Below are 55,862 nucleotides of genomic sequence, written 5' to 3' on the forward strand. Positions count from 1 at the left end.
CGCGTAGAACGGCAGGTAATACCATTCCGGCACGATGTGCGGCGGCGTCACGCCCGGGTTCGCCGGAATGTAGTTGTCGGCGTCGCCGAGATAGTTCGGCATGTAGAAGATGAACCAGGCATAGAGCAGCAGGAAGCAGGCGACGCCGAAACCGTCCTTGATGGTCGCATGCGGCGTGAACGGCACCGTGTCCTTTTCTGTCTTCGGCTCGACGCCGTCAGGGTTGTTCTGGCCGGCCACGTGCAGCGCCCAGACGTGCAGCACGACGACGCCCGCGATCAGGAACGGCAGCAGATAGTGCAGCGAGAAGAAGCGGTTCAGCGTCGGGTTGCCGACCGAATAGCCGCCCCACAGCAGCGTCACGATGCTCTCGCCGACATAGGGAATGGCGGAGAACAGATTGGTGATGACGGTGGCGCCCCAGAAGCTCATCTGGCCCCACGGCAGCACGTAGCCCATGAAGCCCGTCGCCATCATCAGCAGGTAGATGATGACGCCGAGGATCCACAGCACCTCGCGCGGCTCCTTGTAGGAGCCGTAATAGAGGCCGCGCAGCATGTGGACGTAGACCGCGAAGAAGAACATCGACGCGCCGCAGGCGTGCATGTTGCGCAGCAGCCAGCCATAGTTCACGTCACGGACGAGCAGCTCGACCGACTTGAAGGCGAGATCGGCATGCGGCGTGTAGTGCATCGCCAGGATCACGCCGGTCAGGATCTGCATCCCCAGCATGAAGGAGAGGATCGCGCCGAAGGTCCACCAATAGTTCAGGTTGCGCGGGGTGGGATAGACGACGAAGGAAGAGTGCATGAGGCCGAGGATCGGCAGGCGCCGCTCGATCCATTGTAGGGCCGGATTGCTCGGCTGGTAGTCGGATGGTCCGCTCATGATGCGATCCTGAGGAAATAAAACGACGAGACGGCGCGAGGCTTCGGACGCGGGTCCGAAGCTCAGCCGATCTGGATTTTGGTGTCGGAAACGAACTGGTACGGCGGCACCGGCAGGTTCGCGGGCGCGGGCCCCTGGCGGATGCGGCCGGACGAATCGTACTGCGAACCATGGCAGGGGCAGAAGAACCCGTCGTAATTGCCCTCATGAGCGATCGGGATGCAGCCGAGATGGGTGCAGATGCCGATCACGACCAGCCACTGCTCATGGCCGGACTTGACCCGGGCCTCGTCGGACTGCGGATCTGGCAGGCTCGCCACGTTGACGGCGCGCGCCTCGTCGATCTGCTTCTTGGTGCGGTGGCTGATGTAGATCGGCTTGCCGCGCCAGAACACCTTGATGTCCTGCCCCTCGGCGACCGGGCTGAGATCGACCTCGATCGGCGCACCAGCGGCGATGGTCGAAGCATCAGGATTCATTTGGGAGATGAAGGGCCAGAGCGCAGCCGCGCCCCCTACTGCTGCAGCTGCCCCCGTTGCAACGAATAAGAAATCACGGCGTGTCGGATGGTCCGCCGAAGACGCTGTCGTCACGATTCCAACCCTTTCTTCTTATGCGGCCGGTGGAACCGCTCCAGGAGCCCCCAAGGTCCCCAGAACAGTCTGCCGGCGCCCGCGGCCCCCCGCGGCGGCAGAACTTCGCTCGTTCACCTCTAAACGGGTGAAGCAGCAGTCCAGAATCGTTCTATTGGCACCCTTGCCGGGCGAGCGCAAGCCCGCTATCGGCGCGGGAGCGTGCAATGCACGAATTCCGCGGCCAGCGATGTTTTATTGAGACATTTCCGGCCCGCATCGACCCCGAGACAACCCATGCACACCCCATGCAGATAGCGCTTTTCCAACCCGACATCGCCCAGAACACCGGCACGATTCTCAGGCTTTGCGCTTGCCTGGGCATCGCCGCCCATATCATCGAACCCGCGGGCTTCCCCGTCTCCGACCGCCTGTTCCGCCGGGCGGGAATGGACTACCTCGACCATGTCAGCCTGACCCGCCACGACTCCTGGTCGAAATTCGAGGACTGGCGCGCGGCACATGGCTACCGCCTGCTGCTGTTCACCACGAAAGCCGCCACCGACTACCGCGATTTCCGTTACCAGACGTCGGACATCCTGCTATTCGGGCGCGAGAGCGCCGGCGTCACCGATGCGGTGGTCGAAGCCGCCGATGCGCGGCTCGTGATCCCGATCACGGCCGGGCTGCGGTCGCTCAATGTGGCCATGACCGCGGCGATGGCCGCCGGCGAGGCGCTGCGGCAGATCCGGAACCCGCAAGTTTGACAGGTTGAGGAGAGACCATTGAGTTACGCGGTCAAGGAAATCTTCCTGACCCTGCAAGGCGAAGGCGCCCATGCCGGGCGCGCGTCGGTGTTCTGCCGGTTCGCCGGCTGCAACCTCTGGAGCGGCCGCGAGGCCGACCGCGCAGGCGCGACCTGCAAATTCTGCGACACGGATTTCGTCGGCACCGACGGCACGCTCGGCGGCCGCTACGCCTCGGCCGCGGAACTCGCCGACACCGTCGCCGCGCAATGGACGGCAGCCGCCGACAACCGCTATGTGGTGCTGACCGGCGGCGAGCCGCTGCTGCAGGTCGACGCCGCGCTGGTCGAGGCGCTCCATGCGCGCGGCTTCGAGATCGGCGTCGAGACCAACGGCACGATCGCGGCCCCCGAGGGGCTCGACTGGATCTGCGTCAGCCCCAAGGGCGGCAGTGAACTGGTGCTGCGGCGCGGCCACGAGCTGAAGCTGGTTTATCCGCAGGCGCTCGCCGCACCCGAGACTTTCGAGGACCTCGCCTTCGAGCGCTTCTCGCTGCAGCCGATGGACGGACCCGAGGTCGCAGAAAACACCGCGCTTGCGATCGACTACTGCCTGCGCCATCCGCAATGGCGGCTGAGCGTGCAGACGCATAAATCGCTCGGCATCAGATAGGATTGGTTGACGGACAGATGTGGGAATTGACGAAATCGTTCCGCTTCGAGGCGGCGCATTCGCTGTCGGGAACGACCTTTGGCGCGGCCAGCGAAGAGATCCACGGCCACTCCTTCCGCGCCGAGGTGACGGTGCGCGGCACGCCCGACCCTGCGACCGGCATGGTCGTCGACCTCGGCCTGCTCCAGCGCGCCATCGAAGAGGTGCGCTTGATGCTGGATCACAAGTACCTCAACAAGATCGAGCCGCTGGGCACCCCGACGCTGGAAAACCTCTCCCGCTTCGTCTGGGAGCGGCTGGCGCATATCGGCAAGCTCACCCGCGTCAGCATCCACCGCGACAGTTGCAACGAGAGCTGCACCTATTACGGTCCGCAGGGATGAATTCGCAGCGTGGGCAAAGCGTAGCGTGCCCACCATTCAAGATGACGGTGAGAGATGGTGGGCACGGCGCAAGGGCGCCTTTGCCCACCCTACGGGACCGGGAATAGAATATGGACGCCTCAACGATTGACGATCGCAAGACCCGCGCCCGCGCCTGGTTCGAAACCTTGCGCGACGACATCTGCGCGAGCTTCGAGCGGCTGGAAGATGACGCACCGCAAGGCCTCTATCCGGGCGAGGCCGGCCGCTTCGCACGCACGCCCTGGCAGCGCACCGATCACACCGGCGCGGCGGGCGGCGGCGGCGTGATGTCGATGATGTCGGGCCGCCTGTTCGAGAAGGTCGGCGTGCATTGCTCGACCGTGCACGGCGAATTCGCCCCCGAGTTTCGCGCGCAGATTCCGGGCGCGGCGGAGGATCCAAAATTCTGGGCCTCCGGCATCTCGCTGATCGCGCACATGCGCAATCCGCACGTGCCGGCCGTGCACATGAACACCCGCTTCGTCGTCACCACAAAAGCCTGGTTCGGCGGCGGCGCCGACCTCACGCCGGTGCTCGACCGCCGGCGCACGCAGGATGATGCCGACAGCATCGCCTTCCACGCCGCGATGAAACAGGCCTGCGCGCAGCCGAACGGCGTTGCCGACTACGACAAGTACAAGAAATGGTGCGACGAGTATTTCTACCTGCCGCATCGGAAAGAAGCCCGCGGCATCGGCGGCATCTTCTACGACTGGCACGACAGCGGCGACTGGGACGCCGACCTCGCCTTCACCCGGGACGTCGGCCGCGCCTTCCTGACGATCTATCCTGAGATCGTGCGGCGCAATTTCGCCAGCACCTGGACGCCTGAAGACCGCGAGGAGCAACTGATCCGGCGCGGCCGCTATGTCGAGTTCAACCTGCTCTACGACCGCGGCACCATCTTTGGGCTGAAGACCGGCGGCAACGTGGATTCGATCCTGTCGTCGCTGCCGCCGGAGGTGAAATGGCCATGACTGCTTCGAGGCCCCTGCCCCGCGCGATGCTGATCGACATGGACGACACCATCCTGTCGGCCTATGGCCGGCCCGAGATCGCGTGGAACACGATCACGGCCGAGTTTGCCGACGAGCTCGCGCCGCTGCCGCCGCGAGAGGTCGCAACCGCGGTGCTGGCTTTCGCACGAAACTTCTGGGCCAACGCGGAGGCCGCGTGGCGGATGAAGCTCGCCGAGGCGCGGCATCTCACGGTCAAGGGAGGCTTCGCCGCGCTCGCCGCCGCCGGCCATCGCGCCCTGCCTGACGATCTCGCCATTCGCCTCGCCGACCGCTTCACCGCCTATCGCGAGGAAGAGATGTTCGTCTTCCCCGGCGCGCATGAGGCGATCGACAGATTGAAAGCGCTGGGCATCAAGCTCGCGCTGGTGACCAACGGCGCTGCCGACACCCAGCGCGCCAAGGTCGAGCGCTTCGAGCTCGCGCACCGCTTCCACCACATCCAGATCGAGGGCGAGCACGGTTTCGGCAAGCCCGAGGAGCGCGCGTATCTGCACGCGATGGACGCGCTCGGCGTCACGCCTGCGGACACCTGGATGATCGGCGACAATCTGGAATGGGAAGTCGTGACGCCGCAGCGCCTCGGCATCTATTCGATCTGGATCGACGTGCATGGCGAGGGCCTGCCCGAAGGCTCGCTCGTCAAGCCCGACCGCATCATCCGCTCGCTGACCGAACTGGTGCCGGACCGGCCCTGACCAGGGCACGAAAACAAAAACTGCGAAAACAACCCCATGCACAGTAGGGCGCTGCTGCAAAATCAACGGCTTACGGATTTTACGAAATTCGTTTGACGCGTCGGGCAAAACAGGGGCATAATGGCATCGTCGGCGATTGCGATGAATGCCCTTGCGCAAGCGATCTTGCGGCCCTCAAACTCTCGGCCTGTCGCGCCTCCACCGCTCCAGCCCGCCCGTTTTCCTGATGTCATGACCGCCTGCTAGCCTCGTGTCCGGGTCGATCAAACTCGAAAGGACAATCCATGGAATTGAAAGCCGGCGATGTCGTGATGCTGAAATCCGGCGGCCAGCCGCTGACGGTTGCGGAGATCAAGGAGGAGGACGTGCTCTGCCTCTGGATGGGCATGGAAGGCGACCTGTTCCGCGAGACGCTGCCGCTCGCCACGCTCGCGCGCGTCGAAGAGGAAGACGACGAGGATGAAGACAAAGAAGAGGACGAAGACGAGGAGTAGGCACGCCTGAGGCCGCATCCTGCTTCAATCGGAGCGCCCCGCTCCAGCGCCTGATGTCCGCTTCTCTGCCAGCAACGGCGCAATAGCGGACATCAGTGAATGTCTCGACGAAGGTCTGCCTGTGGCCCTCAGCCGAACTATGTCGATCCAAATGCGATGTCGGCTACCGGCAGTAGACCGGATGGCCGGCGATGCCTGCCTCAATCACCGCTTTTGACCCTTTTCGGAAGTCATCTGGTCGATGCGCGCGCAACTCCCATCACTTTTCTGGCGCAAAATTCTGGTTGGTCAGTGGAGACGCGATTGGACGCTGAATGCGTATAAACGGCTTGCTGGCTCCCGCGTGGCAGCTATTGCAGCCGCTGGTAAGCTCGTCGAAGGCGGCCGTAAATTTGGTGCTGCTCTTTGCTTTAACCGCCTTTTCAAGTTGCTCTATCCGTGGATCGATGATGGTCTTGATCATCTCAGCGACAGGGATGCCGTCAGATGTTGGAAAAAGCCTCGCGGCGTCCTCTAGGCCTTCCTTGATCTCGTCGATCTCATAAGCAGCGAGGTCCCAGTTATTTTGTTTGCCAGCAAACCATAGCTTGGCGTGGCGAAGCTGCGTCGCTGTCATGAATTCGCCAAGGCCCGGTTGGTAGGGCTCTTTTGCTGGCTGCGCGGCTGCGAACATTACCGAAGCAGCAAGCGCAATGGTGGCAGTGACTATCCACTTCATTCGTGGTCTCCCGAGAGATGGCAATTGGCCAATTTCCCAGGCATAGCTCAGGCTATCCAAATCGGGAAGAAAGCACATACATCCTTGGCCAACTGACGCTGCGAGCCCTCACTTTGATTGATGTGCGATGATGACCGCTTCTGGCCCTTAGCCGAACCACGCTGATCCCGCTGTGATGTCGGTTATCGTCGGTAGAGCGGACACGGGGCCGGGGTCGCTTCGACGACCGCTATGACCCGAAGCGGTCATAGGTCGCACGAAATCCTGCAACGCAGCGGCTCCCTAATCGGCGCAACGTGCTAAGGTCCCGTCGGAATTGATCCTGCCCGAACTGCAAGCTTCTACAACGTGATGGGGCGACAGTGATGAGCACGACGTTCGGGGCTGGCTTCCATGCCGCACCGGGTAAGGCGGTCGATGCTTCGGCATACGATCGGTGGACCGGCCGCTGGTCGAGGCTCTTCATTCCGGCGGTGCTTGCTGCCGCCGCTGTGGGACCCAAATCCCGCGTCCTCGATATCTCCACTGGAACAGGCGAGGCCGCGCGGATGGCGCTTCCCCTTGTCGGCAGCGAGGGCGTCGTGGTTGGCGCCGACATCTCGCCTGAGATGCTTATGAGCGCGCGCGCAGGGTTGTATGGGTCGCCGTTTCTACCGGTCGCGGCGGATGGCCAAGCGTTACCGTTCCGCGATGCCAGCTTCGATGCCGTCGTTTGCCAGTTAGGCCTGCAGTTCTTTCCGGACCCGGCGCGGGGCGTCGAGGAATTCCGGCGCGTTCTGCGCGAAGGCGGGAGAGTGGCGATATGCGTCATCTCCACCCCGGACCGTGCACCGATGTGGGGTAATCTTGCCGACGTTCTCTGCCGCTTCCTGCCGGAATTACGCAACGTTTTGTTTCTCTCGTTTGCCCTGCACGACCCGAACCGGCTGGAAACTATGCTCGTCGGCGCGGGCTTCCGCGACGTCCGCGTGGAGCACATGACGCGCGGTGACAGTTTCGAGAGTTTCGCAGATTATTGGCAGCCGATAGAAGCCGGAGTCGGTTCTATCCCGCAAGCCTACTTACGGCTTGCCGCCATGGATCGGCGCGCCGTGCGCGAGGAAGTGCGTTCGCGTCTGTTACGGTTCGAGTCAAATGGCAAGCTACGCATGAGCGTTGAGATGCTGATCGGCAGCGGGCGTGTGTAGGAACTGGTGCGGAATGTCGGCTTGTGGCCCTTAGCCGAACCACGCTGATCCCGCTGTGATGTCGGTTATCGTCGGTAGAGCGGACGCGGCGCCGGGGTCGCTTCGGCGACCGCTAGTGACCCTGAGCCGACATTGGTCGGCGAGATGGAGAGTAACGCAGTGCAATCCATCGAAATTGAAAAAAGGCCGCCGCCACATGTCCGGCGGCCTTCGCGCTTATCGTGGTTCGCGGGGCGGCGCGCCCCGACTAGAGATCGATGCTAACAGCGATGTTACGGCCCTGTAGTTCAGCAATCTTCAATCCGTCGGCCATCAACTGCGCGAACTCCGGGTCCTTTGCCACAGCCTCCTGCACTTTGCCGTAAACTTCCCAACTGGAGTAGCGCGTCGTCACCAGCAACTCTCCTGCCCAATGGCCAGTGTGGAAACGGGACAGCCGAAGAAATTCGGCGCCGTGTTTTTCGAAGATTGTCTTCGCCCGCTTAGCAATCTGGGCCATTTCGTCGGGCTTGTCGGTTTTGAAGCGAGTAAATTGCACGATCGGCATGGGCTACCTCCATAGTAATGTAGAATGTCCAAGAGGCATGTATCGAGCGACGTTTGGGGGAGCGAACCCCAATGCGGACTTCGATGAAGGTTTGTCTTCATCGATTGATTTTGGTTCAGGGTTCGCAAGCGACAGCAACGCTGCCCGTTTTCGGCGGATGGGCTCGCGCTAAGAATGGTTACAGCTTCTTGCTGTGAAGGAGGCATCCAATGTTCGCGACAATCAAACGGAACTCACGATATACCACTCGCGAATGAGATGATGACGGCTGGAGCGCAGCCCGATTCCGGGACTTTCAAAGTCCGTCTGCTGAACCTTTGTTGGCCGGGCCAGAGTCCCGATGAGGTACCATCCGCGCCGCTCGGTGACCGGCGTTGTGGCTTCTTTGGGTGTGAATGGGTTCACAACGGCGTCGCCAGGCGAATGCTATGCTTCCGGCCATTCAACTGCTGACTGATTGTTTTGAAGAGGGTCTCTATTCCGAACAGCCTCTAGGAGAGGGTCATGTTCAAACAATTCCTTTTGGTAGCGGCAATTGCCTCCCTCACGTTAGCGATATCCTCGAGAGCCCATTGCGAATATGCTTCGGAGCGCAGCGCGTCCACCGTCTCCCGTTCGGCTTCATTGCATTCTGATGGAACTCAACCTACGGAGGACTTATTGGATGACATTGTGGCTTGGGTCTCATCAAATTTTGACCTGCCTGCCATCAAAGAACGTCCCGCCATTGAATCGCGACGAGGATGGAGCTTGCGAGGCTGCGTGCAAGGGACCTTGCTTCTTCGCAAGGCTTCATAGGAAGCGATAGGCAACTAGCTCAGCGCGAGGTTGTTGCACTCTACGACAACAATACGAGGACTATCCTGCTTCCTGACGATTGGAGTGGGACTTCGCCGGCAGACCAATCGGTCCTGGTACACGAAATGGTCCATCACCTTCAGAATCTCGGAAGGCTCAAATTTGATTGTCTACAGGCGCGAGAGAAGACGGCCTACCTGGCTCAGGCTAAATGGCTAGAGCGGTTCGGACTGAGCTTGGAGAAAGAGTTCGACGTCGACATGTTTACGGTGCTGATTTCTTCAGCATGCATGTATTGATTGTGCCGGTCGATTTTGGTCGCTGTTGGACGATTGCCGTTCCGAAGGAGAGCAAAGCCAAGATCTCGTATGTAGGAACAAGATTTCTGCGGATTTGACTGATGGCCAAACTGTTGGTGGTCCTTGCAATTGCATTGGCGATCTTGGCGATGCCTCGGGGGCAGCAGAATCGGTTTGTACCGCTGCCAACAGGACCACTGCCAGCCGCGCTTATTCCCTGAGCCCTCGGAGGGTGACGTGTTCACCCAACTGGGCGGTGGTGCACAGGTCCGCTCTTGGCCCTCAGCCGAACTATGTCGATCCAAATGCGATGTCGGCTACCGGCAGTAGACCGGATGGCCGGCGATGCCTGCCTCAATCACCGCTTTTGGGCCAGGAAGAGACATGGCTCTGGCACATTGGCGCGGCCAGATCACGGGCAACGTCCGGGACATTCGTTTCAACTCAGATGGCAGCTCCGGCCAGCAAGAAAGCGCCGCCAAGCGCGACCATCACAAGTCCAGGCCAGTTCGATTTGATGCCGAAGCCGCCCCCCGGCCTTTCAGGCTCCAGCGTGTCACGCCCGGCGCGAAGCCGCCTTCCACCGCTCAATCGGCCTCGCCAGATGGGCTGAAACGCCATTTGGAGTACGCCGCCGAAAACAAGGAGCACACCAAGCCATATGAGGGTCATGCTCACCTCCTCTACCCGCGAACGCCGATAGGTTGCCGCGCCGAGAACTGCGGTCCATTCAGCGTCTGCCCGCCGTACCCGGAATCAGACCGACCTTGAAAGCCGCCGGACGCGCCAGCGCGCCGCACGCAGGCTGGGGATCGCGCTCACCGAAAGCTCGGGCTACGTCCGAGCATCCTGCCTAATCTTCGTCCGGCTCGCGCACGACCGGCGGTTCGTCGGCTCGGTTCTCTTCATCGTCTTGCTCTTCGTCTTCGTCCTCGTCCTCTTCGTCGTCATCAGGATCTCGAGGCGGCATCGTGTTGCTCATGATCGCGAAGACATGCCGGTCGATCCTGGCGGGAACCAGCTCGGGGAATGGGGTCATGTTGTTGCTCCTCGGATGTGACCCTGGGGCACTTTACCCCTTTTCGGCCCGGCGGACACGGAATTGGCGGCCAGCGCTGACGGTTGCGGACGTGAAGGAAAAGGACGTGCCTTGCCTCTGGATGGGCAGGAAGGCGACCTGGTCGCCGAGCTTGATCCAGCGCAAGATTCTGAATCGCTTTCAGCGATAGCTTTGATCATTCAATGGTTCGTTGGAGGTCACAATGATCATTGAGCGTCTATCCCAGGAACACCGCAATATCGAGACGCTGCTCGCCGTGCTTGAGCACGAGCTTGAGATTTTCGATCGCGGGGACCACCCCGATTATGAGGTCATTCGCGCCATCATCAGCTACTTCGAGCTCTATCCCGAGATATACCATCATCCCCTGGAGGAGTTGGTCTTTGCCAAACTGGAGCTTCGGGATCCGGCTGCGGCGGCAAGCGTCGGTGACCTGAGACGTGAGCACCAAAAAGGGACCGATCGTTTGCGCCGCGTTGCCCAAGCGATCGACAGCGTTCTGTCGGATCGGGAAATGCTTCGGCAAAACGTCGACAATATCGTTCGCGATTTCATAGAGAGCGAGCGGCGTCACATCATGATCGAGGACCGCGATTTCTTTCCTGCCGCTCTCAAGGCTCTGAAGCCTGCAGATTGGAGCGAGATCGCTTCGACCTCGACCGATCACGAGGATCCGCTGTTCAGCGAGGCCGCCGAAGAGACCTTCGGCGCGCTCCGAGAGCGCATCTTGCAGATGGAGCACGAGTCTGAAGTCGGACGACGCTAGAAGCGGAATTCCCAATTTTCATGCTGCCGAACAGGAGTTCGGCGTTAACCATCGCTGACGGTTCCCGTCTGGGCGGCATCGCTTCGAAGTTTCTTAAATTTTGCTCGGTACCTCTCTTGGGCATGGTGACCTGGGGGCAAGGTATGGGTAAGCGGGCCAAACGTGGAAAGGCGCAGACGCTCGCAATACCTGTGGTCGCGAGAGTTGCAATTGGTGCCGTGGCTGTCGCCGCATTGGGGTACGGTTTGCTGTCTGGCCCGGCGAGCGTGCAACCGATCCGGAAGCCGTCCGCACCCCAGGCCCAGGCATCGTCATCGCCGGTTTACGTGGCGACTCCGGTTCATGCATCAGCGCCGGCTCCGGCTCCGATTCTGGCCCCAATTCCGGCCCCCGCGCCTCTGGTCGAACCACCAAAAGCCGCTGACGGTCCCGGCGCACTTGTCCGGCAGGTGGTTGACTACGCCAGCCGCCAGACGCCGGGCACCGTGATCATCGATACCGGAAACACGTTCCTTTATTTCGTCCTGAACGACAGGCAAGCGATGCGCTACGGCATCGGTGTCGGCCGCGAAGGTTTCACATGGTCCGGCGAGCAGACTGTGGCCCGCAAAGCGGAATGGCCGGATTGGCATCCGCCTGTGGAGATGGTCTCGCGTCAGCCTTACCTGCCGCGGTTCATGGCAGGTGGCCCCGGCAACCCGCTCGGCGCCCGGGCGATGTATCTGGGCGAGACCGAATATCGAATTCACGGCACCAACAACCCCGATACGATCGGGAAGCGGGTGTCGTCCGGCTGTATCCGGCTGACCAATGACGACGTCACGGACCTCTATGAGCGGGTGAAAGTCGGAGCGAAAGTGATCGTGCTTCCGGCAACCGCTGCCCGCCGGCCATCCCAGGGAGCGCCGCCCGACGCCGCTTTCCGGTTGCCGGACCCGGCATCGCCGTCGAAGCGGCCCTTGGCGGCCAACGCGCAGATGCCGTCATCTGGACCGAGGATCGCCGAGGCCCGGTAACTCAGTCCCGGAAAGTTGCCATTCCTACGAGAACTCGCGTATGCACTATTTGCAGGATCATAGCGCGAGACATTCAAATGGCGATGGAGCTGAGGGGCGCGACAGGCGAGGGATTTGCGACGATTGCCGCTGATGGTCGCGTGCTGGATTCCTGGTTTCTTCGGCTGCGCTTGGTTGTGGAGGCCGGCAAGTCGGCAACGGTCCGGCTGGCGGGCGACGAGATCAATGGAACGTTGGGTGAGTCGGCCGACGGATATGCGCGACACGACGACATCCGCAATGTCGACATCGTTCCCATTCGTACGGAAATCGACTCCCTTGCCTCTGCGCCGACTGATGTGCACGACGCATATCTTCGACTCCATCTGCTGAGCCACCGGCTCGTCCAGCCCAATTGCCTGAACCTCGAGGGAATTTTCGGTCTGTTACCTAACGTTGCCTGGACGACGTTCGGTCCTTGTGAGTGCTCTCGTGTACCGGAAGCGCAAATACTAGCGCGAAAGCGTGGCCTCGCGTTCGAGGTGACAGGCGTGGATAAGTTTCCGCGCATGACTGATTATGTGACGCTGGCGGATGTGAGAATTGCAGATGCGGATCGCGTCAGGCTCGGAGCCTATTTGGCGCCGGGCACGACCGTCATGCATGAGGGCTTTTGCAATTTTAATGCGGGCACGCTCGGTCCCTGCATGGTCGAAGGCCGGATAAGCGCCGGTGTGGTCGTGGGAAGCGGCAGCGACGTTGGTGGCGGAGCGTCGATCATGGGCACGCTGTCCGGAGGAGGGAAAGAGAGGATTACAGTCGGTGAGCGCTGCCTGATCGGAGCCAACGCCGGTATCGGCATTTCGTTGGGTGACGATTGTGTCGTCGAAGCGGGCTGTTACGTCACGGCGGGTGCGCGCATCCTTCTGGAAGATGGCCGAGTCCTGAAAGCCAAGGAGCTCTCGGGGCAGAAGGGCCTTCTTTTTCGTCGTAATTCCCAGAGCGGCGCTCTCGAGGCAACCAGACGCACGGCAAATTGGGACGGCCTCAACTCGCAGCTTCACGGCTAGGACATCGCTCCTCTTACGCTGCGCCCCCGTGCTGACTCCGTCTCCCCATAGTGTTAGCATGCCGCTCGTCACCGGCCTGCGAGGTTGTCTTCGTCAACGCACACGCAAGAACGTGTGAGGAGGCAAGTCCAATGAGTTGGGGAGCGCTCTGCAAGCCGCGCGGTTGGCGCGGGCTTGTCTTGCCTGCCATTCTCGTCTCCGCGCTCTGGGCGCCCTTGGCATGCGCACAGGACGTCCGAAGCTCTCCCGGCGCACGAGACGGAAGCGAGGCCGGACCGGTCTTTTCGGAGAGCGGCCCCGATGCCGAGCTCTACGGCGCGGCTTCCGGCTATCCGGTCGGCACGCGGGCGACCACCACCCAGCTTGACAAGCTCGTCGGCGTCTACAGCCATTTCGGCGAGATCTACCCCTCGCGCCGGATCAGCCGCGCGACGGCGCCCTGGCAATTCAAGCGCGCGCCGGAGCCGTCGATCGCCTACAGCTTTGGCACGGAACGGCTGAGCATCGCGGACTACCTCAAGCGCAACCCGGTGACAGGACTCCTGATCGCCAGGGACGACACCATCCTGTACGAGCACTATCAATATTCGCGGACCGACCACGACCGCTTTCTTTCGCAGTCCATGGCCAAGACGCTGGTGGCCATGCTGGTCGGGATCGCGGTCTCGGAGGGACGGATCAAGTCGATCGACGACCTCGTCTCGACCTACGTCCCCGGCCTTGCTGGAACGGAATATGGAAACACCTCCATCCGGGCCTTGCTGAACATGTCTTCGGGCGTCGAATTTTCGGAGGTGTATGACGGGAACGATGACATCGCCAAGCTTGGGCGAGCCCTGTTCGTCGGAGAGACAAAAGATCCCGCCGCCGTCATCGCGCAGTTCAATACGCGAACCGCACCGCCGGGGACCAAATGGCACTATGCAAGCGTGGAAACCGAGATACTCGGCCTGGTGCTGCGCTCCGCCACCGCCACGCCGGTTGCCGACTATCTCCACGACCGGATCTGGGATGCCATCGGCACCGAAGCGGATGCCTCGTGGGCGATAGACGGTAGCGGGCAGGAGATCGCGTTTTGCTGCTTCAACGCGACCTTGCGCGACTATGCGCGCCTGGCCCGGTTGCTCGCGCACGACGGCGCCTGGGAAGGTCGTCAGTTGATCCCGCGGCAGTGGCTGCTGGACGCCACGACCGTCAGACCAAGCGATGGTCATCTGGCCCCGCGCGTGGCCACACCCTATTTCGGCTACGGCTACCAGGTGTGGCTCCTGCCTGGCGAGCAGCGCAGATTTGCCCTGCTCGGCATACGCGGTCAGGTCATCCTGGTCGATCCAGCCTCGAAGCTCGTCATGGTGCACACCGCCGTTCGCCAGAAGCCATCCGAGCCGGGGGCCCTCAGAGAGCCGCTGGCGCTGTGGTCCGCCGTGCTTCAACAGCTCGGGCAATGATGATTTGGCAGCGCTTCGAGCCTCATGACGGCGCGCTGGCCCGAAAACGCTCTAGGCGATCAGCTGCCTCGCAGCCGCCGAGATCATCACCAGCCCGCCGGTGATGACGGCGACATCAAGGATCGCGGTGTGGATGTGCACCGGCATCCGTTCGACGAAGGCCTTCGCCAGGAACGCGCCGGGGATTGCGATGCCGCCGATCAGCAGTGCGAAGGCGAGCACCTGCGCGGTGACGGCGCCGGCGAGGCCGAACACGGAGATCTTGATGAGGCCGGTGCCGAGCGAGATCATCGCGTCGGTGGCGATCACGGCGGCGCCTTCGAGGCCCGCGGCCATCAGCAGCGACAGCAGGATCACGCCGGAGCCGGAGGTGCCGCCGACCAGCACGCCGTAGCCGACCGAGCCTGCCGCAAGGCCGGTGTTGCCTATCTTCACCTGGCGGCGGCGAAGTACGCGGCGCAGCGGCACGCTCAGGATCAGCATGGTGCCGATCACCAGTGCCGCGCCGGCATTGGTGAGACGCGTATAGCCGTAGGCACCGAGCGCCGTCGTCAGCGCTGCGCAGGCGAGCACGATCAGCGCGCGGCGGCGGTCGGCATAGCGGAGATAGGCAACAGCGCGGCTCGCATTGGTCAGCATCGCGGAGATCGCGATGATCGGCACCACCGGCTCGGCGCCGACCAGCGGCACCAGCACCAGCGGCATCAGGGCGCCGGTGCCGTAGCCGGCGAGACCACCGATGATCGAAGCAAACAACGCCATCAACGCGACCAGCAGAAGCTGAAAGATCGAGATGTCGGCGAAGCCCGAGACGATGGTCACGTTCTCTCATCGCGGCTGACGCGTGCCGCAGCTTGATCGGCGATGGAAGCGAGTGCGGCTTCATCCAAGGGAAAATCCGCCGCAAGCCAGGCATCCTCGGCGAGCGTCAACACATGTCCGAGCGCGGGCCCCTCCGCCATACCGCGCGCGATGAAGTCGGCGGCGCGAAGCGGAAATTTCGGCGCGGTCCAGCGCTGCGGCAGTTCGGCGAGCGCGCGCCAGCGCGACGAACCGGCGTCGTCGCCGGCCCGCGCCCAGGCCAGCAACACACGATCGTGATAGCGCTCCGCACCCAATCGATACAGCAGCCGCCGCGCATGGGCTTCGTCCTTGGTGGCGAAACGCCACCAGCGGTGCCCCATCGAATCCAGTGCCTTGGTTTCGGCATTGGAGAGTCTCAAGCGCACCGCGACGCGTTTGGCGTCCTCCGTCACGGCCACCGTCAGCGCGGCGAGGCGCCGCGTCGTGCTCGCAGGCACGCCGAGCTCGCGCTCGATCGCGATCATCACCGTGAGCGGCCCGGTATAGGCGACGCCGCCGATCAGCGCCTGCAGCAATCCGCCCTCGGCCATGGCGAGCGCAGCCGCGGACGCACCGCCGGCCACCAGCAGCTTCAGCATCTCCATGCGCAGCCGCTCGGCCGAGAGGCTGGCCAGGCCCGCGCGTCCACGAATGCAGGCGAGATAGCCCTCGCGATCGGGATCGCCGGCCCCGAAGGCGGCGTGGATGCGGAAGAAGCGCAGGATGCGAAGATAGTCCTCGGCGATGCGCTGGTCGGGATCGCCGATGAAGCGCACGCGGCGCGCGGCGGCGTCCGCGATGCCGCCGACATGGTCGTAGACGACACCTTCGGCGTCGGCCGACAGGCCGTTCATGGTGAAGTCGCGCCGCTCGGCGTCCTTGACCCAGTCGCGGCCGAACGCGACCTTGGCCTTGCGGCCGAAGGTTTCGGTGTCCTCGCGCAGCGTCGTGACTTCGTAAGGAATCCCGTCGATGACCAGCGTGACGGTGCCGTGGTCGATGCCGGTCGGCACGCTCTTGATGCCGGCAGCTTTGGCGCGCCGTATCACCTCGTCGGGCAAGGCGGTGGTCGCGATGTCGATATCACCGGGGACGAGACCGAGCAGCGCATTGCGGACGGCGCCGCCGACCACGCGCGCCTCCTCGCCACCGACGTTGAGCAATTGCAGGACGCGCGCGGTCCCGCCGGAGATCAGCCAGGGCGCATCGGCGAGTAACGGCTCCGCGCTCATCGGTCGGCCCCTATCTTTCCACGCCCGGCACGAGCTTGCCGTTCTCGATATGGGCCGGAATGTAGGTCGAATCCGGTGCGGCCCCGGAGAAATGCGCGAAGCCGATCAGCCCCGCGATCACCAGCACGAGCGCGGCCAGCGCGAGGCGCGCGACGACGGTCACCGGCCAGGACGATCGCGCGAACAGGCCCGAGCGCGTGGCGGCCAGGAACAGCGCATAGACGGCAAAGGGGATGAGGAAAATTCCGATCTCGGTCAGAACCGGCCGGATCATGACGAATAGATCCGCTCATAAAGCACACGCAGCATTCCGGCCGTCGCACCCCAGATGTAGCGTTCCGCGAACGGCATCGCGTAGTAGAAGCGCTCCATGCCGCGGAATTCCTTGCTGTGCATCTGGTGGTTCGCCGGATTCATCAGGAAGGATAGCGGCACTTCGAACGCATCATCAACCTCGGAATGATTGATGGTGAGTTCGAAGCCTGGCCGGACCCTCGCGACCGTCGGCAGGATGCGGAAGCCGAAGGCGGTGCCGTAGAGGTCGAGATAGCCGATCGGCTCGACGAAGTCTCTGGACAGCCCGACCTCCTCCTCGGCCTCGCGCAGCGCCGCATCGAGCGGCGAGGAATCGGTCGCGTCGATCTTGCCGCCGGGAAAGGCGATCTGGCCGGCATGGTCGTTGAGATGCGCCGAGCGCTGCGTCAGCAGGATGGTCGGCTCGGGACGGTCGACCACCGCGATCAGGACCGCCGCCGGCCGCACCGGCTGCTCGCGCGCGACGATCTCGAGCATCTTGTCGGTGCCGGGATCGCCGGAGGCGGGAATGATGTTGGGATCGTAGAGGCCGAGCGGAACGTCGAAGCCGAGCTTCGCCCTGGAACGGGCGAAGAAATCCGCCGCGCCGACGGCGACAGGATCGCTCTTCAGAATAGGCTTGTTCACAGCGCGGCCCTCACCTGCTCCGCGTCGGCCATGGCGAAGAATTCGCCTGATGATTCGACGCCGAACATCGACTGGCCATCGACCATCCGCTCCTCGCCCATGTCAACCAGATCGTAATAGATCGCGCGGGTCACCTTGGCCCAGAGATCGGCGCGCACGTGCAGATAGGGCGTCAGCCCGCCGTCCTTCGCCTGCTCGAAACGCAGCCGGTGCGCGGCATCGCAGGTGACCCAATCGTCGACATTGGTGCGGAAGCTCAGCACGCGATGGTTGCCCTCGCCGTCCTTCTGCATCTCGACCGCCATGAACGGCGCGTCATCGACACGGATGCCGACCTTCTCCACCGGCGTGACCAGGAAATGCTTGTCGCCCTCGCGCTTCAGGATGGTCGAGAACAGGCGGACCAGCGCGTGACGCCCGATTGGCGTGCCCAAGTAGAACCAAGTACCATCGGAGGCGATTCGGATGTCGAGATCGCCGCAAAACGGCGGATTCCACAGATGCACCGGAGGCAGGCCCTTTTTGGCGCCTTCGGTACTGGCAGCACTTTTGGCCGCGGCAGTCAGCCCCTCGAGACCGCGATCGGCGCTCTGCCCTTGGTTCGCCATGGTTTGCCCTGACTTTGTCCTTTGGCACGATTGGTGCAGGTCTACGTGTACGCGGGTGCACGGTTCCACTCCGGATTAGTCCGGTGTGCAAGGTCGCCACTTCGTGATGCCGTACATAACCCGAAGCCGATAAGGTGGGGATAGGTTAATTCAACGAATACATGGCCTTCCTGCAAGTCTAGCATAGGCCCATGATCTGGCGTGATGCGGTCATGTGACGACGCAACCAGGCCGCGCGGCAGGCTGAAGGAGCTAACGGATGGCGGAGAGTGTCGAGAAGCTCGAAGACGGGATCGTCCGGTCGGCCGAGCAGGTGTCGAGCCAGATTCGCGCGGCAAAGGATGCGATCGCATCCGTCATCTTCGGCCAGGATCGCGTGATCGAGAACACGCTTGTCACCATCCTCTCCGGCGGCCATGCGCTCCTGATCGGCGTGCCGGGCCTTGCCAAGACCAAGCTGGTCGAGACGCTCGGCGTCACGCTCGGCCTCGATGCCAAGCGCATCCAGTTCACACCCGATCTGATGCCGTCGGACATTCTCGGCGCCGAAGTGCTGGATGAGAGCACCACGGGCAGGCGCGCCTTCCGCTTCATCGCGGGTCCGGTGTTCGCGCAGCTCCTGATGGCCGACGAGATCAACCGCGCCAGCCCGCGCACGCAGTCGGCGCTGCTGCAGGCGATGCAGGAACAGCACATCACGGTCGCCGGCGCGCGCCACGATCTGCCGAAACCGTTCCACGTGCTGGCGACGCAGAACCCGCTGGAGCAGGAAGGCACCTATCCGCTGCCCGAAGCGCAGCTCGACCGCTTCCTGATGGAGATCGACGTCGACTATCCCGATCGCGACGCCGAACGCCGCATCCTGTTCGAGACTACCGGCGCCGAGGAGACGCTGGCGAGGGGATCGATGACCGCAGATGCGCTGATCACCGCGCAGCGCCTGATCCGGCGCCTGCCGGTCGGCGATTCCGTGGTCGAGGCGATCCTGTCGCTGGTGCGGTCGGCCCGTCCGGGCCCCGACAGCGGCGAGACCGGCAAGTTCATCGCCTGGGGACCGGGCCCGCGCGCCAGCCAATCGCTGATGCTCGCCGTGCGCGCACGCGCGCTGATCGACGGACGCCTCGCGCCCTCGATCGACGATGTGCTCGACCTCGCCGAACCCATTTTGAAGCACCGCATGGCGCTGACCTTCCAGGCGCGCGCCGAAGGGCGCACGATTCCGGACGTGATCCGGCAATTGAAGACACGGATCGGTTGATGGCGGCAGAGAACGGGCACACAGCGAAGGAGATCATTGCGATCCGACGTGCCGATGGCGAAAGCCGTACGCTCGCCGCTTCGCTGCCGCGCCTGGTGCTCGAGGCCCGCCGTATCGCCGCCAACGTCATCCACGGCCTGCACGGCCGCCGCCGCGCCGGCTCCGGCGAGAATTTCTGGCAATATCGCCGCTTCGTCTCCGGCGAGCCCGCGCAGAACGTCGACTGGCGCCGCTCGGCGCGCGACGACCATCTCTATGTCCGCGAGCTCGAATGGGAAGCCTCGCACACGGTGTGGATCTGGCCCGACCGCTCGCCCTCGATGGCGTTCGCCTCGAAGACCGCGCGCGAATCCAAGCTCGAACGCACGCTGATCGTCGCCTTCGCGCTGGCCGAACTGCTGGTCGCGGGCGGCGAACGCGTCGGCATTCCCGGGCTGATGGCGCCGACGGCGAGCCGCAGCGTCATCGACAAGATGGCGCAGGCGATGCTGCATGACGATGCCGACCGGCTGAGCCTGCCGCCCTCCTTCGTGCCCGCGGCGCTGGCCGAGATCATCGTGCTGTCGGATTTCTGGTCGCCGATCGCTGAGATCAAGGCCACACTCGCAGGGCTGTCCGGCTCCGGCGCGCATGGCACGATGGTGCAGGTCGTCGATCCTGCCGAGGAGTCGTTCCCCTATTCCGGCCGCGTCGAGTTCGTCGAGCCCGAGGGCTTTGGCGTGATCACCGCCGGCCGCGCCGAGAGCTGGGCGCAGGATTACACCACGCGGCTCGCGCTGCATCGCGACCAGATCCGCGCCGAGACCAGCAAGCTGGACTGGCTGTTCACGACGCATGCGACCGACCGCTCCGCCGCCGAGCTGCTGCTGTATCTGCACGCCGGCATGCAGGTGAGCAAATCGGGCGCCCGCACCACCACGATCAAGGCGGGGCCGGCCGCATGATGGGATTGCCGCTCGCCTTCACCGAACCGCTGCTCCTGATCGGCCTCATCAGCCTGCCGGCGCTGTGGTGGCTCTTGCGCGTGATGCCGCCGCGGCCGCGCCGCATCGAGTTCCCGCCGACGCGGCTGTTGTTCGACATCGCGCCGCGCGAGGAGACGCCGTCGCGGACGCCGTGGTGGCTGACCGCGCTGCGCCTCCTGGCTGCGGCCCTCGTCATTTTCGCCGCCGCCGGCCCGATCTGGAATCCGCAAACAGGCCTCGCCGGCAGCAAGGCGCCGCTGATGATCATGCTCGACGACGGCTGGAGCGCGGCCTCGAACTGGGACATCAGGATCAGGGCCGCCGACGAGCTGATCGCCAATGCCGACAACGACCGCCGCGCCATCGCGCTGGTGCCACTGTCCGAGCCGAACCGCGACATCACCCTGATGCCGGCGGGCGCGGCGCGCGTCGCGCTGCGGCAGCTTTCGCCAAAGCCCTATTCGATCGACCGCGTCGAGACGCTCGCTGCGGTCGACCGCTTCCTCAAGGCGACCGGCGATTGCGAGATCGCCTGGCTGTCCGACGGCGTCGACGCCGGCCGTGGCGAGGAATTCGTGGAAGGCCTCGGCAAGACCATCGGCGATCGCAGCCTGACCATCTTCGAGGGTGGCACCTCCTCGCCGCTGGCGCTGGTCGCGGCCGAGAACGCCGCCGCCAGGATGACGGTGAAGGTGCTGCGCACCGACAGCGGCATCGCCATGGGCACCGTGCGCGCGCTGGACCAGAAGGCCTCGCCGATCGGAGAGGCCCGTTTCTCGTTCGGCCCGCAGGACAAGGAAACCGATGCCGCGTTCGACCTGCCGGTCGAGCTGCGCAACGACATCACGCGGCTCGAAATCTCGGGCGAGCGCTCCGCCGGCGCGGTGCAGCTGCTCGACAAGCGCTGGCGCCGCCGCGCCATCGGCATCGTCTCGGGCGCGACCAGCGAGACCGCGCAGCCGCTATTGGCGCCGACCTTCTACCTCACCCGCGCGCTGGCGCCGTTCGCCGACGTCAGGCTCGCCGACAAGGGCTCGCCGCAGCAGGGCATCACGCAGTTCCTCGACCAGAAGCTGCCGATGATCATCCTGGCCGATGTCGGCACCATCGCCCCTGACATCCGCGAGCGTCTCAATGCCTGGATCGACCAGGGCGGCGTGCTGGTGCGGTTCGCAGGTCCCCGGCTGGCGCAGGCCGAGGACGACCTCGTGCCCGTCAAGCTGCGCAAAGGCGGCCGTACGCTCGGCGGCAGCCTGACCTGGGAGAAGCCGCAGCACCTCGCCTCTTTCACCGCCGACGGCCCGTTTACCGGCGTCGTGGTTCCCAAGGACGTCACTGTGAGCCGGCAGGTGCTGGCCGAGCCCGACGCCGTGCTCGCCACCAAGAGCTGGGCCTCGCTGGAGGACGGCACGCCGCTGGTGACCGGCGAGCATCGCGGCAAGGGGCTCGTCAGCCTGTTCCATGTCAGCGCCGACATGCGCTGGTCGGACCTGCCGATGTCGGGCACCTTCGTCGAAATGCTCAGGCGGGTCGTCGACATGTCCGGCTACACCGCCAAGCCCGGCGCCGGCGTTGCGAGCGAAGCGACCGCCGAGACGGTGGCGCCGCTGCACATCCTCGACGGTTTTGGCGCCTTCGGTCCGCCGCCGGCGACCGCAAAGCCGCTGCCCGCGGATTATCGCGACCGCGCCACCCCCGATCATCCGCCCGGCTTCTACGGTCCGGCAGAAGGACCGCTCGCCGTGAACACGCTTGCTAGCGCCGACCGCATCGCAGCGCTGAACACAGCGAGCCTGCGCGCCCGGCACGCCACCTACACCAATGCCGAGCCGCGCGACCTGCGCGGCTGGCTGCTGTCGACCGCGCTCGCCCTGTTCCTGATCGACGCCATCATCGTCGCGGTGCTCGGCGGCGGCATCGCCGCGCTGCTGCGCCGGCGCGCCGCCCCCGCAATGATCGTCCTCGCTTTGGTGCTCGCAGGCCTTACTGCGCTCTCGCCGACGCCCTCGCGCGCCGACAGCGCGGCCGACGAGTTCGCAATGAAGGCGGTGTCGCAGACCCGCCTCGCCTATGTCGTGACAGGCAATGCCGACGTCGATTCCATCGTCAAGGCCGGCCTCTCCGGACTGACGCTGTTCCTGGCGCAGCGCACCGCGCTCGAGGCCGGCGATCCCGTCGGCATCGATCCCGCGCGCGACGAGCTCGCCTTCTTCCCGCTGATCTACTGGCCGATCGTGCCGGGCGCGCCGAAGCCGCCGCAGGATGCCATCAACAAGATCGACGCCTATATGAAGCAGGGCGGCACCGTGCTGTTCGACACCCGCGACGCGGTCGAAGCGTCGCCCGGCGCGAACGGCGCCGCGCAGACCCCGGGCATGCAGACGCTCCGCGAGATCCTGTCCTCGCTCGACGTGCCCGAGCTCGAGCCGGTGCCGCGCGAGCACGTGCTGACCAAGACCTTCTACCTGCTGCGCGACTTCCCCGGCCGCTTCAACACCGGCCAGACCTGGGTCGAGACCCTGCCGCGCGACGAAGACGACGAGGCCGCGCAGCGGCCGGCGCGCGGCGGCGACGGCGTCTCGCCGATCATCATCACCTCGAACGATCTTGCCGGCGCCTGGGCCGTGCGGCCCGACGGCCAGGCCATGCTGCCGGTGACCGGCGGCGACCCCCGCCAGCGCGAATTCGCCTACCGCGCCGGCGCCAACATCGTGATGTACACGCTGACCGGCAACTACAAGGCCGACCAGGTGCACGCACCGGCCCTGATCGAACGGTTGGGGCAATAGGATCGATATGAATTACGGCATCGCGTTCACGCCGCTTGTTCCCACGATCGTCCTGTGGCTCGCGCTCGCGGCCATCGTCGTCATTGCGATCGTGCTGCTGCTGGCGCGTGCGCGCGGTGCGGCGGTGCGCGTCGCCGCGCTGGCGCTGTTCCTGCTGGCACTTGCCAATCCCTCCTTCACCCGCGAGGACCGCGATCCCCTCACCTCGGTCGCCGCAATCGTCGTCGACAAGAGCCCGAGCCAGAATTTCGGCAACCGCAATCGCGAGGCCGCGCAGGCGCAGGAAGCGCTGGTCGACAGCCTGAAGAAGATCAAGGGCCTCGAGGTGCGCGTCGTCGACGCCGCACAGGCCGACGGCGAAACCGACGGCACCAAGCTGTTCGGCGCCCTCGCCTCGGCGCTGTCGGACGTGCCGGTCGACCGCGTCGCCGGCGCGTTCCTGATCACCGACGGCCGCGTCCACGACATTCCGGCCAGCGCTGCCGCGCTCGGCTTCCAGGCGCCGGTGCACGCGCTGATCACCGGGCAGAAGGACGAACGCGACCGCCGCATCGCGGTCACGGCCGCGCCGCGCTTCGGCATCGTCGGCCAGACCCAGACCATCAGCTACCGCCTCGACGACCAGGGCGTCTCCGGCGAGCGCGCCAAGGTCACGGTGCGGCGGGACGGCGAGGTCATCAACGAGCGCACGATGTCGAGCGGCCAGAGCGGCAGCGTCGACGTCGACATCAAGCATGCCGGCCCGAACATCGTCGAGATCGAGGCCTCGCCGCTCGAACGTGAGCTGACGCCGGTGAACAACCGTGCCGTCGTCGCCATCGACGGCGTGCGCGACAAGCTGCGCGTGCTGCTGGTCTCGGGCGAGCCGCATTCCGGCGAGCGCACCTGGCGCAACCTCTTGAAGTCCGACGCCAGCGTCGACCTCGTGCACTTCACGATTCTGCGTCCGCCGGAGAAGCAGGACGGCACGCCGATCAACGAATTGTCGCTGATCGCGTTTCCGACCCGCGAATTGTTCCAGCAGAAGATCAACGAATTCCAGCTGATCATCTTCGACCGCTACGCCCGCCAGGGCGTGCTGCCGATCGCCTATTTCGACAACATCGCGCGCTATGTGCGCGCGGGCGGCGCGGTGCTCGTCTCCGCCGGCCCCGACTACGCCTCCAACACCAGCATCTGGCGCACGCCGCTGGATTCGGTGCTGCCGGCAGAGCCGGTCGGCGTGACCGAGAAGCCGTTCTATGCGCATCTGTCGGACGTCGGCAAACGCCATCCCGTGACGCGTGGGCTGGAAGGCTCCGCGAGCGAGCCGCCGCGCTGGAGCCGGTTCTTCCGCACCGTCGACACCCGCAATGCCGTCAACCCGCCTGTCATGACGGGCGTCGACGGCAAGCCGCTGTTGTTCCTGTCGCGCTTCGGCGAGGGACGCGTCGCGCTGCTGCTGTCCGACCATATCTGGCTGTGGGCGCGCGGCTATGAGGGCGGCGGGCCGCATCTCGACCTGCTGCGACGGATGTCGCACTGGCTGATGAAGCAACCCGATCTCGACGAAGAGGCGCTGCGCCTCCAGGTGCAGGGCAAGGATCTCGTCGTGGTGCGCCAGACCATGGCGGACAGCGTTCAGCCTGTCAGCGTGACCTCGCCGTCGGGCGTGTCGCGCGACCTGACACTGAGCCCCGGCGATCCCGGAGAGTGGCGCGCCAGCCTGCCGGCGAGCGAACTCGGCCTGTGGCAGGCCACCGACGGCACGCTGAAGGCGCTGATCAATGTCGGCCCGACCAATCCGAAGGAGTTTTCGGAAGTCACCTCGACCACCGAGACCCTGAAGCCGCTGACGCAGGCGACCGGAGGCAACGCCGTGCGCGTCGTCGACGGCAACAGCGTCGAGCTGCCGCGCATTGTGCCGGTGCGGTCCGTGAGCGTCTTTGCCGGCGACGGCTGGATGGGGGTCAGGATGCGCGACGCCAGCGTCGTGAAGGGCGTCGGCGTGCTGCCGATCTTCGCCGGCCTGATCGGCCTGTTGCTGCTGCTCGGCGCCTTCGCCGCGACCTGGATGCGCGAGGGGCGGTGATCTCCTGAAGCGTGGTAGATTGAAATCGAATTGAGTTCAGCCAACTGCGACGCTCTCTCCGTTCCCTCCCCCCTTGTGGGGGAGGGAACGCACCTGCGTTAGGGCGCCAGCCATCCCCATCAGGCGCGAGTTGCACGAACGACACATCGGGGACTCGGTCCGTGTGGGTCGGCTCGGTGACTGTTGACATCCACTGCCCCATATTGCGATGTTACATTATAACATCGCGATATCAGGGTCTCGCGATGCGGGGTGGCGTTTTCCGATGAAGTGGTTCCGGTCGAATATCAGGCACGGCGCCCGGCTCGCGTTGTTCGCGATGCTGGTGCAGTTCGCGCTGACGTTTGGCCATAGCCACTGGTTCGCCCAGGCCGCCCCTCTCGCCCAATCCTCGCTCCAGCAGACCGACAGCACCAGGGACATCGCTTCGACCGACCGCGCCGCGGTCCAGAAGCAATCGCCTTCAGGACCCGACCGGGAGCAGCCGGGCGAGGACAATTGCGCGATCTGCGCCGTCGTCGCGATGGCGGGCACGGTCGTATCCTCGACGCCGCCCGTGCTGCTGCTGCCGCAGGCGATCGACCTGCTCTACCGCACCACCGATGCCGAATTCCTCCATTTGAAATCGGCCGGGACGGCATTCCAGCCGCGCGCGCCTCCCGCGTCCTGACTTCCAACAGTGCTTGATCACGCCCGGGCCTGCCGCATGTCGGCGAACGCCCCGGGAGAAGTTGAAGTCGAATTCCGTCGCGCCGCGACGGCAGGCCGCCCTCCGATCAACAAAGAATCTTCCGGACGGCGCCTGACTGGAATCAGGACCATGTCATTCAAATTGCGACGCGCGCAGCGCCTCGGCGGAGCCAGCCTGCTCCTGCTCGGCGCCGCCGCCACCTCGGCATTCGCCGAGGACAAATCATCCACCGAGATCCCCGCCGTCACCGTGACGGCGCCGAGCCCCATCGTCCGCAGGGTGGTGCCGACCCGCAGCCCGGTCCATGTCGCGCGCACCGGACGGTCGCATAGCCAGCAGCGCACGGCGGAAGCCACGCCGGCGGCACCTGCGACGGCCGCGCCTCAGCAGGGCGTGCTGCCAATCGTGACCAATCAGTTCGCCACCGTCACCGTGGTGCCGAACGAGGAGATCCGCCGCGAGGGCGGCGGCCAGCTCGGCGATCTGCTCTTCTCCAAGCCGGGCATCACCGGCTCGAGCTTCGCGCCCGGCGCCTCCAGCCGGCCGATCATCCGGGGCCTCGACGTCAACCGCGTCGGCATTGTCGAGAACGGCACCAATTCCGGCGGAGCCTCGGACCTCGGCGAGGATCATTTCGTCCCGATCGATCCGCTCGCGACCAACCAGGTCGAGGTGGTGCGCGGGCCGGCCGCGTTGCGCTACGGATCGACCTCGATCGGCGGCGTCGTCAGCGCCACCAACAACCGCATTCCGGATGCACTGCCGAACTGCGCGCCGTCGTTCCAGGCTTACGGCCTGCCGACCAAGGCCCCGCTTGCGGCAGCCGCGACATCGCCCTGCGTCACTGCCGAGACGCGCACCGCGTTCAGCTCGGTCGACCGCGGCGTCGAGAGCGGCGTGCTGCTCGACACCGGCGGCGGCAATTTCGCGTTCCACGCCGATGCCTATGGCCGCAACACCACGGACTACGGCATCCCGAGCTATCCCTATCTGAACGACCAGACGCGATCCGTCGCCAACGGCCGCCAGCCGAACTCGGCGACGCGCTCGGACGGCGCCTCGATCGGCGGCTCGTACTTCTTCCAGGGCGGCTATATCGGCGCTGCGATCACGCAGAACGACTCGCTCTACCACATCCCCGGCATCGACGGCGCCGACCACAACACGCGCATCGACGGCCACCAGACCAAGATCAACGTCAAGGGCGAGTACCGCCCCGACGCCGCCGCGATCGACACGATCCGGTTCTGGGCCGGCGCGACCGACTACCGGCACAACGAGATCGGCCTTGCCGATCCCACTGATCCCACCAGCGACGGCGTGCGGCAGACCTTCACCAACAAGGAGCAGGAGATCCGCACCGAGGTGCAACTGACGCCGTTCAACGCGCGCTTTGCCGAGGTGACGACGGCACTGGGCTTCCAGGTCGGTCATCAGGAACTGAGCGCGCCGAGCCCGGACAATCCCGGCACGCTGTTCAACGGCCTGTGGGACCCCAACAACAGCACGCGCGTTGCCGCTTACGCGTTCAACGAGTTCAAGTTCACGGAGGCGACGCGGGCGCAGATCGCCGGCCGCATCGAGCATGTCGAGCTGCACGGCACGACGCCGAACTTCCCGGCCGACTACCTGCCCGACGGCACGCCGCAGGCGGCGATCGCGCGCAATCCGTCGTTCACGCCGAAGAGCGGCAGCATCGGCCTGCTGCAGGATTTGCCGGGCGGCATGGTCGGCAGCATCACCGCGCAATATGTCGAGCGCGCGCCGAAGGCGGCCGAGCTGTTTTCCCGCGGCGGCCATGACGCGACGGCGACCTTCGACATCGGGAATCCCAATCTCACCATCGAGACGGCGAAATCCGTCGAGCTCGGCGTGCGCAAGGCGACGGGACCGTTCCGGTTCGAGGCGACGGTCTACTACACGCATTTCGACAATTTCATCTATCGCCGCCTCACCGGCGTGATGTGCGACGACGATTTCGCCTCATGCGGCACGCCCGGCGCGGAGCTGAACCAGGCGGTCTATTCGCAGCGCAATGCGAACTTCCGCGGCGGCGAATTCCAGTCGCAGCTTGATGTCGGCGCGTTCCAGGGCGGCATCTGGGGCATCGAAAACCAGCTCGACGTGGTCCGTGCCACCTTCACCGACGGCACCAATGTGCCGCGCATTCCACCGGTGCGGATCGGCGGCGGCGTGTTCTGGCGCGACGACAACTGGCTGATGCGGGTCAACCTGCTGCATGCTTTCGCGCAGAACAACGTCGCCGTGATCGCGGAGACGCCGACGGCTGGCTACAATCTGTTGAAGGCCGAGGTCAGCTACAAGACCAAGCTCGATCCGCTTCGGTTCGGCGCACGCGAGATGATCGCCGGCATCGTCGGCAACAATCTCCTCAACGAGAGCATCCGCAACTCGGTGTCCTACACCAAGGACGAGGTGCTGATGCCCGGCATCGGAGTGCGGGCGTTCGCGAACTTCAAGTTCTAGCCTCGCTCCAGCGGCCGCCGCTATCCCGCAACGGATGCGGCGGCCTTTGCGATGAATTCCGCGACGGCCGCGGGCTGGGAGAGCATCGGCACGTGCGAACTCTCAAGCACGAGCGTCTCGCCGCTCATGCGGCCGGCCGAGTCGCGCTGCACCTCCGGCGGAATGGTCTCGTCGCGTGCGGCGACGACGTACCACGAAGGTTTTGAGCGCCAGGCGGCCTTCGAGACGGTGTCGCCGAAGCATCTGACCGCCAGCGGGCCTTGCGTGGCGTAGACGATATCGGCTTCCTCAGTCGGAACGTCCTGAACGAAGTGCTTGCGCACGCCCTGCTGCGTCAGCGCCACATAACCTTCGCCGTAGGGCCTGATCTCGGCCGCACCGGGCGCCGGCTTGTAGGGCTTCCACCAGGCGTCGAACGACTGGCCGCTGTCCGGCGCGCCCGCGGCGACATAGACGAGGGCTTTGACCTTGGGATGATTGCCCGCTTCGGTGATGACAGCCCCGCCCCAGGAATGTCCGACAAGGAGGACCGGCCCCTCCTGCATGTCGATCACCCGATGGGCGGCCACGACGTCATCGGCGAGCGAGCTCAGCGGGTTCTGGACGGCGAGAGCTTTCAGCCCGCGCTTGGTCAGGAGAGGAATGACCTTGGCCCAGCAAGATCCATCCGCAAAAGCTCCGTGCACCAGCACGACCGTTCCGATTGCCACGGTACGTCTCCATTTTCCTGGCGCTGGACAAGCCACATCGTCGGCTCGTTGCGCCGTCGTCAGTGAAGCAACAAGCGTTGCCTGCGCGACAATATCGTTTGAGCTGTGGTCGGCGAGGCGATGCAAGCAGCGCGCGAAGCATTTTCGTGCGAAGAGACAAGGGCTTGCGAAAACGAAAGCGCGCAGCCCGCCTGCCCCGCAGCGTCCTTGCGCTTTTCAATGCGCAGCGTCGTAGCCCGGATGGGCGCAGCGATATCCGGGACAGTGTATTCCCGGCGACAGGTCTCCCGGATGTCGCTACGCTCATACGGGCTACGGGCTACTAGCTACGAACTTGACGCCCTACCCGCGCGCCTTGCTCCAGTCGGGAGCGACCTGCCCCGACACGCCCTCGAAGGCGCCGTCGACGAGCTCGAACACCAGGATGCGCGCGGCGTCGACCGGGCCCTGCATGGTGACGCGCCCCTTGGGGACCTGCTTGAAGCCGACGCGGCTGTAATAGGGCTCGTCGCCGACCAGCAGCACGATGGCATGGCCCTTTGCCTTGGCGTCCTTCAGCGCACGCTCCATCAGGAGGCGGCCGATGCCGCGGTCGCGGAACGGCGGCTCGACGGTGAGCGGCCCGAGCAGCAGCGCGGGCGTCTCGCCGACCAGCACCGGCAGCTGCCTGACCGAGCCGACCAGCAGCGTGCCGATGCGGGCCGTGAAGGAAACGTCGAGCAGATGGTCGACGTGCTCGCGGATCCGGTAGGCGCTGAGCACGAAGCGGCCGGGGCCGAAGGTACGTTCGTGCAACCGTTCGATCGCCTGGGCGTCGCCGGCAGCTTCGGGAAGGATAGTGAGCGAGAGATCGTTCATGTCAGCATGCGTCTTCGAGCGAAGGAAGTCCCGGTTCGCGTTCGGAAAACGCGTCGATGTCACAAGCGGGATAACACCTCGGAGGGCCGCGGTCCATCGGCCTCGTGAGCGACAAAACCCCATGCCGGGCCGCGGCTGAGGACGGCGGCGAACAGCAGCGTCCACAGCGACAGCATCAGGATGGGAATGACGTAATACTGCGTGAAGACCGGATGCGTGGCAAAGAATGCCAGATTCAGCATGAGATTGCCGGCAACGAGCAGCGTGAGCTTCCTGACGCCGGAATGGTTCGCGAAGCGCCACAACAGCGCGGCCGATGCGCAGGCGATCACGACCAGCGGAAACTGCGTGTCGCGGAGATAGGCCTGCAGCACGGCGGGATCCAGGCTTGGCGGTGCCGTATCCTGACCGCCATAGGCCGAGACCAGCGGATGGCCCGAATTGACCAGGTTCGCCGCGAACACCGGCAACAGCCCGACAAGGAACGCCAGGCCGAGCACGAGGCCTGCGGCGAAGGTCTCGCGGCTGCGCCAGATCAGGAACGACAATCCGAAGAACAGGAAATAGCCGGCGGACAGAATGACGTTCGCGATCCGAAAGCTCGCGGACAGGCCGAGCAGCACGCCGATGGCCACGATCAGCAGCAGACGGCGCCGGCCTTCATCGACGAACAATCTTGCCGTGAGCAGAGCCGTCAATGCACAGACGACCATGGTCGGCGCCATCGAATAGCTCGCCTTGGTCGGATTGATCATGAAGTAGATCGAGAGCGCGCCGAACAATGCGGCTGACGTCAACGCGACCTTCTCCCGCGACCGCCATAGTCCGTACAGCGCAAAGCCGGCGATGATGACGTTCGCCAGCACGTAGAGCGGAACGACCTGGAACCCCTGCGGGAACAGCGCCAGCACGAAGCCGGTGCCCGGCGGCGGCGTCATCACCGATTTGCTGCCGTCGGCGGTTGGGGTGTGGCAGGGCGCCCGGGTCGGATCGTTCCAGTCCGGATAATTGATGCTGCGCAGCTTGCCCGCGAGATAGCCGTCGGTTTCACGGGCGAGACTGGTGTCGAGCCCCTGCCATCCGAAGCGCTGGAACAAATGCGCCTGCCTGAGATAGCAGATGTCGTCATAGACGCCGCGGCTCTCGCTCCAATGCGAGATCAGGCGAGCATTGCTGGCCAGAATCGCCAGAAACAAAATCGAAAAAAGTACTTTTACGGCTCTCATGGGCGATGCCGGCGCTCCGGCGCAGCTTGGGGAAAAGGGCAGGCCGCCTGTACAGGAAAAGCACCGGCAAGTATAGCAAGGTGGGGATTTTGGAGGTGAGGCGGACGTGGCCGACATGGGCTTGGAGTTGGGATCGGGGCTGGGATCGGGCTTGGGTGCAACCGATACGCGCCACAACGGCGGCGCCGCACCGCAGCACGGCGCGCCGCGGATCCTGCTCGTCATCCCCTGTTTCAACGAGGAGGCCTCGATCGGCAGCCTGCTGAGCGAGATTGCCGCGACCGGCCGTCCCTACCACACCCTGGTCGTCGACGACGGCTCGTCGGACGCGACGGCCGCGGTGGCAAGCAGCCGCTCGCCCGTCGCCCGCCTCGCGCAGAATCTCGGCATCGGCGGCGCCGTGCAGACCGGCATCAAATACGCGGCACGGCAGGACTTCGATTTCTGCATCCAGATCGACGGCGACGGACAGCATGATCCGCGCGCCATCGAGACGCTGCTGAACGCCTATCGCAAGGACCCCGCCAACATCACCATCGGAAGCCGTTTCATCGACCATGCCGGCTTCTGCTCGACGCGCATGCGGCGCGCCGGCATCAGGCTGATCGTGCTGGCGCTCAACAGCCTGTTCAGCGGCGGCCGCATCACCGATCCGACCAGCGGCATGCGGCTGCTCGACCGCGCCGCCATTGCCTTCTTCGCGAAAGCCTATCCTGCGGATTTTCCCGAGCCGATCTCGCTGGCCTGGGCCATGCGCGCGGGACTCTCGGTCAACGAGGTTCCGGTCGAGATGCGGGCGCGGGAAACCGGCGTCAGCTCGATCGACGGACTGAAGTCGGCGAGCTACATGATCCGCGTGCTCGGCTACATCCTGCTCGCGCGTCTGGTGAGATCGTCATGACGCGGCGCTTCTCCGTATCGATTTGCGACTTCATCATCTCGCCAAACAGCCTGAGGAGGCGACCGTGACAAGCGTCCTTCCGAGCGTGGAGACGGTTGCCGTCATCTCCGCCTTCGCGTTGATCTACATGCTGGTGCTGCTGCGCAAGACGCTGCAGGGGAAGTTCGATCTCTACGATTTCCTGATGCTGTCGATGGTGGCGATCATCCCCGCGGGCTTCGCCTTGTTTCCAAGCCTCGCCTATCTCGTCAGCCATTTGACCGGCGTCGTGTTTCCCTTCGTCGTGATGTTCGGCGCCCTGTTCCTGGTGGTCTTCGCGTTCATGCACAACATGACGGCGCGGCTGCACCGGCTGGAGCGGCAGAACTGCGCGCTGATCCAGGAGCAGAGCCTGCTGGCGCTGGAGCTGCAGGCGAAGGAGCACAGCCGGTCCGGCGGTTGAGCCTCACCGCCACGTCGCGATCAGCGGCTTGCCGTCCAGCACTTCCGCGATACGAAGCCGCGTGCCTTGCGTGGTCCCCTCGGGCAGCGCATTGGTCGCGAAGAACCCGCATTCGGCGATCTCGTGGTTGGGCTCCGGCAGGCGGTCCTGCCTGAACTGCTTGACGACGTAGACCGCGACATGGTCGCGGCGCGAGACGTGGCTGTTGAAGAAGATGCCGTGCAGCACCGCGTCTGCGGTGAGATCGATGTCCCCCTCCTCCTTGAGCTCGCGCCGCATCGCCTGCTCCATGCTCTCGCCGAGATCGACGCCGCCGCCGGGCAGATACCAGCCGGCGATGTAGCTGTGCCGGACCAGGAACACCCGGTTCTCGGCATCCAGCACCACGGCGCGGACGCCGAGCGTCATGCCGCGCACGAGCAGGAAATAGGCGTGGAAGATTCGCCGCAGCAGCGGCTCGAATTTCCGGCGCATCCGATTCAGACGATTCCCCATCAGGCTCCCTTGACACCCCGCTTGCGCAGTCCTCGCGACCTTGCCATTACAGCGGAGCAATAGCGAGGCAATCGCGCGCCATGACTCACAACACGCTGGCTCCTTTCACGCTCGCCCATCTGTCCGATCCGCATCTGCCGCCCCTGCCGAAGCCGCGGCTGATCGAGCTCGCCGGCAAGCGCGTGCTCGGCTACGTCAACTGGACGCGCAACCGGCACAAGTACCAGCGCCGCGAGGTGCTCGACGCACTGGTCGCCGACATGCAGGCGCAGGCGCCCGACCATGTCGCCGTGACAGGCGATCTCGTCAATCTGGCGCTGGAGGCCGAATTCGCGCCGGCTCGCGCGTGGCTCGACGAGGTCGGCCCGCCCGACCGCGTCACCACGATTCCCGGCAATCACGACGCCTATGTCCGCGCCACCTTTCATCGCTTCGGCGAGACCTTTGCGCCTTATCTTGCCGGCGACGACGGCAGCATCGGCTTTCCGAGCGTGCGCCGGCGCGGCCCGCTCGCGCTGATCAGCCTGTCCACGGCGGTGCCGACCTTGCCATTGATGGCCACGGGCACGCTCGGGCGCGATCAGCTCGCAGCCCTCGAACAGACCCTCGAGCGGCTCGCGGCCGAGGATGTCTTCCGCGTGCTGCTGGTGCATCATCCCCTCAAGTCCGAGGCGCGCCAGAAGCGGATGACGGACTCTGCCGATCTCTTGGCGCTGTTGAAGCGCCACGGCGTCGAGCTGATCCTGCACGGACACGACCACATTCATTCGACGATGTGGTTCGAGGGTCCCAACGGCAACATTCCCGCGCTCGGCGTGCCGTCGGCCTCCGCGCTCGCGCACGGGCGCTACCCGGCGGCAGCCTACAATCTGTTCAGTATCGAGAAGGACAACAACGGCTGGCGCTGCGAGCAGACGGTGCGGGGGCTCGGCGCGGGATTTCAGATCCAGCAGATCAAGCATACGCGGTTGATTTAGTTCGTCCGTCATTGCGAGCGAAGCGAAGCAATCCAGGAATCTTTCCGCGGAGGGACTCTGGATTGCTTCGCTTCGCTCGCAATGACGACGGAGAGAGATTCACCAGCTCCGCAGGACCGCCAGCACGGCAACGCCGAACAGCGCGGCGGCCCCGAGCACAAACCCGAACACGAACGGCCAGAGGCGCGAACGGCGCGGTGGCTCGGCGGCCGCGGGCACGGGTTCGGGCGGGACCACCATCGCATGCTCGCGCTCGATCATGCGACGCGCGACATAGTCGGTGACGGCCTCGACGATCACGGTGGTGTCGTGCGATTCGGCGAGCACGATGCGGCCGAAGCGGGTGTCCTGGACGAAGCGGTACATCCGCTTGTCGCGCCCCATCATGATGTGCGCGACGACATCGATCCAGAGCCTGGGCGTATCGCCCTGGCTGATGCCGCGGTCGAACAGGTCGACCTGCTCGGGCACCTGCGCGAACAGCGGATCGAGCGCGTCGTTGAGGATCTCCAGCCGCGCCACCTCGGCATCCCTGAGATCGACGACCACGCCGGTGCGGTCGGCGGCCTCGATCCGGGCACGCAACAGCGCGTCGCGCAGCCGCACCGGGCGCGGCTGGCTGGGATGGGTCCCGCTGGTCTCCGGCTCTGACATTGTCGGCCTCGTCCTCGACTTATCCCCGTTAACCTATCAGCAACCACACCCTCCGCAAAGGGCACACAATTCCAGAGACTTAACGAGCCCACAGCTCCTTCACCTGTGCCAAAAACAGACGATCCCACCCAGGCAGAGCCTGGATGGGACCATCCGTCCTTGGACGTCTTCTTAGTTCAGATTGTCAGGCCGAGACCCGCGACGGCTCTTCCACGATCGAGAAGCGGACGCCGGCCTTGTGGCGGTTCTCTTCCGAGACCGTGCGCCAGGCATCCTCGGCTTCCTTGCGGGTCTTGAACGGACCCTGCACCTGGGCCGAGCCTTCCACGAGCTTGTGGAAGTTCATCGAACCGAACTCGCCGCCGATCACCCAGAAATTGCTGCCTTTGGTCATTGTCAGTCTCCTGTCGAATAGCGTGTGCGTTAGCCGAACTGGTTCATCGTGTTGTGCGCACCACCCGCCTTCAGGGCAGCCTCGCCGGCGAAGTACTCCTTGTGGTCGTCGCCGATGTCGGAGCCGGCCATGTTCTGGTGCTTGGCGCAGGCGATGCCCTGACGGATCTCCTGGCGCTGGACGTTCTTGACGTAGCCCAGCATGCCCTGCTCGCCGAAATACTCGCGGGCGAGGTTGTCGGTCGAGAGCGCTGCCGTGTGATAGGTCGGCAACGTGATGAGATGGTGGAAGATGCCGGCACGCTTGGCCGAATCCGCCTGGAAGGTGCGGATGCGCTCGTCGGCTTCGAGGGCCAGCGGCGTATCGTCGTATTCCGGCTTCATCAGCTCGGCGCGGTTGTACTTGCTGACATCCTTGCCGGCTTCCTTCATCGCGTCATAGACCTGCCAACGGAAGTTGAGGGTCCAGTTGAACGACGGCGAGTTGTTGTAGGCGAGCTTCGCGTTCGGAATGACCTTGCGGATGCGATCGACCATCTTGGCGATCTGCTCGATATGCGGCTTCTCGGTCTCGATCCAGAGCAGGTCGGCGCCGTTCTGCAGCGAGGTGATGCTGTCGAGCACGCAGCGGTCTTCGCCAGTGCCGGGACGGAACTGGTAGAGGTTGGAAGGCAGCCGCTTCGGACGCATCATCTTGCCGTTGCGGTTGATGATGACGTCGCCGTTGCGGGCGTTCTCGGCGGTGATTTCCTCGCAATCGAGGAAGCTGTTGTACTGGTCGCCGATGTCACCGGGCTTGTGGCTGACGGCGATCTGCTGCGTCAGGCCGGCGCCGAGCGAGTCGGTGCGGGTCACGATGACGCCGTCTTCGACGCCGAGCTCGAGGAAGGCGTGGCGGCAGGCGCGGATCTTCGCGATGAACACTTCGTGCGGCACGGTGACCTTGCCGTCCTGGTGACCGCACTGCTTCTCGTCCGAGACCTGGTTCTCGATCTGCAGCGCGCAGGCGCCCGCTTCGATCATCTTCTTGGCGAGCAGATAGGTCGCCTCCGCGTTGCCGAAGCCGGCGTCGATGTCGGCGATGACGGGCACGACGTGGGTCTGGAAGCCGTCGATCTTCGCGATCAGCTCCTTCTCGCGGGTCTTGTCGCCTTCCTTGCGCGCCTTGTCGAGGAGGCGGAAGATGTCGTTGAGCTCACGCGAGTCCGCCTGGCGCAGGAAGGTGTAGAGCTCTTCGATCAGCGCCGGCACCGAGGTCTTCTCGTGCATGGACTGGTCGGGCAGCGGGCCGAACTCGGAGCGCAGCGCCGCGATCATCCACCCCGAGAGGTACAGATAGGTGCGATCGGTCTTGCCGCCGAAATGCTTCTTGACCGAGATCAGCTTCTGCTGGGCGATGAAGCCGTGCCAGCAGCCCAGCGACTGGGTGTACTTGGTGGGGTCGTTGTCATAGGCGGCCATGTCGGCCCGCATCAGCGCCGCGGTGTAGCGGGCGACGTCGAGGCCGGTCTTGAAGCGGTTCTGGAGGCGCATGCGGGCGACGGCCTCGGCCGACACTCCGTTCCAGGTCGGCTGGGTCTTGAGGAGTGCCTGGGCTGCATCGATCTCGCTCTGATACGAGGCCGGGCCCTGGGTGCTGATGCCGCGTGGCTGATAGTTCATGTGCCTGATCCTTTTCGCTGACGATGACGATGGAGTGCCATCGACATTCTTGACAGTGCATTGCGAAATGCGTGTCAGGAGCTAAACGCGAAAACGGAAACTTCGTATAGATGGCTTGTTTTTTATTGGTGATGTCATGTAACATCAGAACATGTAACAGATGTTATTTTGTAAAGTTTGTAAAAAATATAGGTCAGTGAGACTACCCTTCATGCGCACGGAGATCTGAGATATGGCCGCCGAATCCGGCAAGAAACTCTTCGTCGGCCCGCGCTTCCGAAGGATTCGGCAGCAATTGGGGCTGTCCCAGACCCAGATCGCCGAAGGCCTCGGGATCTCGCCAAGCTACGTCAACCTGATCGAGCGGAACCAGCGCCCGGTGACCGCCCAGATCCTGCTGCGGCTGGCCGAGACCTACGACCTCGATTTGCGCGATCTTGCGACCGCCGACGAGGACCGATTCTTTGCCGAGCTGAACGAGATCTTCTCCGATCCCCTGTTTCGCCAGATCGACGTCCCCAAGCAGGAACTGCGCGACCTCGCCGAGCTCTGCCCCGGCGTCACCCATGCGCTGCAGCGGCTCTACGCGGCCTATACCGAGGCCCGCCAGGGCGAGACGCTGGCCGCGGCCCAGATGGCCGACCGCGACGTCGGCACGCGCTACGAGACCAATCCGGTCGAGCGCGTGCGCGAGCTGATCGAGGCCAACCGCAACTATTTTCCGGAGCTCGAGCAGGCTGCCGAAGCCTTGCGCGACGAGCTGAACGTGCCGGCCGAAGGGCTCTATGCGGCGCTGGCCGCGCGCTTGCGCGAAAAGCATTCGGTCCAGACCCGCATCATGCCGGTCGACGTGATGCGCGAGACGCTCCGGCGCTTCGACCGCCACCGCCGCCAGCTCCTGATCTCCGAGCTGGTCGACCCGCCCGGCCGCGCGTTCCAGCTGGCCTTCCAGCTGGGCCTAGGTGAATGCGCGCAGCAGTTGGAGACCATCATCGGCCGCGCCGGCCCGCTCGAGGATGCCCCGCGCCGGCTGTTCCGCATCACGCTCGGCAACTACTTCGCCGCCGCTGTCATGATGCCCTATCCGGCCTTCCTCGCTGCTGCCGAGGCGCTCAACTACGACATCCACGTGCTGGCGCAGCGCTTCAATTCCGGCTTCGAGCAGGTCTGCCACCGCCTCACCACCCTGCAACGGCCGAACGCGCGCGGCATTCCGTTCTTCCTGCTCCGCGTCGACAATGCCGGCAACGTCTCGAAGCGCTTCTCCTCCGGCACGTTCCCGTTCTCGAAATTCGGCGGCACCTGTCCCCTGTGGAACGTGCACTCGACCTTCGATACGCCCGATCGCCTGCTGAAGCAGGTGATCGAGCTCTCCGACGGCACGCGCTATTTCTCGATCGCGCAGATGGTGCGCCGCCCCGTCGCGCCGCACCCGCTGCCGCAGCCGCGCTTCGCCATCGGCCTCGGCTGCGAGATCCGCCACGCCGCACGCCTGACCTACGCCGCCGGCATGGATCTGGAAAAGACCGAGGGCACCCCGATCGGCGTCAACTGCCGCCTCTGCGAGCGCGAAAACTGCGCCCAGCGTGCCGAGCCGCCGATCACCCGCACGCTGATTTTGGACGAGACGACAAGGCGGGTGTCGAGCTTCGCGTTCTCGAATGCAAGGGAGTTGTGAGGGCGGAGTGCTTAGTGGCAAGCGTGCGCCACTCACTCCGCCGTCGTCCTGGACAAGCGAAGCGCAGATCCAGGACCCACTACCCCAAAATCGAGTTTGGCGAAGACTCGCAACTGCGATCTCGCGCCACAACCTCTCCCGGGGGTAATAGGTCCTGGCTTTCGCCAGGACGACATTGGGGAGAGAGTTCGCGCCAACCTTACGCCAGCGTATGCACGATCACCGGCCCTGCCACGGCGCGCGCGTCGCCGGCGAGCAGCGGGCCCAGATCCTTCTCGATCCAGGCGATCGCGCGCCGGTTTGCCTCCTCCGCCTGCTCGAATTTGTCGAAGATCGAGATCGCGGTGACCGTGTCGTCGCCGGCATAGACGACGTAATAGGCGCGGAAACCGTCGACCTCGCTGATGATCGGAACGGCGCCGTCCTTGATGCGGCGCGTCAGCTCTTCCGCACTCCCGCTCTTCGCCTTGGCCTGACGGATGGCGGCATACATGGCATCCTCCCCTTCCGGCTGTCTGATGTGGGGCATGATGCCCTGAGGGGGATGTTACGCCGAAGCTGGCGGCCGATCTACGGCTTGGTTAACCCGGCACTAATCCGCCTGCGCGATCTGCAACCAACGGTTAAGCACGCCTCAACATCGCTGCCCTAGTCTCGCCGCACTCACTTTTCGCAAACGGCGACGGCCTATCCTGCCGGGCGAAGTGACATCAGGGGGTTCACCATGCGCATTGCGCTGCTGCTGACCGCGACCATCGTCGGCGCGCTCTTCGCCAATCCATCCAATGCCGGATCTCCCGAGGCCGCTGGCGCAAGCCAGCCGCTGCCTCCGGGATTCCAGAGCTACCGCGGTTACATGTTCGACCTCTCGGAGAATTCCGAGCGCAAGGACGTCGACAAGCTCACCGACAATCTGAAGCACCAGATCGACGTCGTCGAAGGCGTCGGCCTGTCGCCGCGCATCCTGCGCTTCTTCCACACCGTTCCGATCGTTGCGAGCGAGCTGGCCTGCCTCGACGAAGGTGCAGCGACCGCCTGCTACGGCCGGGTCACGCCCGACATGCAGCGTAGCGCGCCCCGCACGCTCACGGTCTGGGACCCCGGCAAGCAGCGCTGGACCAATCCGAACGCCGTCGACCTCGCGGTCGATTCGGGGCTCGGCGTGATCATGCTGCGGCCCGACATGATGCGGTACGAAAAGGAGGCCGTGCTGCTGCACGAGCTGCTGCACGCCTATCACGCGCGGCTGCTGCCGGACGGCTACGCCAATAAGGGCGTGATCAGCTATTACGCCTATGCCAAGTCCAAGGACCTGCTCCCCAAAGAATCCTACCCGATGAAGAATCACATGGAATTCTTTGCCGTGACCGCCAGCATCTTCCTGGCTGGAAAGAGCGAATTCCACGATCCGAAGTCGCGCGAGGCGCTCAAGGAGAAGATGCCGGACTATTACAAATATCTGGTCGGCGTGTTCGGCTTCGACCCCGATCCGGCAGCTTCAAGCGGCCCGGTCGCCTCGCTGAAATAAGGCATCTGCGCCAACCCACCCCAAAAGCCGCGCAAAAATGCGCGGCTTTTTTGTTTTGCAGACCGGAAGCTGCGGATGACGCCCGAGCGGGAATTGCCAAGGGGGGGCCCGATCTGCATAGTCCCGCCCGCATCGATACCGTTTTTCGAAGAGGATAGAACAACATGGCGGACGCCGACCTGGATGTCGTGATCCGGCAACTGGCCAGACAGCTGCATACGGGCCTGATGACCCGCGCCAAGGAGCGGCGGGATCGCTTCAACGGCCTTGCGGCCAAGGCCAAGGGCAAGGAGACCGGCGACCGCTTCAAGATGATGGCCAAGGCCACCATGGAGCAGGCCACCGCTGCGGCCAAGCGCCTGCAGATGTCCGCCGACAACGTCGCCGACAGCTACGCGCGGTCAATGCGCATTGCCGCCAGCACGCCGGTTGCGGTGAAGGTGGAGAAGAAGGCGAAGGAAGAGAAGCCGGCAAAGAAGGCCAAGGCGAAGAAGGCGAAAGCCAAGAAGGCGAAGTAGCCGCGCACCTTCTTCCTTCTCCCCTTGCGGGAGAAGGTGGCGTAGGCGGCCTCCGGTCGCCGTTCTTAGGAACGCCGAAGCGAAGCTTCGGCTATGGCGCCGGATGAGGGGTTCTTTCCGCTCGCAATACTGTTCGTGAGGATGGAGACCCCTCACCCGTCTCGCCGCTTCGCGGCGAGCCACCCTCTCCCACAGGGGGAGAGGGAAAGAAGCGGCGAATGCAGTTCTCGAGATCTCACCTTCGCGGTCCGGCGAACCGGGTCGGCTCTGCGCTCGCCAGTTCGGCGAGCTTGGCGCGCGCTGCCTCGCGGGTGCGGCCGTCCTTGCTGGCGGGCAGCGCCAGCACGGCTTCGAAATCGGCGCGCGCGTCGTCGGCCTGGCCGCGGGCAAGGAACGCGAGGCCGCGGTCGAGGCGGGCCTGTGCATCCCTGGGGTCGAGGCGGACCGCCGTGTTGTAGCTCAGGATGGCGCGGTCGAGGTCGCCCGTGACGGCGAGGGCGAGACCGCGCTGGTGATAGGGCGCGGCGAGCCTGGGATCATGCGCGATCGCCTCGTCATAGTCCGCGATGGCGAGCTGGATGTCGCCGTTCTGCCGGCGCGCCAGCGCCCGATCGCGATAGAGCGACGCGCGGTTGGGATTGAGGTGGATGGCCTCGTCGAAATCGGCGATCGCCCGCCTGAAGTCGCCATGGCGCAGCGCGATCCGCCCGCGCCCCTCATAGGCGAAAGCGATCAGCGAGCCGCGCAGCGGCGAGAAGCCGATCACGGCCGAGCAGATGTCGGGATCGTCCTCATCGCCGCAATTGACGACCATGTGCGTGGACAGGCCGACGAGCACGGCCAGGACGATCAGCAACGGTACGGCAGCTCTGGTCATCTTCGACGGTGGCCGGCGACGGGCCGGCCACGCATCCCCTTTCGAAGGATTGGTCACGCCGAGGTGTTAACACCGGCGCGGACTGCCTTGTGTGCGCCAGCTCACAAAGCCGGGCGCGAATTCCGGCCGGTTCCATCAGCCCCAAGGACCACGTGAAGGACCACGCGAGGACGAGCGGCCCCACGGTCCCTGCGGCGGATAGTTTTCGTTGGCGCCGACCGACGGCGCCGCCCGCGCGCCGAGATCGGCCGCAAGCTGCTGGAGCGCCGCGATGCGATTCTGCGTCGAGGGATGGGTGGCGAACAGATTGTCCACGCCGTGGCCCGACAACGGATTGATGATGAACATGTGCGCGGTCGCGGGGTTTCGCTCGGCATCATAGTTCGGCACCTGATGCGCGGCGCCCTCGATCTTCACCAGCGCCGACGCCAGCCACATCGGCTGTCCCACGATGCGCGCACCGAGATCGTCGGCGGCATATTCGCGGGTGCGGCTGATCGCCATCTGCACCAGCATGGCGCCGAGCGGGGCGAGGATCATCATCAGGATCGAGCCGACGATGCCCGGGCCGCTGTTGTTGTCGCGGTGGCCGCCGAAGAACATGCCGAACTGCGCCAGCATGGAGATGGCACCGGCGATGGTCGCGGTAATCGTCATCAGCAGCGTGTCGTGATGCTTGATATGCGCGAGCTCGTGCGCGATCACGCCGGCGAGCTCCTCGCGGCTGAGCTGGTTCATCAGACCGGTCGTGACGGCGACGGCGGCGTTCTCGGGGTTGCGCCCCGTCGCAAATGCGTTGGGCTGCGCCTCGTCCATGACGAACACGCGCGGCATCGGCAAGCCGGCGCGGCCCGCAAGTTCCGCAACGAGCCCGACAAGTTCCGGCGCACTGGCGTGGTCGACCTGATGCGCGCCGTACATCGACAGCACCATGCGGTCGGAGTTCCAGTAGGTGAAGAGGTTGGTCGCGGCGGCAATGACGAGCGCGATCATGGCGCCGGAGGCACCGCCGATCAGATAGCCGACGCCCATGAACAGGGCGGTGAGGCCTGCGAGCAGCATTGCGGTACGAAGATAGTTCATGGCCGTCTCCTGTGGCGGCCGCAGGCAAACCTCTGGCCGCCGCCCCCGAGGTATGACTGCCGCCTGATCCCGCAAGGTTCGTGCGTCGCCCGGCCGCAGATTCATGGCGGCGCCAGCCTTTCTCCCGCCGCTACATCTTGAACGGGATTTGCGCAAAAACACGCGCGGAGGCTTAGCAACCTGGAAAGTGCAATCGCGGCTTAATTCGCGGTAACCGGGCACGCCGCGCGGTTGCGGCGCATTGACCGGTTCCGTTGGCATCCCGTCAGCAAGGTGACCGTCATGATGGACCGCTCGAGCGCCGCTTCCGTCGATCCCGCATCTGCTCCCTCCCCCCACGACGCCAAGATTGACGCCAGGATCGACGCGAGGACTAACGCCAGGACTGACGCCAGGACTGACGCGAAGGGATTGCAGGAGGCGCTGTACGAGCAGATGTTCGCCAATGACGAGCCCGGCCTCGCCCCCGATGCGCAGACCGCGCCGGAGCCGCAGCAGCGCTGGCCACATCTGCGGCGCGGCGCCAAGATCGCGATCGGGCTTGCCGTCATTGCCGTATTCGGCTGGCTGCCGTTACGCGCGATCTGGGAATATTCCAGCGTCGAGGCCGTGCTGAATTCCCGCCTCGTCACACTGCGCACGCCGATCGGCGGCCGTGTGGCGGCCGCGCAGCGCCTGACCGACCAGGCCAGGTTAGATGCCGGCACCGTGGTCCTGCGCGTGGTCAACTCGCGCAGCGATCGCACCCGGCTCGACGATCTTCGGCGGCAGAAATCGCGCCTGGAAAACGAGCGACCGAGCCTTGCCGCCAAGCTTGCCTCGGCCCAGGCAGCGCAAAAGGACCTGGCGCGACAGGCCAGCCAATTCCGCGACGGGCGCGTGCTGCAGCTCGAGGCCCGCATTGCCGAGATCCAGACCTCGATCGAGGCGGCGGCAGCGCGGCGGGACGAGGCCAGCGCCGCCGTCGACCGCGCATCCTCGCTGGCGAAAACCGGCAACGTCTCGACGGTCGAGCTGGCGCGGCTGACGCGCGAGCTATCGGTGTCACAGCAGACCGAGCTCGGTGCACGCAAGCGGCTGGACGCCGCCAAGGTCGAGCTCACCGCGGCACAAAACGGCTCGTTCCTCGGCGACAGCTACAACGACCGGCCAAGCTCGGTGCAGCGCGAGGAGGAAATGCGCCAGCGCGCCGGCGACCTCGAGGCCGATCTCGCACGCATCGACACCGAGATCGCCTGGCTCGCCAACGAGATGATCATCGAGGAGGTTCGCTTCGCCGATCTCTCCGAAGCCAACATCACGACGCCCGTCGCAGGCCGCGTCTGGGAGATGATGACCTCGCCGGGCGAGGACGTGCAAGCCGGCCAACCCCTGCTCAAGGTGCTCGATTGCAGCAGCGCCGTCATCACAGCGAACGTCACCGAGAACGTCTACAACCGCCTGCAGCTCGGTGACCACGCGACATTCGAGCCGAACGACGGCGGCACGCCGATCTCCGGCACCGTGGTCAATCTGACCGGCGCCGCCGGCGCGCCCGCCAATCTCGCCATCAATCCTGATGCGCTGAGCAAGGAGCCCTATCGCGTGACCGTTGCGCTTGCCGATGCCGCCGCCCACGGCTGCACGGTGGGACGCACCGGCCGCGTCGTGTTTGCAAGGCAAGAGACCGCACCGTGACGACGGCGCTGGCACCCGGCCTGATTGCACTCGGCGCCTTCATGGCGATCGTGCCGCTGCTCAGGCGCGACAGCACGATGGCGCGAACTTTCCTGGCCGTCGTGTCGCTGGTCTTGCTGCTCCGCTATCTTCACTGGCGCGTCACAGCGACCCTCCCGCCGCCGCATCTGACGGCGGATGCCGCGATCGGCTATCCCTTCATGCTGCTGGAAGCGGCTTCGCTGGTCGCAGTCACGCTGTCGCTGCTGTTCCTCAGCCGCACGCTCGACCGCACCAAGGCGGCGAGGATCGACAGCCGCGCCACCGATCCCGGCGCGCCGCTGATCGACGTCTTCATCTGCACCTACAACGAGGAACGATCGATCCTCGAGCGCACCATCATCGGCGCCACCGGCATGGATTACGGCAACTACCGCGTCTGGGTACTCGACGACGGCCGACGACCCTGGCTGCGGCGCCTTTCGGGCGAACTCGGCTGCCATTATCTGACGCGGCCCGACAACCATCACGCCAAGGCCGGCAACATCAATCATGCGCTCCGGCATGTCGGTACGCTGCCGGAGCGGCCGGACTTCGTCGCCATCCTCGATGCGGACTTCGTGCCGCGGCCCGACTTCCTCGCGCGCACCGTCTCGCTCATGGACGATGCGTCGGTCGGCGTGGTGCAGACGCCGCAGCACTTCATCAATCCCGATCCGATCCAGACCAACCTCGCCGCAACCGACGTCTGGCCGGACGAGCAGCGCTTCTTCTTCGACATCCTGCTGCCGGCGAAAGATGCCTGGGGTGTCGCCTTCTGCTGCGGCACCTCGTCCCTCATTCGCTATGACGGGCTGGTGCGGATCGGCGGATTTCCGACCGACTCCGTCACCGAGGATTATCTCGTCACGCTCCGCCTGAAAGAGCATGGCCTCAACACGATCTATCTCAACGAGCGGCTGACGATCGGGCTCGCGCCGGAAGGGCTGAAGGAATACATCACCCAGCGCGCCCGATGGTGCCTCGGCCTGATGCAAATCGTGCGCGGCCGCAGCGGACCGTTCTCGCAGACCTCGAAGCTTTCGTTCATCGACCGGCTCTCGCTGGTCGATGCCTTCATGAGCTGGGCCGCGGTCTACACGTCGAAGGTGGCAGGGCTCATCGTGCCCTGGCTGTTCCTGCTGTTCGGCATCAAGGCGGTCCGGGCCGACCTGACCGAGCTGCTGCGCTATTTTCTGCCGTTCTATGTCTGGCACGGCCTTACCATGGCCTGGCTGTCGCGCGGCCGCTCGCTCGCCATGATGACGGATGTCTCGCAGCTCATCGCCGCGCCCGCCGTGCTCAAGGCGGTGGCAACCGGCCTGTTGAAGCCGAAGGGACACAAGTTCAAGGTCACCGCGAAAGGCGGCGACCGTGACCGGCGATTCGTCGAATGGCCGCTGCTGCGAATTTACGGCTGCGCGCTTGTCATCACGCTCACGGCCATCGCCTATGCCTTCATCCTGCATTTGCGCGGCGAGAACATCGCCTATGGCGGACTGGCGCTGGCCTGGAGCCTGTACAATGCGCTCATCCTCACCGTGGTCTGCTTTGTCTGCATCGAGCAGCCGCGCAAGCGCAAGGCGGAGCGCTTTGATCGCAATGAGCCGGTGCTGCTGCGCCAGGACGGCAGGTCGCATCTCGCGCGGCTCGCCGACATCTCCATTACCGGCGCGCGGCTGATCGATCCCGATCCGCCGCACCCCGGCAGCACGATCGAATGCCGGATCTACGGCCGCGCGATCGCCGCGATCGTGGTGCGACGGACGACGGATGGATTCGCGGTGCGGTTCGAGGAAGGCATGGATACGCGCGTGCACGCCATCAGGGCGTTCTATGCGGGCGAGTATGTCCGCGCCTATCAGGGCGTCAGGGCGCTCCCGGTGGGAAAAGCGCTGCTGCTGCGGCTGTTCGGCTGAGGTGGCACGGAAAGGATGGCCTGAGGCCGCCACTTCACCTAAACTTCGGGCGAATCCACACCTGCCCCTTCCCCGCCGGAACCCCTATGGTCCAGACCCGATTTCTGATCGCGGCCGTCGCGCTCCTCGCTTGCTCCGCCACCGCTTCCGCCCAGTTTGCGCCGCCGCCAAGGCCTGCGGCGCCCAAGGCCACTGCACCGTCGCCGCGCGCGGCGTCGTGCCATAACGGCGCGAGCTTCGATCGCTTCCTCACCGACGTGAAGCAACAGGCGGTGGCCGCCGGTGTGTCGCAGCGGACGATTGTGGATGCCTCGCCCTACCTCGTCTACGACCAGGGCATCGTCAACCGCGACCGCGGCCAGCGCGTGTTCGGCCAGCTCTTCACCGAATTTGCCGGGCGCATGGCCGCGCCCTATCGCATGCAGAACGGCCAGCAGCACATCAAGAACCACGCGGCGGCATTCGCGCGCGCGGAAAAGGAATACGGCGTGCCGCCGGCGGTGATTGCCGCGTTCTGGGGCCTGGAGAGCGACTTCGGCGTCAACATGGGCAATCTGCCGACGCTGAAATCGCTGGTGTCGCTGGCCTATGACTGCCGCCGCTCTGAGATGTTCGTGGGCGAGACCATCGCCGCGCTGAAGATCATCGACCGCGGCGACCTGCATCCGGACGAGATGATCGGGTCCTGGGCCGGCGAGCTCGGGCAGACGCAGTTCCTGCCAGTGCATTACGTCAACTACGCCGTCGACTATGACGGCGACGGACGGCGCGACCTGCTCCGCAGCGAGGACGACGTGATCGGCTCGACCGCGAACTACATCGCCAACGGCTTGAAGTGGCGGCGCGGCGAGCCGTGGCTGGAAGAGATCAAGGTGCCGCAGAACCTGCCGTGGGATCAGACCGACCTCACCGTGCAGCTGCCGCGCTCGAAATGGGGGCAGTTGGGCGTGACCTATCCCGACGGCCGTCCGCTGCCGAGCGACAATCTCGCGGCCTCCGTGCTGCTGCCGATGGGCCGCTTTGGTCCGGCCTTCATGGCGTACGCGAATTTCGCGGCCTACACGGAGTGGAATAACTCGCTGATCTATTCGACCACCGCGGGCTATCTCGCCACCCGCATCGCGGGCGCTGCCCCGATGCGCAAGCCAGCGGGGCCGGTCGCGCAGCTGCCGTTCAATGAGCTCAAGCAATTGCAGCAGCTTCTCGTCCAGGCCGGCTTCAATGTCGGCAAGATCGATGGCGTGCTGGGACAGCAGAGCCGCGCGGCGGTGAAGGCGATGCAGATCAAATATGGCCTGCCGGCCGATTCCTGGCCGACCGCCGAGCTCTTGGCTCGCATGCGCGGCGGCACGGCGCAGGCGCAGCCCCAGGCGACGGCGCGGTAGAATTTTCGCACCGCACAAGCCGCTTTCGCGATTGTATTTTTCCATGAGGCTCCCATGTGAGTGGCTCAGGTTTTCTCCTGAGCTTTCCCCTCATTGAAGCGAGCATCACATGTCCTTCCACGACGCCGTCGTCCCCGCGTACTTGCAAATGCTGAACAGCCTGACCGGCCTGCTCACCAAAGCCGAGGCGCATTGCGCGGCCAAGAAGGTCGATCCCGCCGTCCTGCTCGGCTCCCGCCTCTTCCCGGACATGCTGCCGCTGTCGAAGCAGATCCAGCTCGTCAGCGATTTCGCCACCAAGGGCTGCGCGCGCCTGACCCATAGCGAAGTGCCCTCCAACCCCGATACCGAGACCAGCTTTGCGGAATTGAAGCAGCGGCTGGCGAAGACGATCGACTACGTCAAGTCGTTCAAGCCCGAGCAATTCGAGGGCGCCGAGAGCAAGGACGTGACCTTCCCGGCCGGCCCCGACAAGTCGATCACCATGAAGGGCCAGCAATTCCTGAGTGCGTTCTCGCTGCCGAACTTCTATTTCCACGCCGCGACTGCCCACGGCATCTTGCGTCACAACGGCGTCGAGATCGGCAAGCGCGATTTCATGGGCGCGAACTGACTTGTCAGATCGCACGGCTGCGGTAGCGGAATTCTGCTGCCGCGGCCAAAATTGCACATGAATCATGCTACGCGGCGACTGCCGCGTAGCTCGCCTGCACTTTCCGTATGGCTCGTCCCTTGCGCCTGATGTCGCGATGCACAAGTGTTCAAGACCTCTCACCGCCTGGAAGCATTTCCCATGAGCCGTCCGACCAAATTGTTTGAGACCTACAAGCTCGGCCCGATCACGCTGGCCAACCGTTTCGTGATGGCGCCTCTGACGCGCAACCGCGCCGTTCCCGGCACCTTCGTACCCGGCGCACTCGCGGCCGACTATTACGGCCAGCGCGCTTCCGCAGGCCTTCTGATCACCGAAGCGAGCCAGATTTCGCAGCAGGGCCAGGGTTACCAGGACACCCCCGGCATCTACAGCAAGGACCAGGTCGCCGGCTGGCGCAAGGTCACCGACAAGGTCCATGAGCGCGGCGGCAAGATCTTCATCCAGCTCTGGCATGTCGGCCGCATCTCCCACGTCGACCTTCAGGCGAATGGCGGTGCTCCGGTGGCGCCCAGCGCGATCCGCGCCAAGGGCAAGACCTTTGTGAATGGCACCTTCGCCGACGTCTCCGAGCCGCGCGCGCTCGAGCTCTCCGAAATCCCCGGGATCATCGACGATTTCAAGCGCGCCACGAAGAATGCGCTGGAGGCCGGCTTCGACGGCGTCGAGATCCACGGCGCCAACGGCTACCTGCTCGACCAGTTCGCCAAGGATGGCGCCAACAAGCGCACGGATGCCTATGGCGGCTCCATCGAGAACCGCGCGCGGCTGATGCTCGAAGTCTCCAGGGCCGTCGCGTCCGAGGCCGGCGCCGACCGCACCGGCATCCGCATCTCGCCGGTGACGCCGGCCAACGACATCGTGGATTCCAACCCGCAAGCCTTGTTCGACCACATCGTCGACGGCCTCAGCGCGCTCAAGCTGGTCTATCTCCACGTCGTCGAGGGCGCCACGGGCGGGCCGCGCGACTTCGCGCCGTTCGACTATGCGTCCTTGCGCAAGCACTTCTCCGGCGCCTATGTCGCCAACAACGGTTACGACTTCGATCTCGCCAGCAAGGTGCTGGACGCGAACGCGGCCGATCTCATCGCCTTCGGCAAGCCCTTCATCTCCAACCCCGACCTCGTCGAGCGGCTGAAGCAGGGTGCGGCACTGAACGATTGGGATAAGAACACGTTCTACGGCGGCGGCGCCAAGGGCTACACGGACTATCCGACGCTGGCGGCCGAGCCGGCGGAGTGATTTCCTCTCCCTCTCCCCGCTTGCGGGGAGAGGGCCGTGGCGCGGAGTTGCTCCCCGCCATCACCTATGCGGACGCGCGGGTGTCTGCCTCGGCCGCCACCATGCGCTCCACAATGCGGCGCATGCGCTGCGGGGCGGCGTCGATGGCGAGGCGTATTGTCTTGGCGTTGGGACGAGCCTGAACGACCTCCTCGATGCGTTCCAGAATCTCCTTGTCCTCGTTGAAGGCGATGCGAAAGTCGGCGTGCAGGCGCTGATCGACGTCGGCATCGTCAAGCGCGAAATTGCGTACATGGAGCCAGTGGTCGATGCAGACGTCGTCGTCGACCGGTGTGATGAAGTGGCATGCGAAGATGCGCAGTCCCCTGCCGCGATCTTCCGGATCGGCGATTGCGCCGGCATCGGCGCTGCCGAAGTCGATCACCGCGATGCAGGGCGCGACATAGTCGTAATAGTGCCAGCGATCGACATGGCCGCTGAAGCTGCCGTATTTGGCAAACAGCGGAATTGCCGGCGCATTCCGGATCCAGCGCCAGACCAGCACGCCACGATCGCCAAAGGTGTGTTCCACCGGAATCTCTTCGCTCGCGGAATTGCCGAGCGTCGACAGGTGCACGAAGCTGACATGCGCGGGATCGCAGAGGTTGTCGGCAAGGTTGAGGTAATTGGTCTTTATCAGCAGCGCATCGCCCTCGGCAGCATGCCAGCCGGCCTCCCCATATTGCGGCAGGTCATAGATCAGCGACGGATCGGCGAGCGACGGATCGCCCGGCCATATCCAGATCAGGCCCAATTTTTCCCTGAGCGGGTAAGAGGGCACGCGCGCGCTCGGCGGAATGGTCGGTTGGCCGGGAATCCGGACACAGCGTCCGTCGGGCCCAAAGGTCATGCCATGATATCCGCATTCGACCGCATCGCCTCTGAGCTTGCCCATCGACAACGGCGCGAGCCGGTGCGGGCAGGCATCGTCGAGCGCGACCACCTCGCCCTTCTCGCTGCGGTAAACGACGAGGTCGACGCCGAGGATACGGTGACGTGAGAGCTTGCGCGTGACGTTGCGCGACCACGTGAGCGGATACCATGTATTGCGCGGAGCGAGCAGGTTCATCGGGATCACCTCTAGTTCTTCAGCTTGGCCAGCACCTCGGCGTCGGCAGGCTGGTAGTCGGCCCCATCGACATAGCGCCAATCGGTCATCACGCCTTGGCCATCCCGCACCGCGAGCTTGCCGATATAGACACCCATGGTCGACTGATGATCGATCGCGCGGAAGGCCACAGGGCCTACGGGGGTATCGACCTCCAGATGTTCCATCGACTTGATCAGATCGTCGGTCTTGACCGAGCCGGCCGTCTCGATCGCTTTCGCCAGCACGAGGGTGTTGATGTAACCGATGAGGGCGCCGATATTCGGCGGCTCCTTGTATCGTGCGACATAGGCTTTCAGGAACGCGTCGTGGGACGACGTCTTGATCTCGCTCCAGGGATATCCGGTGACCAGCCAGCCGGGCGGGGCCTCGTCCTTCAGCGGCGCGAGATATTCCGGCTCGCCGGAGAGAATGCTGACGACTGCACGGTTTGCAAACGCATTCCGGGTCGTTCCCTCGCGCACGAGCTTGGCGAGGTCCGCTCCGAATGTCGCGTTGAAGATGGCGTCCGGATTCTCGGCCGTCATCGCCTGCACGATCGCTCCCGCATCGATCTTGCCGAGCGGTGGCCACTGTTCGGAGACGAATTCGACGTCGGGCCTGAGCCGCTTCAATTCGCGCCTGAAGCTCGCCACCGCGGCCTGTCCGAACTCATAGTTCGGCGCAATCGTCGCCCAGCGCCGCGCCGGGAACTTGGCCGCCTCCTTTGCCAGGATCGAGGCTTGCGTATACGTGCTCGGTCGTAGCCGGAACGTGTAACGATTGCCCTTCTCCCATATCAATGCATCCGTGAGTGGTTGCGAAGCGAGAAAGAAGATCTGCTTCTGCTTGGCGAAATCGGCGACCGCAAGCCCGATATGGGAGAGAATGGTACCGGTCAGGAGATCGACCTGCTCACCGTCGACAAGCTGTCCGGCCGCCGTGATCGCCACGTCGGGCTTGCCGGCATCATCGCGCGCGATGATCTCGAGCTTGCGGCCGAGCACACCGCCTTTGCCGTTGATCTGGTCACGCGCCAGTTCCCAGCCCTGGCGGTAGCCGCGGGTCCCCGCCGGAAGAGCAGAATAGCTGGAGATCTCGCCAATCTTGATCGGCGGCGGGTCCGCCGCCTGGCCCGTGCCGCAGGCCACGGCGAGGACAAGGCCGACGCATTTCAAGACAGCCAGAACGCGCATATGAGCCTCCCATCCCGGGACGAGCTAATGTATGTAGTACTTACTACATAGCGAACATCAGGCGCTTTTGGTTGTCAATGACGAAAAAACGGCGGACTTGCCAAAAAAGCGGCAAGCCCCATCCTGCGGGTTGTGATTCCAGGGATATGCGATGGCCAACGACACAGAGCTGCCCCGCACGCTCGCTGCCCCGCGACGGGCGGCCAAGCGGAAGCGGGCCTCAACGACCCGGCGGACGCGGGCGCCTGATCAAACCCGTGAGGCCATTCTGCGCGCGGCCGTCGCCGAATTTGCCCGCGAAGGATATGGCGGCGCGCGGGTCGATCGCATCGGCAAGGCCGCCAAGAGCAACGACCGGATGCTCTATTACTATTTCAAGAGCAAGGAGAAGCTGTTCCATCAGGTCATCGAGCATTGCTATTCCGACCTGGTTGCATCGGAAGAGGCGCTCGACCTCGATTTTTCCAGGCCGCGCGAAGCCCTCGCCGCACTGGTCGCCTTCAATTGGCACTACTACTGGGCCCACCCGGAGCTATTGAGCATTCTCGCTTCGGAGAATCTGTTCAAGGGCCGTCACGTCAGGAACAACATCCGCCGCAGCTTCGCCAACACGCAACTGGGCATGTTGGAGCGCGTGCTCCAGAGCGGCATCGAGCGCGGCGATTTCAGGCCGGACTGCGATCGCTTCCACCTTTATCTGTCGATTCTCTCACTCACCTATTTCTACCGTGCCAACCTCTACACGCTGTCGAGTTACACGCAGGTCGACCTTGCGGATCAGGAGATGCGGAGGGCGTGGCTTGCACACGTGCAGGCGATGATCGCGGATTTGGTGAAGCGGACGGCGTGAGGCCGGGGCGGCCACGGAGATACCGCAAGCAAAGAAAGGCCGGGATCGCTCCCGGCCTTTCGTCGTCATCGGATGGCGTGGGCTGGTACGCCTGTCCTGCTTGTCGCCTTACTTCGCTTCCGCGCGCTTGGGCGGGGTGGCCGGCCACGACTTGATCAGGGTGTCGTAGTCCACCGTCTCGCCCTTCGGCTTCTCGTTGGCGAGCTTGCGCTGCGGCGCGATCGTGCCGTCCTTCTGGGCCTTGGCGAACCAGTACTCGGCAGACTCCTTCTTGTGGAGCTTCGGACCGCAGGCGCCCTGCACGCCGGACTTCTCCAGACGCTCCATCACGGAGTCCTGGGCAGCGGCGAGCGAGTCCATCGCGGCTTGCGGCGTCTTCGCACCGGACGACGCATCGCCGATGTTCTGCCACCAGAGCTGCGCGAGCTTCGGATAGTCGGGCACGTTGTTGCCGGTCGGGGTCCACTGCACGCGCGCGGGCGAGCGGTAGAACTCGATCAGGCCGCCGAGCTTCGGCGCACGCTCGGTGAACGACTTGTCCCAGATGTCGGATTCACGGATGAAGGTGAGACCGACATGGCTCTTCTTCAGCGACACCGTCTTGGAGACGATGAACTGGAGATAGAGCCAGGCCGCCTTGCGGCGGTCCGCCGGGGTCGACTTCAGCAGCGTGAGCGAGCCGGCATCCTGGTAGCCGAGCTTCATGCCTTCCTTCCAGTACGAACCGTGCGGCGACGGAGCCATACGCCATTTCGGCGTACCGTCCGCGTTCATCACGGCGATGCCCGGCTTCACCATGTCGGCGGTGAAGGCGGTGTACCAGAACATCTGCTGGGCGATGTTGCCCTGCGCCGGCACCGGGCCCGACTCTGAGAAGGTCATGCCCTGGGCCTGCGGCGGAGCATACTTCTTCATCCACTCGAGGTACTTGGTGATCGAGTAGACCGCGGCCGGACCGTTGGTGTCGCCACCACGCTCGACCGAGGAGCCGACCGGGCGGCAGCCTTCCATGCGGATGCCCCACTCGTCGACCGGCAGACCGTTCGGAATGCCCTTGTCGCCGTTACCGGCCATCGACAGCCAGGCGTCGGTGAAACGCCAGCCGAGCGACGGGTCCTTCTTGCCATAGTCCATATGGCCGTAGACCTTGACGCCGTTGATCTCCTTGATGTCGTTGGTGAAGAACTCGGCGATGTCCTCATAGGCGGACCAGTTCACGGGCACGCCCAGCTCGTAGCCATACTTGGCCTTGAACTTGGCCTTGTAGTCCGGGTTGGTGAACCAGTCGTAGCGGAACCAGTAGAGGTTGGCGAACTGCTGGTCGGGCAGCTGATAGAGCTTGCCGTCCGGCGCGGTGCCGAACGACTTGCCGATGAAGTCGTTGACGTCGAGCTGGGGATCGGTGACGTCCTTGCCCTCGCCGGTCATGTAGTCCGACAACGCGATGGTCTGGCCGTAGCGGAAGTGCGTGCCTATCAGGTCGGAATCGTTGATCCAGCCGTCGTACACGTTCTTGCCGGACTGCATCTGGGTCTGCAGCTTCTCGACGACGTCACCTTCCTGGATGATGTCGTGCTTGAGCTTGATGCCGGTGAGCTCGGAGAACGCCTTGGCCAGCGTCTGCGACTCGTATTCGTGAGTCGTGATGGTCTCGGAGACGACGTTGATCTCCATGCCCTTGAAGGGCTCGGCCGCCTTGGCGAACCACTCCAGCTCCTTCTTCTGGTCATCCTTCGACAGCGTCGAGGGCTGGAATTCCGCAATCCACTTCTGGATCGCGGCGTCGTCGGCGGCGCGAACCGGCGCCGAGACGGCGAACGACACCGCCAGAAGCGCGGCGGTGCTGGACATGGTCAGAAAGCTATTCTTGGTCAATGGACCTTTCCTTCTCCTAAACTGTCGCATGGTGTTCCTCCGTTGCAGCGACAAACTTTTATACAGGCCCGGGTTGGTCCCGGATCTGGCCGTCCCTTCGCGAGCTTCAGACCGTGCGGAAAATGAGCACGGCCGTCACCAGCGAAATTCCACTTGCAAGCCACAGGCGCGAGATTTCGACGCCATCTTCGCCGATCGGCAGCGTCGCGAGCGCGTCAGTGCCGATGAAGGCAATCCACAGGAGGTGGATGACGGCGGCCGTGATCAGCGAGATGAACAGGCGGTCGCCGCGCGTGGTCGGGATACTGAGCACGCCGACCCGCTCGGCCTCGGGATAGACGGCCGCAAGCCAGGTCATCACGGCCAGCGTGCAGGCCAGCGCAGCGAAGAAGATCGCCGTCGGCAGCGTCCAGGCCATCCATGCGATGGATTCCATTGATGCCTCCCTACACGCGACCGAGCGCGAAACCGCTCGCGATGTAATTGCGGACGAACCAGATCACGAGCGCGCCCGGAATGATGGTGAGCACGCCGGCGGCCGCCAGCAGCCCCCAGTCCATGCCGGCGGCCGACACCGTGCGCGTCATGATCGCCGCGATCGGCTTGGCCGACACCGAGGTCAGCGTGCGCGCGAGCAGCAGCTCGACCCAGGAGAACATGAAGCAGAAGAAGGCGGCGACGCCGATGCCGCTCGCGATCAGCGGCACCAGGATCTTGATGAAGAAGCGCGGAAAGGAATAGCCGTCGAGGAAGGCGGTCTCGTCGATCTCGCGCGGCACTCCGGAGACGAAGCCTTCGAGGATCCACACCGCCAGCGGGACGTTGAAGATGCAGTGCGCGAGCGCGACCGCCCAGGGCGTATCGAACAGGCCGATCGCCGAATAGAGGTTGAAGAACGGCAGCGCATAGACCGCGGCCGGCGCCATGCGGTTCGACAGCAGCCAGAAGAACAGATGCTTGTCGCCGAGGAAACGGTAGCGCGAGAACGCGTAGGCCGCCGGCAGCGCCACCGAGATCGAGATGATGGTGTTGAGGACGACGTATTCCAGCGAGTTGATGTAGCCGGAATACCAGCTTTCGTCGGTGAAGATGCGCTTGTAGTGCTGCAGCGTCGGGGCATGCGGCCACAGCGTCATCGTCGAGACGATCTCGGCGTTGGTCTTGAAGCTCATGTTGACGAGCCAGTAGATCGGCAACAGCAGGAAGATCAGGAACAGCGCCATGATGAGGCGACGGCCGGGGATCGAATGCATCAGGCCACTCCTTCCTTTGGCTTGAGCGCTGTCGCGGGCTTGAGCGCAGCCGAAGGCTTCCGCTCCGCCGCCGGCTCACTCTCCGCCTGAACTTTCCGTTCGACACCGGCATTGGTCATGACGGTGTAGAAGATCCAGCAGACGATCAGGATGATCAGATTGTAGACCAGCGACAACGCCGCGGCCTTGCCGAGGTCGAACTGGCCGAGCGCGATCTTGACGAGCTCGATCGAGACGAAGGTGGTGGAATTGCCCGGGCCGCCGCCGGTGACGACGAACGGCTCGGTGTAGATCATGAAGCTGTCCATGAAGCGCAGCAGCACCGCGATCAGCAGCACGCGGTTCATCTTGGGCAGCTGGATCGCCTTGAACACCGCCCAGCGCGAGGCGCCGTCAATCTGCG

58 protein-coding genes (2 of these 58 cut by a window edge) are annotated in these 55,862 nt (G+C 64.6%); 31 read left to right on the plus strand and 27 right to left on the minus strand.

Translation table 11 applies throughout. The features are described 5' to 3' along the window. Both fbcH and petA read right to left on the minus strand, forming a co-directional pair. On the minus strand, positions 1–888 hold the beginning of the coding sequence (gene fbcH / locus RAD15_RS19895) for a cytochrome b/c1 (protein ID WP_458179829.1). Its footprint begins 1,176 nt before the window's first position; 888 of the gene's 2,064 nt are visible here — the first part of the coding sequence; its start codon is at positions 886–888; its stop codon lies beyond the left edge, outside the window. A gap of 62 nt (positions 889–950) precedes the next feature. Continuing rightward, a complete protein-coding gene (gene petA / locus RAD15_RS19900) occupies positions 951–1,481 on the minus strand; it encodes a ubiquinol-cytochrome c reductase iron-sulfur subunit (protein ID WP_026232845.1) in 531 nt (176 codons plus the stop codon). Between the two features lie 287 nt (positions 1,482–1,768). Here petA and RAD15_RS19905 point away from each other — a divergent pair, with 287 nt between their 5' ends. The 6 genes from RAD15_RS19905 to RAD15_RS19930 all read left to right on the plus strand — a co-directional run bounded on the left by RAD15_RS19905 (position 1,769) and on the right by RAD15_RS19930 (position 5,490). Beyond that, positions 1,769–2,227, plus strand: a complete 459-nt coding sequence (locus RAD15_RS19905) for a tRNA (cytidine(34)-2'-O)-methyltransferase (RefSeq protein ID WP_458179935.1) — start codon at positions 1,769–1,771, stop codon at positions 2,225–2,227. 18 nt (positions 2,228–2,245) lie between these two features. After that, positions 2,246–2,878, plus strand: coding sequence for a 7-carboxy-7-deazaguanine synthase (gene queE, locus RAD15_RS19910; RefSeq protein WP_458179830.1), 633 nt, complete (start codon positions 2,246–2,248; stop codon positions 2,876–2,878). Between the two features lie 17 nt (positions 2,879–2,895). Next, the gene (locus RAD15_RS19915; protein ID WP_458179832.1) at positions 2,896–3,261 is read left to right on the plus strand and encodes a 6-pyruvoyl trahydropterin synthase family protein; all 366 of its coding nucleotides are present in this window, start codon (positions 2,896–2,898) and stop codon (positions 3,259–3,261) included. Positions 3,262–3,371: 110 nt separating this feature from the next. After that, a complete protein-coding gene (gene hemF / locus RAD15_RS19920; protein ID WP_458179834.1) occupies positions 3,372–4,259 on the plus strand; it encodes an oxygen-dependent coproporphyrinogen oxidase in 888 nt (295 codons plus the stop codon). Next, positions 4,250–4,996 carry an HAD family hydrolase gene (locus tag RAD15_RS19925; protein WP_458179835.1) on the plus strand — a complete coding sequence of 249 codons (747 nt, stop codon included), beginning with the start codon at positions 4,250–4,252 and terminating at the stop codon, positions 4,994–4,996. Before hemF ends, RAD15_RS19925 begins: the two co-directional genes overlap by 10 nt. A gap of 284 nt (positions 4,997–5,280) precedes the next feature. Then, positions 5,281–5,490, plus strand: a complete 210-nt coding sequence (locus RAD15_RS19930; protein WP_458179836.1) for a YodC family protein — start codon at positions 5,281–5,283, stop codon at positions 5,488–5,490. 259 nt (positions 5,491–5,749) lie between these two features. Here RAD15_RS19930 and RAD15_RS19935 read toward each other — a convergent pair whose 3' ends face one another. Next, positions 5,750–6,208, minus strand: coding sequence for a hypothetical protein (locus tag RAD15_RS19935; protein ID WP_458179837.1), 459 nt, complete (start codon positions 6,206–6,208; stop codon positions 5,750–5,752). 365 nt (positions 6,209–6,573) lie between these two features. On the opposite strand from RAD15_RS19935, the gene RAD15_RS19940 reads away from it, so the two are divergent. Next, positions 6,574–7,395, plus strand: a complete 822-nt coding sequence (locus tag RAD15_RS19940) for a methyltransferase domain-containing protein (protein WP_458179838.1) — start codon at positions 6,574–6,576, stop codon at positions 7,393–7,395. Positions 7,396–7,642: 247 nt separating this feature from the next. On the opposite strand, the gene RAD15_RS19945 is transcribed toward RAD15_RS19940, so the two are convergent. Beyond that, positions 7,643–7,942 carry a hypothetical protein gene (locus RAD15_RS19945; RefSeq protein WP_458179839.1) on the minus strand — a complete coding sequence of 100 codons (300 nt, stop codon included), beginning with the start codon at positions 7,940–7,942 and terminating at the stop codon, positions 7,643–7,645. Positions 7,943–8,446: 504 nt separating this feature from the next. On the opposite strand from RAD15_RS19945, the gene RAD15_RS19950 reads away from it, so the two are divergent. Next, positions 8,447–8,740: a hypothetical protein gene (locus RAD15_RS19950; RefSeq protein ID WP_458179941.1), complete on the plus strand. Its 294-nt coding sequence runs from the start codon at positions 8,447–8,449 to the stop codon at positions 8,738–8,740. Beyond that, on the plus strand, positions 8,686–9,039 hold the full coding sequence (locus RAD15_RS19955; protein ID WP_458179840.1) for a DUF6647 family protein: 354 nt from the start codon (positions 8,686–8,688) through the stop codon (positions 9,037–9,039). The genes RAD15_RS19950 and RAD15_RS19955 overlap by 55 nt, the downstream gene beginning before the upstream one ends. Before the next feature lie 444 nt (positions 9,040–9,483). Here the strand turns inward: RAD15_RS19955 and RAD15_RS19960 are convergent, their stop codons facing one another. Next, entirely contained in the window at positions 9,484–9,711 is a 228-nt protein-coding gene (locus RAD15_RS19960) for a hypothetical protein (protein ID WP_458179841.1), read from the minus strand. Positions 9,712–9,892: 181 nt separating this feature from the next. Continuing rightward, positions 9,893–10,078, minus strand: a complete 186-nt coding sequence (locus RAD15_RS19965; RefSeq protein WP_458179942.1) for a hypothetical protein — start codon at positions 10,076–10,078, stop codon at positions 9,893–9,895. Between the two features lie 223 nt (positions 10,079–10,301). Between RAD15_RS19965 and RAD15_RS19970 the strand changes: the two genes are divergently transcribed. The 4 genes from RAD15_RS19970 (at position 10,302) to RAD15_RS19985 (ending at position 14,378) form a co-directional block, all read left to right on the plus strand. Beyond that, entirely contained in the window at positions 10,302–10,865 is a 564-nt protein-coding gene (locus RAD15_RS19970) for a hemerythrin domain-containing protein (RefSeq protein WP_458179842.1), read from the plus strand. A 143-nt stretch (positions 10,866–11,008) separates the two neighbouring features. After that, a complete protein-coding gene (locus tag RAD15_RS19975; RefSeq protein WP_458179936.1) occupies positions 11,009–11,881 on the plus strand; it encodes a L,D-transpeptidase in 873 nt (290 codons plus the stop codon). Between the two features lie 77 nt (positions 11,882–11,958). Then, positions 11,959–12,930 carry a 2,3,4,5-tetrahydropyridine-2,6-dicarboxylate N-succinyltransferase gene (gene dapD, locus RAD15_RS19980; protein ID WP_458179843.1) on the plus strand — a complete coding sequence of 324 codons (972 nt, stop codon included), beginning with the start codon at positions 11,959–11,961 and terminating at the stop codon, positions 12,928–12,930. Between the two features lie 131 nt (positions 12,931–13,061). Beyond that, positions 13,062–14,378, plus strand: a complete 1,317-nt coding sequence (locus tag RAD15_RS19985; RefSeq protein WP_458179844.1) for a serine hydrolase domain-containing protein — start codon at positions 13,062–13,064, stop codon at positions 14,376–14,378. Positions 14,379–14,429: 51 nt separating this feature from the next. Here RAD15_RS19985 and RAD15_RS19990 read toward each other — a convergent pair whose 3' ends face one another. From RAD15_RS19990 to RAD15_RS20010, 5 genes are read right to left on the minus strand one after another with little or no spacing between them, the layout of a single operon-like run. Further along, complete coding sequence (locus RAD15_RS19990) at positions 14,430–15,200, minus strand: sulfite exporter TauE/SafE family protein (protein WP_458179845.1); 771 nt, start codon at positions 15,198–15,200, stop codon at positions 14,430–14,432. Further along, positions 15,197–16,453 (minus strand): CCA tRNA nucleotidyltransferase, encoded by a 1,257-nt coding sequence (locus RAD15_RS19995; RefSeq protein ID WP_458179846.1) that lies wholly within the window; start codon positions 16,451–16,453, stop codon positions 15,197–15,199. Before RAD15_RS19995 ends, RAD15_RS19990 begins: the two co-directional genes overlap by 4 nt. Positions 16,454–16,463: 10 nt before the next feature. Next, complete coding sequence (locus RAD15_RS20000) at positions 16,464–16,727, minus strand: DUF6111 family protein (RefSeq protein WP_458179847.1); 264 nt, start codon at positions 16,725–16,727, stop codon at positions 16,464–16,466. After that, a complete protein-coding gene (locus RAD15_RS20005) occupies positions 16,724–17,395 on the minus strand; it encodes a CoA pyrophosphatase (protein ID WP_458179848.1) in 672 nt (223 codons plus the stop codon). The genes RAD15_RS20000 and RAD15_RS20005 overlap by 4 nt, the downstream gene beginning before the upstream one ends. Next, positions 17,392–18,003, minus strand: coding sequence for a DUF1285 domain-containing protein (locus tag RAD15_RS20010; RefSeq protein WP_458179849.1), 612 nt, complete (start codon positions 18,001–18,003; stop codon positions 17,392–17,394). The genes RAD15_RS20005 and RAD15_RS20010 overlap by 4 nt, the downstream gene beginning before the upstream one ends. A gap of 259 nt (positions 18,004–18,262) precedes the next feature. Between RAD15_RS20010 and RAD15_RS20015 the strand changes: the two genes are divergently transcribed. The 6 genes from RAD15_RS20015 to RAD15_RS20040 all read left to right on the plus strand — a co-directional run bounded on the left by RAD15_RS20015 (position 18,263) and on the right by RAD15_RS20040 (position 28,264). Beyond that, positions 18,263–19,261, plus strand: coding sequence for an AAA family ATPase (locus RAD15_RS20015; RefSeq protein WP_458179850.1), 999 nt, complete (start codon positions 18,263–18,265; stop codon positions 19,259–19,261). Beyond that, positions 19,261–20,205, plus strand: a complete 945-nt coding sequence (locus RAD15_RS20020; RefSeq protein ID WP_458179851.1) for a DUF58 domain-containing protein — start codon at positions 19,261–19,263, stop codon at positions 20,203–20,205. The genes RAD15_RS20015 and RAD15_RS20020 overlap by 1 nt, the downstream gene beginning before the upstream one ends. Further along, entirely contained in the window at positions 20,202–23,015 is a 2,814-nt protein-coding gene (locus RAD15_RS20025) for a DUF4159 domain-containing protein (protein ID WP_458179852.1), read from the plus strand. Before RAD15_RS20020 ends, RAD15_RS20025 begins: the two co-directional genes overlap by 4 nt. A gap of 7 nt (positions 23,016–23,022) precedes the next feature. Next, positions 23,023–25,086, plus strand: a complete 2,064-nt coding sequence (locus RAD15_RS20030; protein ID WP_458179853.1) for a hypothetical protein — start codon at positions 23,023–23,025, stop codon at positions 25,084–25,086. A gap of 265 nt (positions 25,087–25,351) precedes the next feature. Further along, positions 25,352–25,756 (plus strand): DUF2946 domain-containing protein, encoded by a 405-nt coding sequence (locus RAD15_RS20035; RefSeq protein ID WP_458179854.1) that lies wholly within the window; start codon positions 25,352–25,354, stop codon positions 25,754–25,756. A gap of 150 nt (positions 25,757–25,906) precedes the next feature. Continuing rightward, positions 25,907–28,264, plus strand: a complete 2,358-nt coding sequence (locus RAD15_RS20040; protein ID WP_458179855.1) for a TonB-dependent receptor — start codon at positions 25,907–25,909, stop codon at positions 28,262–28,264. Positions 28,265–28,284: 20 nt separating this feature from the next. Here the strand turns inward: RAD15_RS20040 and RAD15_RS20045 are convergent, their stop codons facing one another. From RAD15_RS20045 to RAD15_RS20055, 3 genes are all read right to left on the minus strand, one after another. Further along, the gene (locus RAD15_RS20045) at positions 28,285–28,974 is read right to left on the minus strand and encodes an alpha/beta fold hydrolase (protein WP_458179856.1); all 690 of its coding nucleotides are present in this window, start codon (positions 28,972–28,974) and stop codon (positions 28,285–28,287) included. Between the two features lie 342 nt (positions 28,975–29,316). Continuing rightward, positions 29,317–29,832, minus strand: a complete 516-nt coding sequence (locus RAD15_RS20050) for a GNAT family N-acetyltransferase (RefSeq protein WP_458179857.1) — start codon at positions 29,830–29,832, stop codon at positions 29,317–29,319. Positions 29,833–29,891: 59 nt separating this feature from the next. Further along, positions 29,892–31,058, minus strand: coding sequence for a hypothetical protein (locus tag RAD15_RS20055; RefSeq protein ID WP_458179858.1), 1,167 nt, complete (start codon positions 31,056–31,058; stop codon positions 29,892–29,894). Positions 31,059–31,209: 151 nt separating this feature from the next. Here RAD15_RS20055 and RAD15_RS20060 point away from each other — a divergent pair, with 151 nt between their 5' ends. Together RAD15_RS20060 and RAD15_RS20065 are read left to right on the plus strand one after the other, a co-directional pair. Then, complete coding sequence (locus RAD15_RS20060; RefSeq protein WP_458179859.1) at positions 31,210–31,959, plus strand: glycosyltransferase family 2 protein; 750 nt, start codon at positions 31,210–31,212, stop codon at positions 31,957–31,959. Between the two features lie 64 nt (positions 31,960–32,023). After that, on the plus strand, positions 32,024–32,401 hold the full coding sequence (locus RAD15_RS20065; protein ID WP_458179860.1) for a DUF2304 domain-containing protein: 378 nt from the start codon (positions 32,024–32,026) through the stop codon (positions 32,399–32,401). Positions 32,402–32,404: 3 nt separating this feature from the next. Here RAD15_RS20065 and RAD15_RS20070 read toward each other — a convergent pair whose 3' ends face one another. Continuing rightward, entirely contained in the window at positions 32,405–32,896 is a 492-nt protein-coding gene (locus tag RAD15_RS20070; RefSeq protein ID WP_458179861.1) for an NUDIX domain-containing protein, read from the minus strand. 95 nt (positions 32,897–32,991) lie between these two features. Between RAD15_RS20070 and RAD15_RS20075 the strand changes: the two genes are divergently transcribed. After that, on the plus strand, positions 32,992–33,873 hold the full coding sequence (locus RAD15_RS20075) for a metallophosphoesterase family protein (protein WP_458179937.1): 882 nt from the start codon (positions 32,992–32,994) through the stop codon (positions 33,871–33,873). Between the two features lie 99 nt (positions 33,874–33,972). Here RAD15_RS20075 and RAD15_RS20080 read toward each other — a convergent pair whose 3' ends face one another. The 3 genes from RAD15_RS20080 to RAD15_RS20090 form a co-directional block, all read right to left on the minus strand. Continuing rightward, positions 33,973–34,527: a hypothetical protein gene (locus RAD15_RS20080; protein WP_458179862.1), complete on the minus strand. Its 555-nt coding sequence runs from the start codon at positions 34,525–34,527 to the stop codon at positions 33,973–33,975. Between the two features lie 184 nt (positions 34,528–34,711). Then, a complete protein-coding gene (locus RAD15_RS20085) occupies positions 34,712–34,921 on the minus strand; it encodes a DUF4170 domain-containing protein (protein ID WP_018323282.1) in 210 nt (69 codons plus the stop codon). A 29-nt stretch (positions 34,922–34,950) separates the two neighbouring features. After that, the gene (locus RAD15_RS20090) at positions 34,951–36,582 is read right to left on the minus strand and encodes an isocitrate lyase (protein WP_458179863.1); all 1,632 of its coding nucleotides are present in this window, start codon (positions 36,580–36,582) and stop codon (positions 34,951–34,953) included. Between the two features lie 232 nt (positions 36,583–36,814). Between RAD15_RS20090 and RAD15_RS20095 the strand changes: the two genes are divergently transcribed. Beyond that, complete coding sequence (locus RAD15_RS20095; RefSeq protein ID WP_458179864.1) at positions 36,815–38,260, plus strand: helix-turn-helix domain-containing protein; 1,446 nt, start codon at positions 36,815–36,817, stop codon at positions 38,258–38,260. 199 nt (positions 38,261–38,459) lie between these two features. On the opposite strand, the gene RAD15_RS20100 is transcribed toward RAD15_RS20095, so the two are convergent. After that, on the minus strand, positions 38,460–38,753 hold the full coding sequence (locus tag RAD15_RS20100; protein ID WP_458179865.1) for an antibiotic biosynthesis monooxygenase: 294 nt from the start codon (positions 38,751–38,753) through the stop codon (positions 38,460–38,462). A 231-nt stretch (positions 38,754–38,984) separates the two neighbouring features. On the opposite strand from RAD15_RS20100, the gene RAD15_RS20105 reads away from it, so the two are divergent. Continuing rightward, positions 38,985–39,788 (plus strand): hypothetical protein, encoded by an 804-nt coding sequence (locus tag RAD15_RS20105; protein ID WP_458179866.1) that lies wholly within the window; start codon positions 38,985–38,987, stop codon positions 39,786–39,788. A gap of 164 nt (positions 39,789–39,952) precedes the next feature. Then, positions 39,953–40,306, plus strand: coding sequence for a hypothetical protein (locus tag RAD15_RS20110; RefSeq protein ID WP_458179867.1), 354 nt, complete (start codon positions 39,953–39,955; stop codon positions 40,304–40,306). 235 nt (positions 40,307–40,541) lie between these two features. Here the strand turns inward: RAD15_RS20110 and RAD15_RS20115 are convergent, their stop codons facing one another. Beyond that, positions 40,542–41,183, minus strand: coding sequence for a tetratricopeptide repeat protein (locus RAD15_RS20115; protein WP_458179868.1), 642 nt, complete (start codon positions 41,181–41,183; stop codon positions 40,542–40,544). 135 nt (positions 41,184–41,318) lie between these two features. Beyond that, a complete protein-coding gene (gene htpX, locus RAD15_RS20120; protein ID WP_458179869.1) occupies positions 41,319–42,266 on the minus strand; it encodes a zinc metalloprotease HtpX in 948 nt (315 codons plus the stop codon). Positions 42,267–42,548: 282 nt separating this feature from the next. Here htpX and RAD15_RS20125 point away from each other — a divergent pair, with 282 nt between their 5' ends. The 5 genes from RAD15_RS20125 (at position 42,549) to RAD15_RS20145 (ending at position 49,159) form a co-directional block, all read left to right on the plus strand. Continuing rightward, on the plus strand, positions 42,549–43,943 hold the full coding sequence (locus tag RAD15_RS20125; protein WP_458179870.1) for an HlyD family secretion protein: 1,395 nt from the start codon (positions 42,549–42,551) through the stop codon (positions 43,941–43,943). Further along, entirely contained in the window at positions 43,940–45,880 is a 1,941-nt protein-coding gene (locus RAD15_RS20130) for a glycosyltransferase (protein ID WP_458179871.1), read from the plus strand. Before RAD15_RS20125 ends, RAD15_RS20130 begins: the two co-directional genes overlap by 4 nt. Positions 45,881–45,966: 86 nt before the next feature. After that, positions 45,967–47,265 (plus strand): lytic murein transglycosylase, encoded by a 1,299-nt coding sequence (locus tag RAD15_RS20135; protein WP_458179872.1) that lies wholly within the window; start codon positions 45,967–45,969, stop codon positions 47,263–47,265. Between the two features lie 109 nt (positions 47,266–47,374). After that, positions 47,375–47,878 (plus strand): DUF1993 domain-containing protein, encoded by a 504-nt coding sequence (locus RAD15_RS20140; protein WP_458179873.1) that lies wholly within the window; start codon positions 47,375–47,377, stop codon positions 47,876–47,878. A gap of 180 nt (positions 47,879–48,058) precedes the next feature. Next, positions 48,059–49,159, plus strand: a complete 1,101-nt coding sequence (locus tag RAD15_RS20145) for an alkene reductase (protein WP_458179874.1) — start codon at positions 48,059–48,061, stop codon at positions 49,157–49,159. 64 nt (positions 49,160–49,223) lie between these two features. Here RAD15_RS20145 and RAD15_RS20150 read toward each other — a convergent pair whose 3' ends face one another. Both RAD15_RS20150 and RAD15_RS20155 read right to left on the minus strand, forming a co-directional pair. Beyond that, positions 49,224–50,267, minus strand: coding sequence for an aromatic ring-hydroxylating dioxygenase subunit alpha (locus RAD15_RS20150; protein ID WP_458179875.1), 1,044 nt, complete (start codon positions 50,265–50,267; stop codon positions 49,224–49,226). Between the two features lie 11 nt (positions 50,268–50,278). Then, positions 50,279–51,481, minus strand: a complete 1,203-nt coding sequence (locus tag RAD15_RS20155) for an ABC transporter substrate-binding protein (protein WP_458179876.1) — start codon at positions 51,479–51,481, stop codon at positions 50,279–50,281. Between the two features lie 151 nt (positions 51,482–51,632). Between RAD15_RS20155 and RAD15_RS20160 the strand changes: the two genes are divergently transcribed. Further along, a complete protein-coding gene (locus RAD15_RS20160) occupies positions 51,633–52,331 on the plus strand; it encodes a TetR/AcrR family transcriptional regulator (protein WP_458179877.1) in 699 nt (232 codons plus the stop codon). 108 nt (positions 52,332–52,439) lie between these two features. Here RAD15_RS20160 and RAD15_RS20165 read toward each other — a convergent pair whose 3' ends face one another. The 4 genes from RAD15_RS20165 to RAD15_RS20180 form a co-directional block, all read right to left on the minus strand. Beyond that, the gene (locus RAD15_RS20165; protein ID WP_458179938.1) at positions 52,440–54,182 is read right to left on the minus strand and encodes an ABC transporter substrate-binding protein; all 1,743 of its coding nucleotides are present in this window, start codon (positions 54,180–54,182) and stop codon (positions 52,440–52,442) included. 130 nt (positions 54,183–54,312) lie between these two features. Beyond that, positions 54,313–54,642 (minus strand): DUF2160 domain-containing protein, encoded by a 330-nt coding sequence (locus tag RAD15_RS20170; RefSeq protein WP_458179878.1) that lies wholly within the window; start codon positions 54,640–54,642, stop codon positions 54,313–54,315. 10 nt (positions 54,643–54,652) lie between these two features. Continuing rightward, entirely contained in the window at positions 54,653–55,459 is an 807-nt protein-coding gene (locus tag RAD15_RS20175) for a carbohydrate ABC transporter permease (RefSeq protein ID WP_018454979.1), read from the minus strand. Then, positions 55,459–55,862, minus strand: partial view of a carbohydrate ABC transporter permease gene (locus tag RAD15_RS20180; protein WP_458179879.1) — the end only. It continues 571 nt past the right edge of the window; the window shows 404 of its 975 coding nt (coding positions 572–975); its start codon lies beyond the right edge, outside the window; its stop codon occupies positions 55,459–55,461. Before RAD15_RS20180 ends, RAD15_RS20175 begins: the two co-directional genes overlap by 1 nt.

The sequence above is a fragment of the Bradyrhizobium sp. 14AA genome (genome assembly GCF_054185205.1).

Coding starts and splice junctions, on each gene's coding strand:
- RAD15_RS19975 (WP_458179936.1), top strand. CDS start 11,009: ATGGGTAAGCGGGCCAAACGTGGAAAGGCGCAGACGCTCGCAATACCT.
- RAD15_RS19995 (WP_458179846.1), bottom strand. CDS start 16,453: ATGAGCGCGGAGCCGTTACTCGCCGATGCGCCCTGGCTGATCTCCGGC.
- RAD15_RS19950 (WP_458179941.1), top strand. CDS start 8,447: ATGTTCAAACAATTCCTTTTGGTAGCGGCAATTGCCTCCCTCACGTTA.
- RAD15_RS20025 (WP_458179852.1), top strand. CDS start 20,202: ATGATGGGATTGCCGCTCGCCTTCACCGAACCGCTGCTCCTGATCGGC.
- RAD15_RS20090 (WP_458179863.1), bottom strand. CDS start 36,582: ATGAACTATCAGCCACGCGGCATCAGCACCCAGGGCCCGGCCTCGTAT.
- RAD15_RS19945 (WP_458179839.1), bottom strand. CDS start 7,942: ATGCCGATCGTGCAATTTACTCGCTTCAAAACCGACAAGCCCGACGAA.
- RAD15_RS20160 (WP_458179877.1), top strand. CDS start 51,633: ATGGCCAACGACACAGAGCTGCCCCGCACGCTCGCTGCCCCGCGACGG.
- RAD15_RS19930 (WP_458179836.1), top strand. CDS start 5,281: ATGGAATTGAAAGCCGGCGATGTCGTGATGCTGAAATCCGGCGGCCAG.
- RAD15_RS20010 (WP_458179849.1), bottom strand. CDS start 18,003: ATGGCGAACCAAGGGCAGAGCGCCGATCGCGGTCTCGAGGGGCTGACT.
- RAD15_RS20050 (WP_458179857.1), bottom strand. CDS start 29,832: ATGAACGATCTCTCGCTCACTATCCTTCCCGAAGCTGCCGGCGACGCC.
- RAD15_RS20155 (WP_458179876.1), bottom strand. CDS start 51,481: ATGCGCGTTCTGGCTGTCTTGAAATGCGTCGGCCTTGTCCTCGCCGTG.
- RAD15_RS19960 (WP_458179841.1), bottom strand. CDS start 9,711: ATGACCCTCATATGGCTTGGTGTGCTCCTTGTTTTCGGCGGCGTACTC.
- RAD15_RS20015 (WP_458179850.1), top strand. CDS start 18,263: ATGGCGGAGAGTGTCGAGAAGCTCGAAGACGGGATCGTCCGGTCGGCC.
- RAD15_RS20035 (WP_458179854.1), top strand. CDS start 25,352: ATGAAGTGGTTCCGGTCGAATATCAGGCACGGCGCCCGGCTCGCGTTG.
- hemF (WP_458179834.1), top strand. CDS start 3,372: ATGGACGCCTCAACGATTGACGATCGCAAGACCCGCGCCCGCGCCTGG.
- RAD15_RS19940 (WP_458179838.1), top strand. CDS start 6,574: ATGAGCACGACGTTCGGGGCTGGCTTCCATGCCGCACCGGGTAAGGCG.
- RAD15_RS19985 (WP_458179844.1), top strand. CDS start 13,062: ATGAGTTGGGGAGCGCTCTGCAAGCCGCGCGGTTGGCGCGGGCTTGTC.
- RAD15_RS19935 (WP_458179837.1), bottom strand. CDS start 6,208: ATGAAGTGGATAGTCACTGCCACCATTGCGCTTGCTGCTTCGGTAATG.
- dapD (WP_458179843.1), top strand. CDS start 11,959: ATGGCGATGGAGCTGAGGGGCGCGACAGGCGAGGGATTTGCGACGATT.
- RAD15_RS19905 (WP_458179935.1), top strand. CDS start 1,769: ATGCAGATAGCGCTTTTCCAACCCGACATCGCCCAGAACACCGGCACG.
- RAD15_RS20030 (WP_458179853.1), top strand. CDS start 23,023: ATGAATTACGGCATCGCGTTCACGCCGCTTGTTCCCACGATCGTCCTG.
- RAD15_RS20150 (WP_458179875.1), bottom strand. CDS start 50,267: ATGAACCTGCTCGCTCCGCGCAATACATGGTATCCGCTCACGTGGTCG.
- htpX (WP_458179869.1), bottom strand. CDS start 42,266: ATGAACTATCTTCGTACCGCAATGCTGCTCGCAGGCCTCACCGCCCTG.
- RAD15_RS20170 (WP_458179878.1), bottom strand. CDS start 54,642: ATGGAATCCATCGCATGGATGGCCTGGACGCTGCCGACGGCGATCTTC.
- RAD15_RS19955 (WP_458179840.1), top strand. CDS start 8,686: ATGGAGCTTGCGAGGCTGCGTGCAAGGGACCTTGCTTCTTCGCAAGGC.
- RAD15_RS20095 (WP_458179864.1), top strand. CDS start 36,815: ATGGCCGCCGAATCCGGCAAGAAACTCTTCGTCGGCCCGCGCTTCCGA.
- RAD15_RS20140 (WP_458179873.1), top strand. CDS start 47,375: ATGTCCTTCCACGACGCCGTCGTCCCCGCGTACTTGCAAATGCTGAAC.
- RAD15_RS20105 (WP_458179866.1), top strand. CDS start 38,985: ATGCGCATTGCGCTGCTGCTGACCGCGACCATCGTCGGCGCGCTCTTC.
- RAD15_RS20175 (WP_018454979.1), bottom strand. CDS start 55,459: ATGCATTCGATCCCCGGCCGTCGCCTCATCATGGCGCTGTTCCTGATC.
- RAD15_RS19970 (WP_458179842.1), top strand. CDS start 10,302: ATGATCATTGAGCGTCTATCCCAGGAACACCGCAATATCGAGACGCTG.
- RAD15_RS20085 (WP_018323282.1), bottom strand. CDS start 34,921: ATGACCAAAGGCAGCAATTTCTGGGTGATCGGCGGCGAGTTCGGTTCG.
- RAD15_RS20115 (WP_458179868.1), bottom strand. CDS start 41,183: ATGACCAGAGCTGCCGTACCGTTGCTGATCGTCCTGGCCGTGCTCGTC.
- RAD15_RS19925 (WP_458179835.1), top strand. CDS start 4,250: ATGGCCATGACTGCTTCGAGGCCCCTGCCCCGCGCGATGCTGATCGAC.
- RAD15_RS19965 (WP_458179942.1), bottom strand. CDS start 10,078: ATGACCCCATTCCCCGAGCTGGTTCCCGCCAGGATCGACCGGCATGTC.
- RAD15_RS20000 (WP_458179847.1), bottom strand. CDS start 16,727: ATGATCCGGCCGGTTCTGACCGAGATCGGAATTTTCCTCATCCCCTTT.
- RAD15_RS20110 (WP_458179867.1), top strand. CDS start 39,953: ATGGCGGACGCCGACCTGGATGTCGTGATCCGGCAACTGGCCAGACAG.
- RAD15_RS20070 (WP_458179861.1), bottom strand. CDS start 32,896: ATGGGGAATCGTCTGAATCGGATGCGCCGGAAATTCGAGCCGCTGCTG.
- RAD15_RS20055 (WP_458179858.1), bottom strand. CDS start 31,058: ATGAGAGCCGTAAAAGTACTTTTTTCGATTTTGTTTCTGGCGATTCTG.
- RAD15_RS20080 (WP_458179862.1), bottom strand. CDS start 34,527: ATGTCAGAGCCGGAGACCAGCGGGACCCATCCCAGCCAGCCGCGCCCG.
- RAD15_RS20100 (WP_458179865.1), bottom strand. CDS start 38,753: ATGTATGCCGCCATCCGTCAGGCCAAGGCGAAGAGCGGGAGTGCGGAA.
- RAD15_RS20125 (WP_458179870.1), top strand. CDS start 42,549: ATGATGGACCGCTCGAGCGCCGCTTCCGTCGATCCCGCATCTGCTCCC.
- RAD15_RS20145 (WP_458179874.1), top strand. CDS start 48,059: ATGAGCCGTCCGACCAAATTGTTTGAGACCTACAAGCTCGGCCCGATC.
- RAD15_RS20165 (WP_458179938.1), bottom strand. CDS start 54,182: ATGTCCAGCACCGCCGCGCTTCTGGCGGTGTCGTTCGCCGTCTCGGCG.
- RAD15_RS19915 (WP_458179832.1), top strand. CDS start 2,896: ATGTGGGAATTGACGAAATCGTTCCGCTTCGAGGCGGCGCATTCGCTG.
- RAD15_RS20135 (WP_458179872.1), top strand. CDS start 45,967: ATGGTCCAGACCCGATTTCTGATCGCGGCCGTCGCGCTCCTCGCTTGC.
- RAD15_RS20040 (WP_458179855.1), top strand. CDS start 25,907: ATGTCATTCAAATTGCGACGCGCGCAGCGCCTCGGCGGAGCCAGCCTG.
- RAD15_RS20020 (WP_458179851.1), top strand. CDS start 19,261: ATGGCGGCAGAGAACGGGCACACAGCGAAGGAGATCATTGCGATCCGA.